Raw genomic sequence first — 56,387 nt, forward strand, 5'->3', positions numbered from 1 at the left:
ACTGCAGAACTTCCCTTTCCAGCCAAATCTCAATTCAACTACCGAAACAACATCGAACGCTTATTCAACAACTTTGAAGTTCGGCGGCATCTTGATCGACACCGTCTTGATCTTGCAGTCTTCGCCGATCGGGACGTTGGCGGCTTCCAACTTACCCGTGGCGTTATCCCAGGTGCCGTCGGCCGTTGAGGGCCCACACTTGCCGCCCAGACCAAACGCGTGCACATCCACACTGATCTTCGACATAGAGCCGCTTTTGGTATCCTTGGCGACCAGGATCCACGGCAAGTTGATGGCTTCCACCCGGCTGCACTTGAGGCCACCATCGAATTCGACTTTATCGACATTGACCGATGAACCATCAGCCGCCACTTTGCCGGCCACCTTGATGGTGCAGTCGGCACTGATCAACGCGCCTTTGGAAAAGCTGATGGGGCCCTGGGCGGTAAACGCACTGCCGGCGGGTTCTATGCGCGCTGCCTGGGCCTGGTGATAGGCGATCAGGCCCAGCGCGGCCAATACGATATGTGTGGTGAATTTGGCAGGTGCTTGCATGGTGTACGTCCTTCCCTTTAATTATTTTTGTTCGGGTCAAACAACTTTCTGGCAACCGATCTGGAAAATCCCGAGCGATAGAGGCCTGCGCGGCACGCAGGCCCCGAGTACGCAAACAATGTGTTACTTGAACTTAAAACGGTTTGGCGCTGTTGCTGTACTTCTCCAGGTACTTCAACCGTTGTGAGGGCTGAAGATTGGTCAGGGTGATATCCCCGGCATAATGGTTCAACACTCGGTGATCCATTCGCCGCCGCCACAAGTACGGCACATACGCCCAGACAATCATGCTCGCGTAACCATAGGGAAGTTGCGGCGACTCATCAAAATGACGCAACGACTGATAACTACGGGTGGGGTTGGCATGGTGATCGGAGTGCCGTTGCAACTGGAACAGGAAGATATTGGTAACAATGCGGTTACTGTTCCATGAATGCCGTGGCGAACAACGCTCGTAACGGCCATTGGGCAACTTCTGACGTTTAAGGCCGTAGTGTTCGACGTAGTTCACAACTTCCAGCAACGAAAACCCGTAGATGCCCTGAATGATCAGGAACGGCACCACCGCCCACCCCAGCCAGGCGATCATCGCGCCCCACAGCACTACGCTGTACATCCAGGCGCTGAGCACGCCGTTTTGCCAGTGCCAGGCAGGCAGTCCGAGCTTGCGCAGGCGTTCGCGCTCCAGGTTCCACGCCGAGCGGGCGCTGAACCAGACCGAGCGTGGCAGGAAAGCCCAGAAGCTCTCCCCCAGTCGCGAACTGGCTGGATCTTCCGGCGTGGCGACACGTACGTGATGGCCGCGGTTGTGCTCGGTATAAAAGTGCCCGTAGAACGTCGGCGCCAGGGTGACCTTGGCCAGGAACACTTCCAGCGCATTGGGTTTGTGTCCCAGCTCATGGGCGGTGTTGATCGCGATGCCGGTAGCGGCGCCGGTCGACATGGCCATGCCCAGGTAAGTGAACCAGCTCACCTCGCCATGCAGTTGCGTGCGCGCAGTGAGGTAGCTGGCCGCACGGGACAGCCAACTGGACGGTTCCAGGTTCGCGGCAGCCTGTAACAGTCCACCCTGGATGATCCACTCGATACCGCCGGCGGCAAGCCAACCGGTGATCACCACCGACGAGATCACAAACAGCACGCCGGTGTAGACGATCCAGCGGTAGTAGCTTTGGGATTCAAGGTGGCTGACGGCGGATTCGGGCGGGTTGCTCACGTCTTCACCGAGCATGCCATCGATCAGCGGGATCAGGCCGAAGATCACCAGCACGCCGACCCACCAGAGTTGCTGGATACCGGTGGTGATGGCCAGTGCACCAGACAGCAAAGGCGTGGCCAAGGGCATGATGCCCAACCACCACAGGTGACGCTTGCCGTCGGTCCAGGTGCCTGGAGCTGCCAAAGTCTGATTCATGGCAGCCACCGTTGCGGGGCAGAAGACAGCAGGTTCAGGGAGCGTTGAATGCTCCGAGAAATCAACCATGCGATAAAAGACGTTTTTTTCATTTTTATTCGCTCTTAGGCATTTCAAAAATCATTTCAAATTAAACATTGAAATATTTTTTTAAGAAATAGCGCGGAATCGTTAGGTCGTCAACTACTTTTTCGAGGCCTTTTTTATGTGACCAGGCAGTCTCTTTTTCAGCCGCTTGGTCAGGTCTCTACGGCAAGCGTTTCGGACGGTACAACCCGCAATGAGGGCCACGATTATTTGCTTGCCAGGGCAAATGGCGGATGCAGGATCGCAGCGGTTTGCGCAGGCCGCGCACGCTTGGCCAACTGTTGCACCGCCTCCACCACCCGCGCGGTGGCGGTGATCGGCAACATGTGCCCGCGCCCCTCCACCACCTGCAGCTTCAGGCCTGGGACCTTGTCGGCCAGGGCCTGGCCGTGTTTGCGAAAGTCCAGGACCTTGTCTTGCGCGCCATAGATCAGGCTGATGGGCAACGTCAGTTGCGGGTAACGCTTGACCATCTGCGGCAGGTCGTCATTGACCCGGGCGATCTCGCTGGATGCGGCATAGAAGTTGCCGGGGCGCATCCCCAGCAGTCCGCCGCCCCGGGTGGCGAAATCGTCAGGAGCGTTGTCGGGTGCAAACACACCTTTGACCACCGCACGGCGTGTCAACAGGCCAATGGGCACCGTGAGCGTGTGAGATACCCAGTGCCGCAGCCAAGCCGGCCGTACCGCCAGTGACCAGAACACCAGGGGCAAGGTGGGTTGCGGATGGGTCAGCGGCGCCACTAACACCAACCCCGACACTGCGTGGGGATGGTCAAGGGCTAGCGCCAGGGAAATCGCACCGCCCAGGGAATGCCCCAACACCAGGGGCTTATCCAGGCCCAGGATGTTGATAAAGGCTGCCACTTGCCGCGCCTGGGCCGGCAGGTCCGCAGCGGTGCCTATATGGCGTGTGGAGTAACCCGACCCAGGACGGTCGAGTGTGATCACCCGGAAGTGTTCACGCAATTGCCCGGACAGCGCATACGTCAGGTTGCGGCTGCTGCCCATCAGCCCGTGAATCATCACCAACGGTGGGCCCTTGCCCTCTTCGTAATAATGAAAGCGCTCGCCATTCACCTCCACAAAGCGCCCGTTGTTCGGAACGGCGGCTTCAATGCGTCGTGTCATCCACGCGCTGAACCCCCATAAAACGGCGCTCGCGCCTATGAAAACAGCCGCAGCGATAACCCATTCAACAGCCATAGCTCGGTCCTCTGCTTCCCTGCTGCTGTCGACCCGACCGGAATTGATCGAGCCTCAGCTATCGCCCAAACCACGGACCTGAACGTCGCGGCTATCCGTCGGACAAGTCGCACATGAGGAACCTGAGACTAGCGTAGGCGATATTTTCAGGTAGATTATTTAAAATCTTTTTTAAAATAAGTAATTCAATTTTTCTTTGCAATGGTGTTCTATCTAAAAGACACAACAAGAAAAGGAGCACACCCGATGCCCATGAAGGAATGCTTATGAATGCCCTGAGCGACTCAATCGACATCGCCATCATCGGCTCCGGCTTTGCCGGCCTGTGCATGGCGATCAAACTCAAGGAAGCCGGGTTCACCGACTTCTTTGTCGCCGAACAGGCCAACACCCTTGGCGGCACCTGGCGTGACAACCACTACCCTGGCTGCGCCTGCGATGTGCAGTCCCATGTGTATTCGTTTTCCTTCGCGCCCAACCCGGACTGGACTCGGCAGTTCGCGCCGCAAGCAGAGATCCGCGCTTACCTGGAGCAATGCGCCACGCGTTTCGAGCTAGCGCCCTACTTGCGGTTCGGCATGGGCCTTGAACGGGCGGTATTCGATGAGCAGCACCAGCGCTGGCAATTGCGCTTCAGCAATGGTCGCCAGGTCAGCGCACGGGTACTGGTGTCGGGCATGGGCGGCTTGTCGCGTCCGGCGCTGCCGGATATTCCGGGGCTCGACAGTTTCAAGGGCAAGCGCTTCCACTCCCAGCAGTGGGACCATGAATACTCCTTGAGGGGCAAGCGCGTGGCGGTGATCGGCACCGGCGCCAGTGCCATCCAGTTCGTGCCGCAGATCGCACCACAGGTCGCTCATCTGGACCTGTTCCAACGCACTCCACCCTGGATCATGCCCAAGCCCGACCGGGAGATCTCGCCTGCCGAACGCTGGCTGTTCAAGCACCTGCCCTTCACCCAACGGCTGGTACGTGGCGCCTTTTACTGGGCGCTGGAAGGCCGTGTGGTCGGCTTTGCCCTGCACCCAAGGCTGATGAAGATGGTGCAGAAAATCGCCCTGCGCCACCTGCACAAACAAGTAGCGCGCCCTTCCCTGCGCAAGACCCTGACCCCGGACTACACCATCGGCTGCAAGCGCGTGCTGATCTCCAATGACTACTACCCCGCACTGTCGCGCAGCAATGTCGAGGTGGTCACCGACAATGTATTGCGCATCGAAGCCGACGGTGTGATCACCGCTGACGGTATCAAGCACCCGGCCGACTGCCTGATATTCGGCACCGGCTTCCAGGCCACCGATCCCCTGCCCCGCGACTGCATCATTGGGCGCGGCGGCGTAGACCTGATGGACACCTGGCAAGACGGCGCACATGCCTACAAGGGCACCACAGTGCCCGGCTATCCCAACCTGTTCCTGATTGTCGGGCCCAACACCGGCCTGGGGCATAACTCGATGATCCTGATGATCGAAGCCCAGGTGACCTACATCCTCGACGCGCTTGAGCAAATGCAGCGGCATCGCATCGCCAGCGTAGACGTCAAACCCAACGTGGAAGGCGCCTACAACCAACAACTGCAAGCCAAGCTCAAGCGCACCATCTGGAACACCGGCGGATGCCAAAGCTGGTACCTGGACCCACGCACGGGCAAGAACACCACGTTGTGGCCGGGCTCGACCTGGCGCTTCAAACGCGTCACCCGCCAGTTCGCGCTCAAGGACTACGTAGCCTGCCTGGTGCCGGTCAATGCGCCCAGCCGCCCCGTGCCTACGCCCCACTCCACTGCCGAAGGGAGCCTGTCATGAAGTCATTCAACGGCCGCGTGGCGGCCATTACCGGCGCCGCCTCCGGCATGGGACGCGCCCTGGCGTTGGCCTTGGCGCGAGAGGGTTGCCACCTTGCGCTGGCGGACAAAAACAGCCAAGGGCTGGAACAGACATTGGCATTGATCAAGACCTCGACCCTGGCACCTGTGTTGATCACCACCCAGGTACTGGATGTGTCCGATCGCACGGCCATGGAGGACTGGGCTGCGCGCTGCGTGGCCGATCACGGCCAAGTCAACCTGGTGTTCAACAATGCCGGGGTGGCGCTGTCGAGCACGGTGGAGGGCGTGGACTACGCCGACCTGGAATGGATCGTCGGTATCAACTTCTGGGGCGTGGTCCACGGCACCAAGGCGTTTCTACCGTACCTGAAAGCCTCAGGCGACGGCCATATCGTCAACACCTCCAGCGTGTTCGGCCTGTTTGCCCAACCGGGCATGAGCGGCTACAACGCCACCAAGTTTGCCGTCCGCGGCTTTACCGAATCCCTGCGCCAGGAACTGGATATGCAGCGTTGCGGCGTATCCGCCACCTGCGTGCACCCTGGCGGCATTCGCACCGATATCTGCCGCAGCAGCCGTATCGACGCCAACATGACCGGGTTCCTGATCCACAGCGAACAACAGGCCCGCGCCGACTTCGAAAAACTGTTTATCACCGATGCCGACCAGGCCGCCAAGGTGATCCTGCACGGCGTACGCAAAAACAAACGTCGCGTGCTGATCGGCCGCGACGCGTATTGCCTCGACCTGCTCGCCCGCTGCCTGCCGGCGGCCTATCAAGCCCTGGTGGTGTTCGCCAGCAAACGCATGGCGCCCAAGCCACGCACGCCGGTGTTTGAAACCAACGACGAGCCCCGTCTCTGAACAGGAGCACGCATTATGTTGCCGATCCGCCGTGACATCCGTTTCGCCCTGCCCGCCGAGCGCATCAAGGACTGGCATGAACAGGGGCCGTTCATCACGCACTTCTTCAATGCCCTGTCGCTGCTGTTCCCCCAGGGCGAGCTGTTTTTCATGGACAGCGTGCGCCACTACCGTCAACGCATCGACGACCCTGCGCTGAAGAAAGAGATCCAGGGTTTTATCGGCCAGGAAGCCATGCACAGCCGCGAACACGTGGCCTACAACGATCTGCTGCAAGCCGCCGGCTTGCCCGCGCATACCCTGGACCGTCGGCTGAAATTCATCCTCGACCTGCAGAAAAAACACCTGCCCGCGTCCTTCAACCTGGCCGTGACCATTGCCCTTGAACACTACACAGCGATGCTGGCCGAGATCCTGCTGAGTGACCCGTCCCGCTTCGGCGAGTCACTCAAGGGCTATCAACAAATGTGGTACTGGCACGCCCTGGAGGAAACCGAACACAAGGCCGTGGCTTTCGATGTCTGGAACACCGTGATCAAGCCCGGGCCTAAGCGCTATCTGCTGCGCACCGGAACCATGCTCACCACTACGGTGTTTTTCTGGCTGGTGGTGCTCGACTTCCATTTGCGCCTGCTGATCGCCGACCGCACGTCCGGCGGGCACTTGAAAGGCTTCTGGCGAATGCTGAAGTTTCTGTATGGGCCCAAGGGTGTTTTCCCACGAATGCTGGTGCCGTGGCTGCATTACTTCAAACCCGGATTTCATCCCTGGGACCACGACAACCGTGCCCGCCTGGCCGGGATTGACAAGCTGGTCGACGACATCGAGCGGACCCAGCGCGGGTATTAGGCTTGCGCCAACGCGGCGCGCTCACGCACAAAGCCTTCCAACTTGTCCCCCGGCAGTGCCTTGCTGAAATACCAGCCTTGGATGATCAATTCGGCGCCGGTGTTCAGGAAGGCCAACTGCTCGGCCGTCTCCACGCCTTCCACCACCACCCCCAGGTTCAGCGCCTCACAGAAGCGCAGCATGCCAGTCATGACCTGGGCACCTTTGGGGTCGTGCTGGGCCACCACGAAACTGCGGTCGATCTTGATGAAATCCACCGGGAACTGATGCAGGTAACTCAAGGCCGAAAACCCGGTGCCAAAGTCGTCGATATAGACCTTGGCGCCGATGGCTTGCAGCTTCTGGATGGTCTGGCGCGTAACCTGGATATCGTTGACCAATGCATCTTCAGTGATTTCCACGGAGACTTGCCCGTGGGCCTGGGCCAGGATTTCTACCAGGCGCTCTCCGTAGGCGGCGTCGGTCAGGGTCGCGCTGGAAATATTGATGGTCATCGGCAGGGCAAAGCCGAGCTTCTGCCACTTCTGGTATTGGCGCACCGCTTGGGACGCTACCCACACATCCACGTCGGGCATCAACCGCGCCTGGGCCAACCATTGCAGGAACTCCCACGGCGAATGCACCTTGCCCTGGGCATCTCGGGCACGCATGAGGGCTTCACAGCCGACGCACAGGCCGGTGCGGGTCGAGACTTGTGGTTGGAATTCGAGGTAGAACTCGTAGTCGCTGATTTGCTGGATGCGGCTCAGTTCATTGGCCTGACGCGCCAGGGTCTTGTGGGACGCGAGCACCGAGTCCAGTTCACGCAGCCGGCCCTTTTCCTCAAGTCCTCGGAAGGTCATGTCCAGGGACTTGAGGTAGACCGTACCGCCTTCAGCGGCCTGGCGATGAATGGCACGCACGTACGGCGCATACACCAGGGTGCCCAGGCCCAGAAGCCCGAGTTGCAGCGCCACTGCCGCGAGGTCGCCATGCGTGCTCAGGTAGGCATTTAGCAACACCGGCGCGGTGAACGGAACGCTGACCACCGCCGGCGAGACCCAGCCCATCTGCACCACTGTCAACGCCACCATGGCATTCAACGCGGGCACGACCAGAAAGGGAATGAACAAGCGCGGATTAAGGATGATCGGCAAACCGAACAACAGCACTTCACTGACGTTGAACAGTGACAGCGGCAGGCTCGCCATCGCCAACAAGCGCATGGACTGGCTCTTGGAGAACAGCAGGATCGCCAGCAACAGGCATAACGCTCCGCCCGAACCGCCGATAAACGCGAAGCTGCCCAACAAGCCGCTGTTCAGCATGTACTTGATCGGCTCGCCCGCCGCCGACGCCGCATTGTTCAGCACCACGGCCTGGTCCAACACATCGAACAGCGGCTGCATCGCATACACACCGTGGATGCCGAAGAACCACAGCAGCGAATTCATCAGGGTCACAAACAGGCCACTGCCGTAGGGCGACTCCAGGGCATGGAGCACTTGGGGCCCTTGAAGCTGCGCCACATAAGGGATCTGCAGCAGCAAAGACAGCACCACCACCAACAACAGCGCGGTGATGGCGCCCGGTATCACCATATTGATGGTGCCCCGCAGGTTGTGGCCTACCAAGTCTTCATTGACCAACCGAGTCCAGCGGTAACGGTGCAGCCAGGCAATTGCCGGCACATTCAACAACGGCGAGGCAATCGCTATAAACAGGACGAAGGTGGCCGAAGCCCGTGGATATTCACGCAGGATAAACGTTGCCACCACCACATGGGCCAGGCACAAGAACGCTACCGGCAGTTGTGGCAGACGATGCTGGATTGCCAGCATGTAACCGATGGACGCAGCGACCAGCAGCGGGATCACGGAGCTGATCTGGTTATGCAAGCCGGCGAGGAACGCCACCACTTGCGCATCGAAGCCCAGCACCCGCGCGCATTCAGACAGGATCAGGAAGCCTGCCGACACCAACAGGCATGGCAGGATCCACAATAAACCTTCGCGAATCGCTCGAAGAGACTCAGTGCTGGCCAAGGCAGCCAGACGTTGGGTGAAGAAAAGCTTGAACAGCGTTTGCGCCATGACCCATCCCTCTGCCCATCACCCACTGTCCCTGGAAGGCAGGGCCGGAAACACAGAGTTAACGCTACACGTGCTGGCACAGTGAGCGAAAGCCTTTTGCCATTCACCCTGATGTTTTTTCCGTAATGGATGACAGGTAATTCCCTAGATTTTCTAAAATAATTGAATTTTCTTACGCGGACCACTGACCGAATCTGCTTCGGCACTGAGGACCTACCTGCTATTGTTTTTACTCACCGCCATAATCCAAAGCCCGGCCATCGAATGGAGTAAGCCCTTGTCACCACCCGGCGATAACCACCAGTTGGCATTGAACAGGTTCCTCAACGAACACCCCGACGTCGCTGCAGAACTCGATACCCTGAACCCGCTGGTCGCACAAGCCAAGGGTGAAACCCTGGCGCACTACCGCGCCGAACGGCTGCACGAGGCCTTCGAAGCCGAGGCCGAACGCCAGGGCCTGTTTGCCTGGGAGTTAACCCTGAAACTGACCGCCGAGTCCCCCGAAGCGTTTGAAACCCAACGCCTTGAAGTACACAAGGAAGTGGCGCAGATGGCGGGGTTGAGCTGGGACGAGTACTGTCGGATGCATGATTTGGCCGGTTGACGCACTAGCCCATGAACCATAGGCACCGACGGGCTGCCAAGCCCTCGCACAGCTCGGCAACATCGACGGTTCGCTGCTCGGGGTCCATGGCCAGTGCTGAACATAACAAAGGCCAGTACTGCCTGGGCAGTTGCCTGGGCCGCGGCAATCGTTGATTGCGTTGACGCTCTACGGGCCGGCGTCCCTCGGCCATTTCGTAGAGTACTCGGGCCGCCCCATACAAGTCCGCGCTCGCCGACGGCAACCCGCCTGCCATCAGCTCCGGCGCTGCATAGGCGGGAGTCCAGGCATTCAGCCGGTTGCGGCTCAAAACGGGTAATCCAGCCTCTGCCTGGGCTTGCGCGTGACCCAAGCCAAAATCGAACAGGCGTACCCCCTGCTCCCCCACCATGATATTCGCCGGTTTCACATCGCCATGCAGGACACCTTGCCGATGGGTATAGGCCAGTGCCTCCAGCAGTTGCAGGGCCATGGGCTGCAACGCTTGCCATGGCAATCCCTGCGGAGATTCCGGGAGTACGCGGTCGAGCGTCAGGCCGGGCATCAGTTCCATGGTGAAGAACGCCACTTGGTGTGCCGTGTCTACCTCGAAAGAAAATGCACGCACCACATGGTCATGTCGCAGGCTTCGGGTTAGGGCGAATTCGCTGTAGAGCAGCACATGCGCGTCGGTGGACGCGGATAGGGTCTCGCCTAACAATTTCAGCGCCACGCGACAGTCTGGCTCGCCGAACGCTTCATGCAGCAAGTCCCGCGCGCGATAAACCACACCCATGCCCCCGGCACCGAGGATTCGCTCAAGCTGATAGCGCCCCGCCAGCACTTTCGGCAGGCCTGTCGCCGCGCTCATGGCTGGATCACCACGGCGGTGAGGTCATCCCGCGCCGGCCCCTGCAGCACGCCACTGAACAACCGATCCACCACCTGCCGTGGCGTGCCAGCGCTCATGGCACTCCCCAATTGCTGGTGACTGAGCCCCTGGTACAGTCCGTCGCTGCACAACAAAAACACATCACCGGGCTGGACGCGCAGCTCCAGTATCTCAAGGCTCAATGGCTGCCTTGCACCCACCGCGCGGGTCAAGGCTCTTGCGCCAGGATGAGCCTGAGCCTGGTCCGGGCTCAACTGTTGCGTGTCGATCAGTTGCTGCTGCAGGGAATGGTCCCGCGACAGTTGATACAGCCGCTGCCCTCGCCACAGGTAGCATCGGCTATCCCCGGCCCAGACACAGGCGGCGCGGTGGTACTCCAGCAATAGCACCACCACCGTACTACCCATGATGCCCGCTACGCCATCAGCGGGTTGTAACTGGCTGTCGAGGCCGCGCAAGCACCGCCGAACAGCCTCGATCCGCTGGTCAAAACCGCCTTGGCCTGGCAGTGCAGCAAGGCTGCGGACCACCCATTGGCTGGCAACATTCCCGGCATGATGCCCGCCCATACCATCCGCCACCGCCCAACAGCCACGTTGCGGGCAATCGAGGAAGGCATCCTCGTTGCGTGCGCGGCTCTTGCCTTGCGCCGTGCGCCCGGCACTGCGCCATGGCTGCGCACCGCTCACAATTGCTCCGGCAGACGGAAGCTGCGCCATGTCGCCATATGGAACGGGCTTGGGTCGCGTTGACTGGTCAGCAGGTAATTGGCCCGTAAGCCAGCCAGATCAGCCTTGAGCACTTGCGCATTCCTGCCGCTTGCGGGCTCGCTTTGCATCAGGTCGAAAAATCGGAACATGGACCAGGCGCCACTGTCTTTCTCAATGCCCATTGGCCGTTCGGCACCGCGCTCCAGTACCAGGCTGCTGCGACCATTCTGCGCCTCGCTTGGCCAACGGAACGTCATCGGCACGATCGGGCCGTGGCGGTATTCCAACTGCTGATCACCCACCCGCAACGTCGCCCGACTCACCGCCTGGTCAAGGCTATAGGGCGCCAGCGTGAACCGTACGGCCCAATCCCCCTGATCCTCGGTAAAAAAACCTTGGCGAATGATCTGGGCCCTGGTCAGTTGTTCCAGCAAAGAGCGCGACATCGGCAGGCTGCGCCCCTCCATCCCCCGCAGGCGATAGCGGTTGCCCTCAACGATGACGAACGGCCGCAGGTAACTCTCATAAAAGCGCGCCATGGCGCCCCGTGGCTTGAAAAACGCCTGGAAGTCCGCCAGGGCAACGTCACTGCCCGCATGCGCATCGAAGGGGTAACGGCGCTGAATGGCTTTCGCATAGAACCCGTAGACTTCGTTTTGATAGTGCTGATTCACAAACCCGTAAGCGTCATCGAGCAACTGGCGCCAGCTTTGGTCGGCAATGCCTTCGAACCACCCTTTGAGCGGCTGCGGAAAGCGAGCCGCCGTATCACGTAGGTTGCCCAGCAGGGGCTGCTGTCCATCCATCCGTTGCCTGGCCATTTTGAACGCTGCCTGCTCCGGCGAACTGTCACGGCTCACTGTCGACAACTGCAACTGCAGTTCATCCAGCAGGCGCAATGCCTGCGTCAACTCGCTCCCTGGGTTTTGCTGTTCGTCGAGCAATTGGTGCAAGGGCTCGAAACGGCGTTGCAAGGCACGCCGGGCATTATCAGGCAGCACCGCTCTGCTCAGCCCCCTGGACGTCGCCGCGCCCAGCTCGCCGACTGGCTGGACTGCCGTTTCAAGGCGATCGGAGACCGACACAAATCGAGTATTTTCGCGCACCTGCTGCAACAACTGCACCAAGGCCGATTGAGCCGATGTAAGGCTTGCGAGTTGCTCCGCGCCGTGTTGCAGGCTGCCACTTTCCCGCAGTCTGATCCGACCGAGGGCGTCGCTCCATGCATCGGCGTATTCACTGAAATAGCGCTGTTCCAGCTCCAGCATCAGCCTGCGTAGATCCGCGGCGCGCAGGTCCGCCCCCTCTCCAAGGACCCAATTGTCCTGAGCAACGGCATTGACCATCTGAGCGCCCTGCTGTTCGAATAACTGCAGGTATTTCCTGGTGTAAAACCCCGGTATAGGCGGCTCGCCCCTGGAAAACGCCGGACCTTCGGCCAAGTGATAAGGCTCCAGGCTCCGCGCTTGCTCCCGCAACGCCCTGTAGACCACCTCCCCCAGCGACTCACCGCGTAATTCCAAGCGAGCCAGGGTCACCAACTCTTCATTCAACGGTGCCAGAAACGGCTGTTCGAGGAGCCGCGCAAAGTGTTCGTTCAGGCGCGTGTTCGCCGAAGCGTCTCCCGACCACTGGCCAGACATATGCTCCGCCAGCCAGCCCCTATCACGCCGCCCCTGCAGGTTGAGCATCAGATAGGCACGCAAATTATCGAGCAGTTGTTCGCGGTCACCCAGGCTGCCTCGCACCCGTCCTTCGAGCAGGGCGGTCACGTAGGGCAGAAACTGCTGCTGCAAGGTGTGCTCATAGGCTGCGGTCAGCGGCGCAATAATCAGCGCCCCTTGATACAGGCCGGCCCGCTCTATCCACCGTGCCTCGGCCTGCGGCGAGAACACCTTGGTTGCCGCCAGGCGACTGTCCAGCAGCGTCAGCAAGGCATGATGCTCGTCCACCCCTCGCGATGTGGCGGGCTGGGTGTTGTTGATCAGCCCCATTAGTTGCGATAGGCGCTGATGGTTGAACGAGTAGCTGTGCGCCCACACTGCCCCCGCCGTCCCGATGACTACAGTCGCTGCCAGCGCCATCAACCCATGACGTCGACGTATACGCTGCCGCTCCGGGGTAAGCAGCCTGGCCAGGTTGGCCTCGGCAAAAATCACTCGCTTAAACAACCCTTGGACAAAATGAGGACGTACATCAACGGTTTTCGCACAGGTCAGGTAAAAACCTCGCAGGGCATTGATAGGCTGATTACGACTGACAGAAAATGCCGCTTCGATAAAAAGGCACAGGCTGTCACCGATGCGTGCGACCTGCCGCGGAAAGTCAAGCATGCGTCCTCGACACTCGGCATTTCGCTCTTGCTGCAAGCGCGGAATCAGTTCTCCACCCAGACGTTGCAACAGGTTCTCGAACACGTCCTTCGCCTGGGCGCGGTCCGTAACCAGGCCCCCTCCCAGAACCTGTTCTATGCCGTCGCCCTGCTGAGCATCAAAAAACTCGGCAAAACCGGCCAGCCGATCAGACTGGGTCAACACCAGATACACCGGCACATCCACCTGCAGCGTCTGCTGGAGGTCCTGCAAGCGCGTACGCACATCGCGGGCATGACGTTCCAGGTCGTGCTCATTGCTGCTTGAAAGTGTGTCGACCGACAACGTGACGACTACGCCATTGAGTGGCCGCGTCCTGCGCCGCCACTTGAGCAGATCGAGCAGAGTCGCCCATCCCGCTGCATCCACCGAAGGGTCCGGCTGGCCCAAGTAACGACCCGCGGCCTCGACCAGTACGGCTTCTTCGGCAAAATACCAATCACAGCCAGACATCGCCCCCTTCGGCGCCGCGTCAGGGCGGTCGAGTGGCGACAGCGAGTCACTGGCCGCCAGCAGGCTGGTCTTGCCACTGCCTTGCTCGCCAATCACCAGATACCAGGGCAACTCGTCGCGCCAACGCTCACTGTGTTCACCGTAGCGTCGTGAGGTTTTCAACGCCTGCAGCGCTTCTTTGAAGCGCTCCCGCACCTGGCATATTTCATCGTCGATCAATGCCTTGCGCTGATGACGCGCATGCTCTTCCGGCTGATTCAAACGAGCGGTGCGACGTGCGCCTACCACGACCATTGCCAGCCCCCACAGCAACAGCAACCCGCTGATGGTCAGCAAACGAGACGTTGGACTTTGCCAGAAACGGTAGTCATCCACCGCCAGCAATGGCCCGAAAAACCACACCAGCAGCGCACTGGACAGCACCAGCAGCAAGCTCCATACCCAACTTTTGCGCAGCACCGTACCCACTCCTTTGAAGAATGTGTTCATCCATTGCTCCCAGCGTTACGAGGGTGTCCGAGACAGTCCTGACACCAAAGATTGAAGAGGTTGCAGCGCGGCCTCGCGCTCCTGGCTCAGCACCCAGGCAAACCCTGAATACATCACAAGCAAACACGCCAGCACACAGGCAGTAGCCAACAGGGCGGAGACAATACGTATCCGAGGGGCTTTCCCCCTCTGCGGGGAAATGGATAGCGGCACCCGATCACCTCGCACATGCCTGACCTGGCGAAAAACAGCATCCTGAATCGTTTCCAGTTGCTCCCTTCCCCGCTCCATGACGCGGTATTTACCTTCGAACCCCAACGACAGACACAGGTACATAAGCTCAAGCACGGCAACGTGCTTGACGGGATCACGGGATAAACGCTCCAGCAACTGGAAAAACTTTTCACCACCAAAGGTTTCGTTGTGAAAACGGCTCAACAGGCTCCTCTTCGACCAATCGCTGCAACTGCCCCACGGCGTGGTGACTACCGCCTCGTCGATGACACTGCACAGCACATAACGCGCCGACATCACCTGGCTATTCTCTGCCCCCAAGTGCAAGGCATGGGCTTCAAATGCGCTGACGCCCGATGAAAGCTGATCATTGAGCGCCTGCAAGCTTTCCCTAGCCGGGCTGGCCCTGAGCTGGGCAACCTGTGACAGAAGTTCCCAAGCCGCTGCCAATAGCACGTTGGGGCCGATATTGAAACGCTGCCCCGGCAGGTTGGCGGCGTAGATCATCCGGTCTTCCAACTGTTCGAAACGTGGCGGCGACGGGAAATCCGTGACGGGCCCCTGTGCCGGGCCGAGCCCGTCACGGTCAAGCAATATGGTTTTTTCATCCTGCGGGTATTCACTGTCCATCGTCATGGTGTTCAGTTCCTGATAGCCCAGAAGTTGAGTTCCAGCTCGGCGAACTCGCCGCTAGCGTGGAAGGCAAAACCACCCGACTGCTCCAACTGTGCGATATCACGGGGACTGAGTTCGAGCATGAAATAGGTCTTGGCGGCGTGATACGGAATCTGCCGCGGCGCGACCGGCAGCGGCTGGACCTTGATACCGGCCAGGTGCAGATTCACCAGCTCGCGGATGCGTTCAACGGGGCCTATCTTGAGATGCGCCGGCAAACGATGGCGAAGCTCCTCCGACTCACATTGGGCGGTGGCGGCCAAAATGAAGGTGGCGGTACCCAGCAACTTGAGATCGCTGACCGGGCAAACCAGCACTCCGTATTGCCGCTGTTGCAACACCAGTTCGATGGCATGTTGCTCCAGCACCGAAGACAACGCGGTGCGAAGCCCCTCCATCAGCCCTCGAAAGCTCGCGCCCTGATCGCCATGTCTGTAGTGCACGGCAAGTTGCGCGCGTTTGTTGTCGTTGGCAAACGTCGACAGTTCACCGAGGATCGCGAGCAACTCCCGGTACAGCAACTCCGGACGCACTTGAGCCTGCGCCAGATAGTGACGCAGGATCAACTCGGCACGATTGATCAGTTGCAGCATCAGGAAATCACCGACCTGTGCTCCTGTCGAGGCACCCGTTCCCTGGACTCGCGCTGCAATCGCATCGCCACGTGTCGCCAGCAGGCTAATCACCTCTTTGACGCATGACGCCACATAACCGGAGCCCTGGAGATAGATGAACGTCGGTACAAAATCCGCATCCAGGTCTACGCCGCCGTCGCGGGTCGAATCCTGCACCTGGGCGACCTGGAGTTTCACGTAGAACGCATCACTGGGCCCCTCGCCCAGCATCAGGCGCAAGTCCGGCCGTGCGCAGTTGATCTGGCAACGAGAGTCGACGCCGGCGTTGGCGTCGCCGATTTCCGTTTCACAGGAGACGTAACGTGCCAGCACATCGCTTTGCTCCTTCCTGCGCACTTCAACCTGATTCTCCGTCGCCAGCGGCAACGCCAGGTAAACGGCTTGCCTGCCCGCATTGGCAGGTACCTGCAACACCAAAGGTTCCATTGCGCCGCTCAACTCGAACAAACTGCCGTCAGGCAATACCCCGCTGGCCTGGTTGACAACAACCTTGCCTAGATTGAGGTACTGCATATCGACGTCCAAGGTCAGGAACCCCCACGCATCACTGCTCAGCAACCTTGTTCGGTTGAGCTGTCGATGGAAGTAACGGTCATTGTGTTGCAAGTGCTGGGGACGCAACAGCATGCCCTCTTGCCAGATAACGTTATGGACCTGCATCTCAATCCTCCGTCCTGTCAGTCTGAGGGGTTGCCATCCGCAGCCCCGTCTGATCCAGCACAACGCCGGCACGGGTCAATTGCCCGGGAGTCACCGGCAGCACCAGCCTCCATTGCACATGAGGCAAGTCGCGATAGGCCGCCAGCACACCGACGTAGCGGCTATGGGGCTCTACACTGAGTTTGAGTGCCAGCTGTTCACCAGGACGCAATTCCAACTCCTCGCTGCGGACCCAATCCCTGGAGAGGGTCTGCTCGGCGCGGTCGTAGAGGCTGAAAAAATCGGCGTTTTCAAAGGCCACGGGGTGCCGCAGTTCAAGCAGGTGCACCACCACGGGTGAAGGGCGACCGTGAAGGTCGGGGTTGACTTCGTCACCTGCGATCAACGTCAGGTCCAGTTTGGTCAGGGTCGAAAAAGGTGAAAGGCTGCCACATCCGGCCAACAGGCACAGTGCTGACAGCATTGATAGGGCAGCAACTCGATACATGAACGTCATCCTGGGCACGCTATATTCAGGGTAGAAACCAGGCGCACCTGCTCCTTGTAGGCATTGGAAAAGTCATTGCGCAACAACTGATCGCCCAAAGAATCTTCGTCAACCAGGCGTAGATAGTGGCGTCGGTATGCCCGCCAATGTGCCGCCTCGGTAAAAAACCTGGGTGGTCTGCCCTCGCGCTCGAAACACAGCAACAAGTGTTCCGGCGCAAAAGCTGCCAATGCACCACGCACCGCGGCCCGACTGGCCACGACCATGGCCAGTTGATGAACCTGCAGGTCTCGACAGACCTGGGCGACCGCTTGCTCGGCATCGAGTTCGCCCGGTTCACCAGCGCCCAGCAGGGACGCCATGGCGGCCTGGCTGTCGGCACACGCTTTCAACGGATTGCGGATGTTGAGCGCTGGGGGGGACAATGCAGCGCTGATCTCGCTGTTCAACTCATCGCGGGTTCGCAGGCTTTGCTGCAGCCCTTCGATGGCATGCCTGAACAGCCCTGCCACCTTGATCGCAAGGGCTTCGCGACCTGGGGTATCAAGTGTGTCCAATTGCATGCCCAATGCTTGCGCGAACTGAGGCCAGAACGCTTGCGACGCTGCAGGCGCGGCCATGACGGGGTCGGGAGGTATCACTTTCCTGTCGGGTCCAGCCCATGTCGGCACGATCAGATGATCGCGATCCACAGGCCCTGGAATGTGTGACTGGCAAGGTACCTGCGTTGACGCATCGAGAGCGTCCAATTCTGCCGACGCGCTAGCACGCAACTGTTCGCGATCCAGCGCATCAACAGGGTCAAGCCCGAGGAACGCATCGTCTGGAATCACGACATTCTGAGCAAACGACCGTCGTTCATTTGCCACCAGGCGGGCACGAATTTCCAACCGGCCCAATTGATACACTTCACCCTCAATGATCGGCCGCGCCTGCCCTTTGTCCAGACGTTCCATGCTGCCGGACACACCGATGCCATTGCTGCTGATATCCGTCAGGAAGTAGCGGCCTTCTCGATAACTGACCAAGGCGTGATGACTGGAGATCAGGCGATGGGCATCGGGGAGGATCCAGTCACACCCCGCCCCCCGGCCGATCACACCGCCGACACCCTCAAATGTCTTACGGGTCGGCGGTTCATTGTTCATGGCACTGCAGACTTCAAACACTAATTGCATGGCAGAACTCTCCTGCTCACTGCCCACGACGGATCGCCTGAGGATCACCCAGCGGGCGGTAGTTGGCGTCATCAAAGACATAATTGGCGTTACAGCCACTCAACAAACACAGTGCAAGCACCAGCGCTTGCCACGGATGAAAAAACATCAGGTATCTCCCATGAAAATCAGATGCCGACACGCCCCCCCCGCTCAACACTCTCCACGGACCTCGCCTTCGGGGATCTTCAGACGCGCCAGGCGATAGAGGAGCGTGCGGCGAGCGACGCCCAGCTCACGTGCAGTTCGGGTGCGATTACCACGGTTCTTGTGCAGACAATCGATCAGGAACACTCGCTCCACCCGCTCCAGACGTTGGCGCAACGTCACATCGATGGATTCATTGGCAGGTGGCGTAGGCAAGGAAAGATGGACGGGCAGGATCACCCCGTCATCGCAGAGCAGTACCGCACGTTCCACCAGGCATTTGAGCTCACGTACATTGCCGGGGAAGGCGTAGCTCGACAGTTGGTCAAGGGCCGCACTGGACCACGACACCGATTCACGTCCAAGTGCAATGGAGGCCTGCTGCCCAAACTCCCGCGCCAACAGCAACACATCGCCGTCGCGCTCGCGCAAGGGCGGCAGTTCGATGGGAAATTGCGCCAGCCTGTAATAAAGGTCTTCGCGAAAACTGCCTTGGGCTACCATCGCGGCGAGGTCGCGATGCGTCGCAGCGATGATGCGCACATCAACCTTGTGTGCCGCAGTGGCGCCCAGCGGGCGAACTTCGCCGTCCTGCAGAACCCGCAGTAACTTGGCCTGCAGCGACAGCGGCATATCGCCGATTTCGTCCAAGAGCAGCGTGCCTCCATGCGCGGCGTCAAACAGCCCGACATGGTTGCGTTCAGCCCCCGTGAAAGCCCCTTTGCGATAGCCGAACAGTTCACTTTCCAGCAGCCCTTCGGGAAACGCCGCACAGTTTTGCACCACGAACGCTTTGCTTTTTCGCGGCCCTGCAGAATGGATAGCCCGCGCCACCACCTCTTTGCCGGTCCCCGTCTCGCCGCGCAGCAATACGGTGTAAGGCGCCTGCATGACCTTACCGATGAGGCGGTACGTCTCATCCATGGCGGTACTGCTGCCGATCAGCCCAAATTCCGCACGGGGGGCCGGTTTGCAGTTACTCAGGAGGGCGGTGCTTTCTGTGGAACGTTGACTCTTCAGCAGAATCCGCTGCATCAAGGCAAAACTTCCCAGTTGGCTCAAGGAGAGTGAGTAGTCCTGCAAATTTTTCCGGTGTTGGCTGGCAAACAGCAACACGCCGTTGATAGCCTTGTCGCGGTTGAACAACGGCACACATGACAACGCCTCCCAGGAGGTCGCCAGCACGGGCAGAAACCCGCACTCGTACACGCTGCCCGTGAGGTCTTCCAGGCTCAGAGCCGTTTGATGGCGGACTACGTAGTTCAGCACCTGCTCATGCTGGAAGTCCCGGCTGCCGGCCGGATCGCCGGCGCAAAGCGCTCCGGACAGGTGCTGGGCAATCAGCTCAAGCCGGCCAGTGGACTCATCGCGCCAATACCACTGGCTGAGTTCGCACTGGCTCAACTGCGCCACCGCCGTAACACACAGGCCGGGCAACGTGGCTGCGTCACCCTCGACACCCAGGCGAATGAACCAGCCGAGCAGCGTTTCGGCATAAGCCAGCGAATGGGATTCCTGGTTGGACCGGTTATCCCTCATTGGCTGAACTCACAGATGGGAGCCCCATTCCCCGCCAGGTACGCATGTACATGCCCCAAGGGTTCGTCTTGGGCCATCGCCTCCAGCAACCGGTCCACTACCTGCGGCAACAAATGAAGCTCGATCCACTGGTCAATGTAACGAGCGCCACTGTCACCGTGTGAGCAACGCTCGACCATGTGTGCAACCAGCTCAGGCGTATAGCTGAATGCCAGCTTGCGCAGGCTCAACCTCTGCCCCAGGCGTGCCAGCTTGAGCCTTGCCAAGTCATGCAGGATCCCACCCGTCACCGGGTAATAGGGCAGCACCCGCATCCGCGCCAGTAACGCAGGTTTGAAGTGGTCACGCAGCAGCGGACGAATTGCCTCTTGCAGCACTTGCACGTCAGGTCGCTGACCGTCTGCACACAGTTCACCGATGCACTCGCTGCCCAGGTTGGACGTCATCAAGATCAGCGTGTTGCGAAAATCGATTTCCCGGCCCTCCCCGTCACTGGCCAGGCCCTTGTCGAAAATCTGATAGAACAGGTTCAATACTTCCGGGTCGGCCTTCTCGACTTCGTCAAGCAGCACCACCGAATACGGGCGTTGCCGTACGGCTTCGGTCAGCACGCCGCCCTCGCCGAAACCGACATAACCGGGAGGTGCGCCAATCAAACGAGACAGCGAGTGTTTTTCCTGGAATTCGGACATATTGAGGGTGGTGACAAAACGCTCACCGCCATACAACAGATCACCCAGGGCCAACGCCGTCTCGGTCTTGCCCACGCCACTTGGGCCGACCAGCAGGAACACCCCGACCGGAGCATCGGGTTTGTTAAGCCCGGCCGCAACGGCGCGCAGATTGCGGTCCAGGGCCTGCACCGCTTGTTCCTGGCCGAGAATGCGCGTGCGTAAAGCATCGGCGAAACCCAGCATCCGTGCACTGTGCTCACATGCCACCTGTTCAACCGGGATGCCGGTCCAGCCACTGATGACCTCGGCTACCAGGCGCGGGCATACATGCTGCGTCGATGTTTGTTGTTCCGGCCAACACTGCTCCAGATGCTCACGTTCGCTTTCCATCTCCTCCATGCGTAGGTTCAACCCGTGCAGTGTTTGCTCATCCACGGGAATCCCTGCATCCCTGTCACGACTTATTGCCTGATGCTGGCGCACACCTTCCGCCTGCGCCGCGTACAGGCGTTGCAATGCCTCCGGCGCCATCTCCCTACGGGTACGCAAGCGAGCGCAAGCGGTGTCCAACACATCCACCGCCTTGTCAGGCAACTGGCGCCCAGGCAGGTAACGGGCACTCATTTGCGCCGCCGCAACCACCGCATCGTCCCGCACGTAAACACCATGGCTACGCTCATACACCGAAGCCAGTCCACGCAGAATCGAAACCGCCTGTTCGACACTGGGTTCGCCGACCGTTACAGGCTGGAAGCGCCGCGCCAATGCCGGATCTTTTTCGAAGTATTTCTTATATTCCGACCAAGTGGTGGCAGCGATGGTGCGCAAGTCGCCACGGGCCAAGGCCGGTTTGAGCAGATTCGCCGCATCGGCCCCACCCGCCTGAGCGCCTGCACCGACCAACGTATGTGCCTCATCGATAAACAGGATCACCGGTTTGGCCGATGCATTGACTTCGTCGATCACACCCTTGAGGCGCCGCTCGAATTCTCCCTTGATGCTGGCACCGGCCTGGAGCAGCCCCATATCCAGCGTCAGCACCCGCACATCCTTCAGCGGTCCAGGCACCTGCGCGGAGGCAACGCGCAGCGCGAGCCCCTCGACAACGGCCGTCTTGCCTACCCCGGCTTCGCCTACAAGGATCGGGTTGTTTTTACGCCGGCGCATGAGGATATCGATCAGTTGGGCGATCTCAGCATCGCGGCACAACACCGGATCGATACGGCCTTCAAGCGCCTGGCGCGTCAGGTCGTGAGTGAAGCGCTCCAGCAATGGCTCACCCGCCAGCGCAGGATCAGTGCCAGGCGCTTGGTTCAACACGAAGCCAAGCACACGCTGCGAATCCAAACGCTGCAAAAAAGCCTGATACGCACTCCCCGCATGGTGCAGCGGGTGACGCAGCAGGGCCAGCAACAGGGCGCCATGATCGATTTCAGTCTGGCGCAGTTCCAGATGGGCAACCATCGATGCCTGCTGCAGCCATTGCACCAGCGCATGGGCAAACACCGGATTGCGCGATGCACTCGCCTCCCCCTTGGGTTGCAGTACGGCCTGCAACGTACCGACCTCAATGCCTGCATCTGCCATTGCCCGTACCAGAAGGCCGTCCTGATGCTCCAGCAGGGCCAGCAACAAATCTTCCACCAGCACTTCCCTACCGCCGCGTGTTACGCAACGTTCAGCAGCGCGCTCCAAATCTCGGCGGGTCTGGGTGGTCAATGTCTGGATAAGTTGTTGCAGATCCACATTTATCATAATGATTCATCCCTCATGAGCGTTGCTCGGCACCATGACCACACCGTCGGCGTAGTCATGTGCCAGCCAAGTGGTCCAGCCGAGGCGACAGACATTGTGTTCGCCGATGTGCAACGGGCGGATCTCTTCCCTGGCCAGCACCAGGCGCACGTCATAGTCCAATGGATCCCGAGTCGTCAGGCGCACCAACGAACACAGCAGCGGGTAGTCGGGTCCGGTGGGCAGAAACCCATGGAGTTGCTGCCAACTCAGGCCTTGCAGATGCACCCGGAACTTGCCACTACGGTCGGCAACCCGGCAGCCCAATACCTGGTCATGGCCAAGTACGCTATTCGCGGTGCCGAGCCGGTTTTGCTGTGAATCGGCGACGACAACCGTACGCAGTACCCACTGTTCAATGAACAAGCGGTGGTGCTTGAAGTAGTAACGCAACACCGTCTCGATCAAGGCTGCCGAATGCGCCCGCAGGCCAAGTAACCCCAGGTAAGGCAACAGCCGCTTGCAGTTCAATTGCGTGGCACTGCGAATCTGCTGACCGCTCAGGCCGATCAACGCAAACATTTGCTCGGAAAAGGTGTCACGCGCGCCTGTCTGGAAACACATTGGGTAACGGTAGTTACGCCAGATGGGTAGCATCAGTCGTTGCAGACGGTGATGAAACACGTCCAGAAATTCGCGCGTAGTACTGCCACCCACCCCGTCGGCACACGCCTGCTCGCCATAAAACGCCGGCAATGGCGAACCCGCGCCACACAAGCCCAAGAGATTGAGGCGAAGACGCGCACGCAACTGCGCGTGTTCAATGAAAAACTCCACCCGGTCAATATCGTGACCGGGAAAGCCAAGACCTGGATTGGCTTGAAACTCCAACAGGTCATACAACGCGTCGTCATCCAACTGGGGATGGGCATCACGCAAGCGTTTGATCACCTGCAAAACCGCCTGGAACAGCGAATACTCGCGGATGCCCCGGGACAGTCGCGTCAAAGCAGGGGCTGCTGCCCCATCCGTGGTGGCCATAGGTACACGTCTCCTTGTGTGCTGATGACTCTTAGTTCGTGGTAGGCGTTGAGGCTGGCGTAAAGTGCGAAAAATTCATTGAGTACCGACGCGAAGACGAACACTTCGCCGCGCCCCAAAAAGCCTTGGGGGTCGATGCTCAGATCAATTCGTATCCCCCGAAACGGCAAGCCACGTTGCAGTCGGTCGACTGTCGTATGACTGACAGAGCGCATTGCACCCAGCTTCCTCTCACTGACCTTCTGCGCTTGTCGGTCGTGGTAGCGTGGCAAGTCATAGGTTTGAAGGACCACCTTCAAAGCGTTGATGTCGCTCAACGACAGATAGTTGAGCGACAGGTTACTGATCAATCGCCAGAGAAAATCCTGATCCAGGGGCGGTGGAAAACTGGCTGTTGGTGCGCAGATGTTCCGAAACGACAACCCCTCTGGCGTCTGTTCGCAAGGCCGGTTGATGCCCCCAAGCGGCAACATCCGAGGCAGGTTGTGATTGGTACAGGTCAACTCGATCGACAGTGTTTGCTGCTCAAAATCAGGGCCGTTGCCAAACGCAAGCCAGGTTTCAAGCCCTGGATGTTGTGTCGATGGCCGTTGACGAATGCTATAAGTCGCTGGGCCACCCGACAGGTCGGAATCGCCATCATGTTCGAAGGATTCGAAGGGTACGTAGGTCTTGTATCCACGCCCACCCGGTTGCCACCCTGTGACACTGTCGACGGAAAACACACTCGCGTTTTCCCGTGAATATTCGCCGGGGACGAGCAAATACTCATCCTGCTTCCCGTCCAGGCGGATGGGCACGGCATCATGCTTGAACAGGTTCACGATGGGGGTGCAGTACAGTTTGACGTTTTCCAGGCTGGGCGGCCGGGACTCACGCCATGGAGTGCGCAACTCGAAGCGCAACAACACTCCGCAGACCTGCTTGAGCAATTCGCCAGGTAATTCCTGCAGAACGCCCAGCCCCCTCACATCGACAAACAGATACTTGTCAGGGAAGGCAAAATACTCCTGCAGGTGGCGATAGCCGGAAAAGGTATTCGGCGGATACGGGATCAATGCCTGCTCCTCACTGAAACCCACCGGCTGCACCTGGTCGGCGCCAAGGCGCAATGATAATGCTTGACCATCGAGCCCGTTGACCGGCCGGCCATCGTGACCGAACGGTAGCAACTCGATACCTTCAAGCTCACGCAGCAGGCTCAGGTACAGCTCCTGGCTGATGTAGCGATCCCCGGCCAGATGCAGGCGCAACTGGTTGAAGGTCCACTCACTGAAATTGCCTTCGGCGCTCATGTCCAGCCGCAGGCTCAACATCCCACGTCCCGCCTGGGCGCCATACTCCAAGGCACTCAGTTGCAGCGGTAGGACCTGCGTGGCATAGCAGGTCTGAAAACGACATCGCTCGTCATTGACTGCGGCGCTTTCAACCGGCGTGTCCCTTGCCACCCACACGCCTGGGCCTGAGTGCTTCAACGGATCAAATTGCAGTATGCTGAACGCGGGCATCGGGCGCATGTAGTTGGGCCAGAGCAAATGCATCAGCGAATGTGTCAGTTCTGGAAGCTCATCATCGAGTTTCTGGCGCAAGCGCCCCGTAAGAAACGCAAAACCTTCCAGAAGCCGTTCAACATCGGGATCCCGACCGGAGTCTGCGAGAAAGGGTGCCAGCGCAGGGTTGCGCTCGGAGAACTGCCGCCCGAGCTGCCGCAACGCACTGAGCTCGCTTTGGTAATAATGATTAAACGACATCCGGCAAGACCTCTATCCGACCGGAATCGCACAGTCGCGCGGTGAATACCACGGGTTGCTTGACGCCTTTGATCATCAGCGTGGCGTCAATCGTGAAGGCAAGGGCCAGTGGGTCATGATCCCGCGGCAACGACCTGACCCGAACATCCTTCAAGCGTGGTTCGTAGGCGCGGATGAATCGCTCGATCAACAGGCGCGACTGAGACAATGACTCATGCAAGCTCTGGTTCATGTCATTGAGGTCGGGCAAGCCATAGTCCGGCAGTGTCTGCACACTGCCCGCGCGGATACTCAGCATTTTTCCCAAATGGGTCGCAACGGATGTCACGCCAGATACGCAAGCATCCGGATGCTCAAGGCGCTGGAAAAGGCTTTGATGGTTGGGCATTCCCTGGCCTCTGCTCATTCTTTGTCGAGTTTGCCGACCAAGGACAACGTGAAGTCCGCCCCCATGTACTTGAAGTGCGGGCGTACACTCAGGTTGACGCGATACCAACCGGGCTCGCCATCGACATCACTGACAACAATGCGGGCCGCCCGCAAGGGGCGCCTCCCACGCACTTCGGCGCTGGGGTTTTCCTGATCGGCGACGTACTGTCGAATCCACTTGTTGAGTTCCAGCTCCAGGTCAGTGCGCTCCTTCCACGACCCCAATTGCTCACGTTGCAGGACCTTGAGGTAGTGGGCCAGGCGATTCACCACCATCATGTAGGGCAATTGGGTGCCCAGGCGGTAATTCAGCTCGGCCTCTTTACCCTCGGGACTAAGACCAAAGTGTTTCGGCTTCTGGACCGAGCTGGCGGAGAAAAACGCGGCATTGTCGCTGCCCTTGCGCATGGTCAAGGCAATGAAACCCTCTTGCGCCAATTCGTATTCGCGGCGATCCGAAACCAATACTTCAGTCGGAATCTTGGTTTCGATTTCACCCATGCTATGAAAATGGTGCAGCGGCAAGTCTTCCACCGCTCCACCGCTTTGCGGGCCGATGATGTTCGGACACCAGCGAAACCGCGCAAAGCTATCAGTCAGGCGCGTGGCAAACGCGTAGGCCGTATTGCCCCACAGGTAGTGTTCATGGCTGTTGACCACGTTTTCCTGGTAGGCAAAGGTCTTGACCGGACATTCAAGGGGATCGTAGGGCGTACGAAGCAGGAAACGCGGCACGGTCAAGCCGATATAGCGTGAATCCTCGCTTTGGCGAAAACTTTGCCATTTGGCAAATTGAGGGCCTTCGAAATGATCCTTCAGGTCTTTGAGATCCGGTAGACCGGTGAAACTTTCCAACCCGAAGAATGCAGGGCCGGCAGCGGCAATAAACGGCGCATGGGCCATGCAGGCCACGCTGGACGCGTACTGCATCAGCTTCACGTCGGGGGCACTGGGGGACAGAAAGTAATTGGCGATAATTGCGCCCACCGGCTGACCACCAAACTGACCGTATTCCGCACTGTAGATATGTTTGTACAGACCGGACTGGATCACTTCAGGTGAGTCCTCGAAATCCTCCAGCAGATCTTGTCGAGAGACGTTCAACAGTTCGATCTTGATGTTCTCGCGGAAGTTGGTGCGATCAACCAACAACTGCAGGCCTTTCCAGGAAGCTTCCAAGGCCTGGAAATCCGGGTGGTGCAGGATCTCATCCATCTGAAGACTAAGCTTCGTGTCGATCTCGGCAATCATTCGATCGACCAGCCGTTTCTTGACGGGCTCGCCACGGTTCTGCGGCTTGATCAGCTCTTCGATAAACGCCGAGACGCCACGCTTGGCAATGCCATACGCCTCGTCGTCCGCACTCAGCAAAGTCTGGGCAACGATGTTATCGAGAATGCTGTACTGATCAGCGGTTTGTGCAGGCAGCGAGTGCTGTTGTGTCGTCATGAGCTCAGTGTCCTTTTACTGAAAATGTCAGGCGTCAGGTGTGTCCAGTCCCAGCTCAGCCAATACCCGAGCACGGGAATCGTCATCGGCAAGGGCGTGTTCAATAGCTTTGCGAAAGCTCGGCGTGTTACCCAATGGTCCTTTGAGCGCCATGAGCGCCTCGCGCAACGCCATCAGCTTTTGCAGTTCGGGAACCTGCTCTACCAGGTTCGCCGGATTGAAATCCTTCATGGAATTAATGCGTACCTGAATGGCCAGTTCCTCAACACCTGCATCCTCCTGCAGACGGTTAGGCACGTTCAGCGTCAGGCTTAACGCCTGTTTGGCCAACACGTCATCCAGGGTGTTCTTGTCGATCGCGATAGGCTTTCGATCTTCGAGCTTGCGCATATCTTCACGCTGGGTGAAATCACCCAACACCAACAGCTTCAATGGCAGTTCGACTTCTTCCTGCGCCCCGCCGATGGCAGGCTTGAACGTGATGTTGATGCGCTCCTTGGGGGCGACCGAACCTTCTTTGGCCATGGTATTTCTCCTTATTCAAGTGGCTCGAAAGCCTATTCAAGTACCGCTTCCAGATCGAAGAGGCACAGCCTGCGGTGGGTGTCTTCCTTGCGTTCGAGCACGGCGTGGCTTTGTGGCAACAGGTCACAGCAGCGATACAGAAGCTGGGTTACCTGAAGGGCCAGTTCCGGCTCCCAATGTTCAAGACCTGTGTGTTGCAGTTCGTGGTCCAGATGTTCGAGCTGGATCTTCGCCAGCTCATGCTTGCCGGCTTGTACACACAGCCTCGCCTGGGCAAGCCGCCAATGAAATCGCGCGCGCTCGCTGCGAGCGGCGTACATGCCTTGTTTGAGTTCATGGATTGCGGCTTTGAGCCCGTCCTTACGCAATCGGGGTGCCACTGCCTGCAAGGCGATCTCCCAAGGCTCGGCTTCGGCATCAATCATCACGGCGGCTGGCTCGGGTACTTGCAGACGACGGCTGACCTGCAACGTGATCCAGTCACGGCTGGCGGCATCGGCAAAAGGAACGCCGTCGTGAAAACAGAACGACGGCAGGTCCGGCAGACGTTGCAGCAGCAAGGCGAAGGCCACTTCCAACTCAGTCGTGGCCTGTTCGGCCTGCAAGGCTTCCAGGCATTGCCAGAGCATATGCAGCCCGTCGAACCAGAACATCGCGCCGGCGAGACTGGTTTCGAGTTCCAGTATCAGGTCGGCGTAATGCCCCTGAGCAAAACGCTCCTGATAACGCTTGAGCTTGTCAGGGGCAGGCCCGCGCAAGGCGGTAATCCGTTCGCTGTCGGCATCCGGATACCCGCTCAGTACGAGCCAGTTCAAGGTTCGGTTGAGGCGCAAGGCACGCAGATCGGTGGCGTTCTGGCGCAACCACCAGGCACACAAAGAGCGGGCCTGCTCCTGCAGAGTGCGTAGCAACTTGTTGGCGTCTTTTTCGTTGTCCACCACGGCTTCAGGTTTGAGCAGTTGGCTGGTCGTGTGCCTGACCTGCGCTATGACACCGCTAATCCCCGCCGCCGGAACATCGCCCTGAACAGCCAACTCCAGCCGCTGAGCCAATTGCCTGCGGATCGGCAGCAGCAAAGGCGCCTCATCTCCCAAGTGCCTGGTCCATACCTCATCGAGGCAAACCAGTTGCTCAAGTACTGCACGAAACAAGGGCTGCTGGCTCTGCAGGGGCAGGCCTTGCGTAAACAGAGGTTCGAGACGCAGTACCAACCAAGCGAATGCCGCACCACGAGTACGCAGTTTTTCGGGGTAGACCTCCGACCAATGGTGCTCGCAGAGATAACGCAGCAATCCGAGCCCGGCTAGCAGACCTGTATAGGATTCGCACTGGTGCAACGCCCAGGTCAGCCAGACGGCCGAGCGCAAATCCTTGGACTGATGTCGCAACATTAGCTCGCTGGTTTCTAGGACCTTGCGCCAATCGGGCTGGCTGCTGCCATGAATCGATTGCGCCTTTGCCAACTCGGATTCCAGGCATTCATATTCACTCGAAAAGCGCATATCGCTGCCCGCAAAACTCGATTGCGCACAGGGTGACCTTGCAACTTCAAGATAATGGTCACACAGCGTGTCCGAATAAGACATTTCACACCAGACGCAACTAACCGAGACAGGAACAGCCAACTAGCTACACATAAAGTGCGCAGCAGAAAGCCATCTTAACCTTGCAGGAATCTCTGCAAGGCTCCGGAACCTTAGCTACGACTAAAACATTCAGCAAGCGAAGAAATAATACTTAATCCTTTTCCTACAACCCTATTAAATCAGCCACTGCGCAGCATTTTGCGCACTCATTCATGCCCGCTCGTTTGGATTGACGTTACAACCCAGCCATTCAAATAAATTCTCGCCTGAGCAACTAAGTGCGCACTGATGCGCAAGAAAAACCAATTTAAACCAACCAAACATATCCTGACCGCTCAACAACCCTAACTTATATAAAGCCTACCCCTAACAATCATTACCCCACACACTTTCAGGCACGCTTCTTGTAATAGGCAAATTCCCAGCCGCTGCATGTATCGCTGGGACTACCCCTTCAATCAGACAAGGAAACTCGTCATGCCAACACCCGCGTATCTCTCCGTCACCGGCGTCAAACAAGGTTTGATCACGGCAGGCACGTTCACCCAGGACTCGGTAGGTAACATTTATCAGGAAGGCCATGAGGATCAGATCCTGGTCCAGGCCTTTTCCCACCAAGTGATCATTCCGCGCGACCCTCAATCCGGCCAGCCAACGGGCCAGAGAGTGCATAAGCCCATGATGATCAGCAAAGTCTTCGATAAGTCCTCACCATTGCTGTTCAGTGCATTGACCAGCGGCGAAGAGGTCAAGTGCAGGCTGGAATGGCTGCGCACCTCGTCGGCCGGCACCCAGGAGCACTACTTCACGATTGAACTGGAGGGCGCCACCATCGTGGACATCCAATCACGCATGCCCAACTGCCAGGACCCGGACAACGCCCACTTCACCCATCTGGAGGATGTGTACTTCACCTACCGCAAGATCGTGTGGACCCACGAAGTGTCTGGCACTTCCGGGTCCGATGACTGGCGCAGCCCGGTTGCCGGTTAACCCAGATTAGCCCGGGATCGGTGCCAAGGAAGGCGCCGCTCCTGAGGGTTGGCTAAACCATCGCCAAAGGGTGCTTGCGCTTGGGTGCACCAAACACGCGATCAATCGCGTCCAGGTCGTGCTCATCCAGCACCAATTTGGCGGCGGCTGCGTTGAGTCGCACATGTTCCGGGGTGACGGCTTTGGGGATTGCGATCACGCCGTCATGGCGCAACACCCAGGCCAGGGCGACCTGCGCAGGTGTGACCTCATGGCGACGGGCGATCTGCTTGAGGGTCGGGCTGGACAACAGCTCACCGCCCTGGGCGATCGGGCAGTACGCCATCAAGGGCAAGTGGTGCTGTTGCCACCAGGGCAGCAGGTCGAATTCGATGCCGCGCTCTTCGATGTTGTAGAGCACCTGATTGGTGGCGCAGGCCGGGGATGCGAGTTCCTGCAGGTCGGCCACATCGAAATTGGAAACACCCCAGCGGCCAATCTTGCCGGCTTCACGCAGACGTTCGAAGGCTTCGACGGTTTCTTCAAGAGGGTGTTGGCCGCGCCAGTGCAGCAGATAAAGATCAATGTAGTCCGTGCCCAGTCGCTGGAGGCTGGCTTCACAGGCACGGGGCACGCCCTTATGGCTGGCGTTGTGCGGGTAGACCTTGCTCACCAGGAACACCTGGTCGCGTCGACCCCGAATGGCTTCGCCGACGACCTTTTCGGCGCCGCCTTCGCCATACATTTCGGCGGTGTCGATCAGGGTCATGCCCTCGTCGATACCCAGTTGCAGCGCGGCGACTTCGGCGCGGTGCTGGTCGGGATTTTCGCCCATGCGCCAGGTTCCCTGGCCGATGACAGGAACGGGAGCGCCCGCCAGATCAATGGTACGCATGACAACCTCCTGGAGTGTTCGCGGATTAACAGTGTGGCATTGGCCGGACAAAAGGGTTCAATCGAAGTAAGGTTAGCCTCTGCCAATCGCCAGGAAGAATCTGCAATGCTGTTTGTCGTCATGCTCGGGGGCAAGCACCCACGGGCAAAGATTGAAGTTCACGATGTGGTGTTCGCTGTGGCGGACACGCTGGAAGCGGCCTACCCGCAACTACGCGCCGACTGGTTCGGCAGCCCCAAGGGCGTACATATCGATTCTTGGATGGCAGTAGAGGGCGTGGACGGCTGGAAAATCGAACTCAGCCATCTGGCACCGGCTGCTGGCGCGCATCACCTGTATTTCGTCAACCTTGGCGGTTACGAAGCCAACAGCTTTGGTGAAGCCCATCACTACCTGCTGGTGGTAGCCCGCAGCAAACAGGAGGCCATGAACAAAGGCAAGCAACACGCGCTTCGCCAATGGTCCCAAGCCCACACTGATGGAGTGCTGGACATCGACGACTGCCTGCCCATCGACCTGGTGAGCGGTCGCTATATCCACTTGGTACAGGGCCCACACCGATCGATCCTGCAGCAGAACGACTACATCGTCCTGAGCTGAACCCTACCCGAACGGGGTATGGCGCCTACCGGCCATCTGCCTGACAGTGCAATCAGTCCCTCAGCCTGATAACAAGCACAACTCAAGGTGGGTCCCCATGCGTAAAGCCTTTATCGCTCTGTTCAGCGCCGTACTGCTCGCCACCTCCACCTTGACTCAGGCCGCCGACGAGCCAGGCAATACCTTGCGCATCTACAACTGGGCGGACTACATCGGTGACACCACCCTGGCCGATTTCCAGAAGGCCACAGGGATCAAGGTGATCTACGACACTTACGACTCCTACGAAACCGTGCAGGGCAAGCTGCTTTCCGGGCACTCCGGGTACGACCTGGCCCTGCTCAACGCCTCCCTGGTGCCGCTGCTGATCAAGGGCGGAGTCTTTCAGCCGCTGGACAAGTCCCAACTACCCGACTGGAAGAACCTTGACCCTGTGGTGCTGAAAAGCCTGCAAGCCCACGACCCCGGCGTCACCTATTCCGCGCCCTACACTTGGGGCAGCAATGGTGTGACCTACAACGTCGACATGATCAAGGCGCGGATGCCGGACGCCCCGCTCGGCTCCCTGGCGATGATCTTCGATCCCAAAATCGTGTCGAAATTTGCCGACTGTGGCATCACCTTCATGGACTCACCCACCGACATGATTCCTCTGGCCCTGACCTACCTCGGCCTGGACCCCAACAGCGTCGCGCCAAAAGACTTGAAGGCGGCCCAAGGCGTGCTGATGGCCGTACGACCGTACATTCGCAAATTCGACTCCAGCGGTTTCATCAATGGCTTGGCCAATGGTGATCTGTGCCTGGCAACCACTTGGTCAGGCGACTACGCCACCTCCCAGGCACGGGCGACGGAAGCCGGCGCCACTATCAAGCTGGACTACTTCATTCCCAGAGAAGGCTCGTTGATCTGGTTCGACAACTTCTACATTCCCACCGACGCCCCCCATGTCGCCAATGCCCACAGGTTCATCGAATTTCTTTTGCAACCCAGCACGATGGCCGGCGTCAGCAACACCATTCACTACGCCAACAGCAACCTGGCGTCCAAGCCGCTGGTCAACGCCGATATCCGCGACAACCCGGCTATTTACCCGGACCCAGCGACGATGCAACGCCTGTTCACCCAGCAAAGCCAGTCACCCGCCGCGGTGCGCCTGATCACCCGTACGTGGAACGCCGTTAAGACCGGCAAATGACTTCCAGCCATTGAAGGTAAATGCCATGACTCTGCCCAATCCTGAATTCTTCGCCCAGTTCAACCACGAGCAACTGGACGCTGCGGATAAAGCCCACTATATGCACGGCTTCCACATGTTCGACGAGCACCGCGAACAGGGCTCATTGAATATCGCCGCAGGAGACGGTGCCTATATCTATGACACCCACGGCAATCGTTACCTGGACGCGGTCGGCGGCATGTGGTGTACGAATATTGGCCTGGGCCGTGAGGAAATGGCCGACGCCATCGCCGACCAGGTGCGCCAACTGGCCTACTCCAACCCGTTTTGCGACATGGCCAACGTGACCGCCATCGAACTGTGCGCCAAATTGGCAAGCCTGGCCCCGGGCGACCTCAATCATGTGTTCTTGACCACCGGCGGTTCCACGGCGGTGGATACGGCCTACCGGCTAGTGCAGTTCTATCAGAACAGCCGCAGCAAACCGACCAAGAAACACATCATCTCGCGCTTCAGTGCCTATCACGGCAGTACATTCCTGACGATGTCCATCGGCAACAAGGCCGCGGACCGCGCGCCGGAATTCGATTTCATGAGCGACCTGTTTCACCACATCTCCTGCCCCAATTACTACCGGGCGCCGGAAGGGATGGGCGAAGCGGACTTTCTCGACTTCCTGGTGAATGAGTTCGAAGACAAGATCCTGACCCTGGGCCCGGACAACGTGGCCGCGTTCTTTGCCGAACCCGTCATGGGCTCCGGTGGTGTGATCATTCCCCCCAAGGGCTATCACCGGCGGATGTGGGAAATCTGCCAACGCTACGACCTGCTGTATGTCGCCGATGAAGTGGTCACCTCGTTTGGACGCCTGGGCGCATTTTTCGCTTCCGAGGACGTCTTTGGCATGCAGCCGGACATCATCACCACCGCCAAGGGCTTGACCTCCGGCTATCTGCCGCTGGGCGCGTGTATTTTTTCGGAGCAGATCTGGCAGGTGATCGGCGAGCCAGGCAAGGGCCGCTGCTTTACCCATGGGTTCACCTACAGCGGACATCCTGTCAGCTGTGTAGCGGCACTGAAGAACATCGAGATCATTGAGCGGGAGAACCTGCTGGCCCATGTCGAGGAGGTTGGCACCTACCTGGAGCAGCGCCTGCAAACCCTGGCCGCACTGCCGCTGGTAGGCGATATTCGCTGTCAGCGCCTGATGGCCTGTATTGAGTTTGTCGCCGATAAACACACCAAGGCATTGTTGCCGGATGCGGTGAATATTGGCGAACGCATTCACCTGCGGGCCCAGGCAAAAGGTTTGCTGGTACGCCCTATCGGGCATTTGAACGTGATGTCGCCGCCGCTGATCATCACCCACGCACAGGTGGACGAGGTGGTCGAGATCCTGCGCCAGTGCATTCTCGACACCGCGAGCGAACTTCGCCAGAGCGGCGATTACCAGGGACGATGAGCCGCAACGCCGAGCCTGCTTCGAGGTTTTTGCCGGGACGCTGGCCGGCGGGTAGACTGGCCAGCATGAACGCACCGATCGACCCGTCCCCCGCCCTCGGCCCCCAGGTTCTCGAAGCCTGGCACGACGCCTTGGCCCAGGCGTTTATCCAGGTCGATGAAGCAGCATTCCTCGAACATCTCGCCGCCGCGCTGTGTGCCCTGTGCCCCATCGAATCGATGATGATCAGCCTGGAGCGCCAGGGCCAGGCGCCACGCCTGCTCTATCAGCAAGGCATCCCACCGGATCATCAGGACGAAATCATCCATCGCTACTTTTCCCGTGGTTACCAGTTGGACCCCTTCTGTCTGGCCGTCGATAAAGGCTTGGCGGAGGGCTTCTACTCGTTGGCGGAAATCGCGCCGGATGACTTTTTCAACAGTGAGTACTACAAGACCTATTACCTGCGCAGCGGCGGCGCGCTGGAGAGTTACTACATCGTTGACCTGTGCCCACGCAGCAAGCTTTCCCTGTGCATGTTTCAGGGACTCAGCGCCGGCCAATTCAGCGATGCGCAACTGGCCATACAGCGCTCAGCGCACCCGGTGATCCGCGCGCTGTTGCACCGGTTTGGCACAACAGGTGGGCTGGACAAGGTGGTGGGCGACCCAGCCTTAAGCCAAACCCGCGCGCATCAACAGATCGAAGCGGCCTTCATGGGCTTTGGCGGTGGGCTGCTGACGGTGCGTGAGCGGGAAATTGCGCACTTGATCCTGCGCGGGCACTCGGTGAAATCGACAGCGCAAGTGCTGGGGATTTCGCCGGAGACGGTGCGCATGCATCGCAAGCATGTGTACACCAAGTTGGTCATCAACTCCCAGGCGGAGCTGTTTGCATTATTTATTGAATGGATGACGCGACAGCAGTAGGGTTTACGCCCCTCCCTTTTCGCAGGCGCCCACCGATGACCTGGTTTTCCGACCCCGATGCCGTCGCCCGCTACGCCGAAGGCCCTGTGCGCCTGGTGCCCGGTTTCGATGGCCTGCAGCGCATGACCACCCTGTTGTTGCGCGAACACGTACCGGCAACGGGCAATGTGCTGGTGCTGGGTGCGGGTGGAGGCCTGGAATTGAAGCGGTTTGCGCACGCCGAGCCCGGATGGCGGTTCGTGGGGGTGGACCCCTCGGCTGAGATGCTGAAGCTGGCCGAGGCAACCTTGGGCCCGTTGATGAAACGGACCCAGTTGCATGAAGGCTATATCGACACGGCGCCGCTGGGGCCTTTCGACGGTGCTACGTGCTTGCTGACTTTGCATTTCATCCCGGCCGAGCAGCGCCTGCAAACCCTCAAAGCGTTGTGGCAACGCCTGCTGCCGGGCGCGCCGCTGGTGGTGGCCCATCACAGTTTCCCACAAGCACCGCAGGACAAAACCCGTTGGTTGAAGCGCTACGCGGCGTTCGCGGTGGACTCGGGCGTGCCGGCGGCGGATGCCGAGCGGGCGATTGCGGCAATCAGTGAAAAGTTGCCGGTGTTGTCACCCGAGACCGATGAAGCCCTGATGAGAGAAGCCGGGTTTGAAGGTGTCGAACTGTTCTACGCCGGCTTCAGCTTCAAGGGATGGGTGGGCTACAAGCCGCGCTAGCGAGTTTACCAACTGCCGGAGGCGCCACCGCCGCCACTGGAGCCACCACCCCCTGAGGAACTGCTGCTGGAACTGGAGCTGCTGGAGCTCGAACTCGACCCACCGCCCGAAGACCCCGACCCGCCGCTGGTCTTGCCAAAGATGAACAGCGCGGCAAACGAGGCAATCGGGAACGCGTACAGCCAGCCATTACGGCCGAGTTCCATCAGCACCCCCGCCGCCACATACACGCCCACCGCTGCCAGCAGCCGCGCAACAAAACCCACGCGGCTCTGCTTCCAGGCGTCCTTCATGATCACCAACAGCACCAGGTACAACCCCAGAACGACCAGCGCACCCAATGGAAATACCAGCCAGTGGATAAAGTTGACGTCGGCATATCGCTGATCAACCACCACCAAACCCAGGATGTAGACCAGCAGCCCGATCACGCCGTAAAACACCGAACGTGCCATCCACAATGCACCGAAGGTCGCGCCGCCGATCAGCATGATCAGTGGCATCACCAGCAGAAACATCGCCCAGTCGCGGCCCTCACCCACGATCACCAGCAGCAACGTGGCAACCACCGCGGCAATCAAGGCGCGGCGCCACGGCAGTTTGCCGGCACTGATCAGCACGCCGCCAATGGCGCCTATGACAAACGCCAGCGCGATTGCGATGAACTGCGGATTGACCCTTGTCGCTGCGGCTTTAGGCAAATCACCGCCATCCACCAGTACCACCAGGTCGTTCACGCCCTGGGAGACACCGCCGACGAAATCCCCCTGGCGAAAGGCCGGGGTGATGTGTTCTTCAATGATGCGGTGTGCGAGCAAATCTGTGACCGTGCCTTCCAGGCCATAGCCCACCTCGATACGCACCTTGCGGTCTTCTTTGGCGACCATCAGCAGGATGCCGTCATTGACATCCTTGCGTCCCAGCTTCCAGGTGCGGAACAGTTGGTTGGCGTAGTCCTCGATGCTCGCGCCGCCGGTGGTGGGCACCAGCAGCACAGCCACTTGTGAGCCTTTACGTTGCTCAAGATCGGCGAGTTGGTTTTTCAGACGGGTGGTGGTGCTGGCATCCAGAGTGTTGGTGAGGTCAATCACCCGTTGGTCGAGGGCGACGCCAAGCGGCGAAGTGTCCGCCTGGGCGGTGCCCAACACGCCTAAAAACACCAGCGCCACCAGACTCAAGACGGACTGCCGCAGAATCGCCATCATGCTTTGTTACCTGAAGTTTCTTCCTGAAGGCGGCGACTTTACCTTATCTGCGCTATATCGCGTGACCCCGCACCGATGACTATCTAAACTCCCTTCACACATAGCAAAACGCCATAATCGGGAAGCCCATGGATCTGCGCCACCGCAACAATATCAGAGTGATAGGCAACGGCAGCTCGACCCTGGTGTTTTCACACGGCTTCGGCTGCAACCAGGCCATGTGGAACTACCTGGCACCGCAGTTTTTCGAGCGCTTCCACGTAGTGATGTATGACTTGGTGGGCGCCGGCCTGTCGGACCTTAGTGCGTTCGACAAGGCCAAATACAGCACCTTGGACGGTTACGCGCGCGATTTGAACAAGATTATCGACGCGTATGCCGTGGGCCCGGTGATCCTCGTGAGCCATTCGGTGAGCGCCATGATCGGCACCCTCGCCGACCGCCACGCCCCCGGCCGGATCGCCGCCCACGTCATGATCGGCCCCTCGCCGCGCTATATCGACGCAGACGGTTATGTCGGCGGCTTCGAGTTGGCGGATATCCAGGACCTGCTCGATACCCTCGACAGCAACTACCTCGGTTGGTCCAGCACTATGGCACCGGTAATCATGGGCGCGCCGGGGCAACCGGCGTTGAGCGAGGAATTGACCGACAATTTCTGCCGCACCGAACCTGAGATCGCCAAGCAATTTGCACGGGTGACGTTCATGTCGGACAACCGCCAGGACGTGATCGACCTGGCCACGCCGGTGCTGATCCTGCAATCGAGCGACGACCTGATCGCCCCGGTGGCCGTGGGCGAATACCTGCACAGCGTGTTGCCCAACAGCACCTATTGTCTGGTGGACAACGTCGGCCATTGCCCGCACATGAGCGCGCCGCAAGCGTGCGCGGAGGCGATGGAAAGTTTCCTGGCGCCGTGGGCGGTCGCACATGTCGGCTGAGTTGTTCGACAGCGCCGCCTGCGCCCTCGCCGTCACGGCGCAGGACGGCACGATCCTGCAAGCCAATTCGCGCTTCAGCGAGTGGCTGGGGTTCAGTACGACGGAGCTGTGCGGCAAGCGCTTCCAGGATTTGCTGACCATGGGCGGACGGATCTTCCACCAGACCCACCTGGCGCCGATGCTGCGCATGCGTGGCAGCGTCACCGAGGTAAAACTCGACATGCTGCACCGCGACGGCCACAAGCTGACCGTCCTGCTCAACGGCATCAAGCGTGAGCAGGACGACGGCACGCTGTACGACCTGGCGCTGTTCGGCACCACCGACCGCGACAAGTACGAGCGCGAGTTGCTCAATGCACGCAACTTCGCCGAAGCGCTGTTGCAGGAAAAGACCGCCACTGAACTTGCGCTCAAATTGGCCCAGGCCGAATTGAGCGAGGCCTATGCCATCGCCCAGCGTCGCGCGCTGTTTGCCGAGCAGATGGTGGCGATTGTCAGTCATGACTTGAAGAACCCGCTCACGGCAATCCGCATGGCCTCGGATTTTCTCAACCGAGGCGAACGCACCGCCAAAGAGCACCAACTGCTGGGGCACATTGGCCAGTCGTCCGAGCGTGCCCAGCGCATGATCGCCGACCTGCTGGACTTCACCCAGGCGCGCGTCGGCCAAGGCATCACCATCAAGGCTGCGCCGTTGGACCTGCATGAGGTGATTCATCGAGCCGTGGATGAACTGCGCGTGGCGTTTCCCAAGGCAACGCTGGAGCATCTCGTCGAAGGCAATGGCGATGCGAGCCTGGACGCCGACCGCGTGCAGCAGATCATTGGCAACCTGGTGGCCAACAGCGTGGCGTATGGCGACCTGCAACGGCCCATCACCGTCACATCACGGTTGGGACGGGGTAAGTGCGAAGTATCAGTACACAACCACGGCAAGGTCATCCCCGAAGCCTTGCTCACCGAGCTGTTCGAACCTATGACCCGTGGCACCGACCAAGGCAGTGACGTGCGTAGCGTGGGCCTCGGCCTGTATATCGTTCGCGAGTTGGCCAGAGTGCATGGCGGCGATGTAGCGGTGAGTTCCTGTGTCACGGGCGGCACCACGTTTACCGTCAACTTTCAACCAACGTAGGCGCTGCCCTGCATCACCGGCTCTACGCTGCCGGTCAGCACCACACCGCCCTCGCCCGCCCAGTGCACGGTCACCGTGCCGCCGTCGCATTGCACTTCGACGGTATCGTCCAGCAATCCTCGTCGAATCCCATTGACCACCGCGCCACAGCAACAGGAACCCGAGCCCAACGGCACACCGCCGCCGCGCTCCCAGATGCGCAGGCGGATATGGCCTCGGTCAAGCACCTGCACAAAATGCACATTGGTCTTGGCCGGGAACAACGGGTGAATTTCCAGCACCGGGCCCAAGGCCGCCACATCGACAGCCGCGATGTTTTCCACAAAAAACGTGCAATGCGGGTTGCCCATGCTGCACGCCGCCGGATTGCCGTCGATGGACAAGGTACGGGTGTCCATGGACTCGGCCAACGGCACGGCCGACCAATCCAGCGACGGCTCGCCCATGTTCACCGACACTTGCCGCCCCGCTGCCCGCGTACACATCAGCAAGCCACGGTCGGTACGCAGCACCACCGAGTCCATGCCCGCCTCATGCATCAAGCGATCGGCCACGCCACGGGTGGCGCTGCCGCAGGTGGCCAGCGGCGTGCCGTTGGGGTTCCAGAACTTGATGCGCGCGGCGGCGTCGTCACAATCGAGTATCACCGCCAGTTGGTTGAAGCCAATACCGGTGTGGCGGTTGCCGAGTTGACGGGCGATTTTCGCGGTGATCGGATCGTCCAGGCCTCGGCGGTCGATGATGATGAAATCGTCGCCATGGGCGTGCATTTTCACAAATGGCAAGGGCATGGGCTGTCCTGTGGTCGACCGGTGGGGAACTGAAGGATACCCTGAACCGGCCCAACCTTATCGAGAGCCCCCCATGCTAATTGTCTTCAGCGGACTGCCCGGCACCGGCAAGACCACCCTTGCCCAGGCACTCGCGCGCCAGATCGGCGCGGTGTACCTGCGCATCGACGTGATTGAGCAGGCGATCCGTGATGCGAATGTGTTGGCGGGCGACGTGGGCGCCAGCGGTTATGGGGTGGCGAATGCCTTGGCGCGGAGCAACCTGCGATTGGGGCAGGCGGTGGTGGCTGACTGTGTGAACCCGGTCAAGGAAAGCCGGGACGCGTGGAAGACCTCGGCGGCAACGGCGGGTGTGGCGTTGCTGGATGTTCGGGTGATTTGCTCAGACCGGCAGGAACATCAGCGGCGAGTGGAAACGCGTACGGGGGATATACCCGGCCTGGCCCCACCCACTTGGGCGTCGGTGCTAGCGCATGAATACGAGGCTTGGGCTGAAGTGCCGCTCACGCTCGACACCGCACTCATGACGCCGGATCAGGCTGTGACAAGGCTGCTGGCCACCCTCAAAGCACACTCCCCATCGCCTTCATCAACACCAGATCCCGTCCATAGATATCCGGCGCATACACCAAACTGCCCTCGCGATTGACCTCCACCGTCCAGTAACTCAACAACACCGGCACCGGCGTGGCCAACCTGAATTCATGAGTCACACCGGTGGCCAGCAACTCATCGGTGCGGGTGCGCTCGGCCGGACTCACCAGGAGATCTCGCAGCAGTAGCGGCTGCTCGACCCGCACACACCCCGAACTGAAAGCCCGCGGTCCTTTGGTGAACAGCGGCTGGCTCGGCGTGTCATGCAGGTACACCGAATACGGGTTGGGAAAACGCATCACGATCTTGCCCAGCGGGTTGCGCGGGCCGGCTTCCTGGCGCAGCAGGATATTGCCGGGGCGAGCCCAGTCGATTTGCTCGGGCGCCAGCGGGTGGCCCTCGGCGTCAAGTACTTGCAGGTTTTGCTGGCGCAGGTATTCGGGGTTGAGGCGGATGGCCGGGAGTTTGTCCTCGCGCATGATGGTGGGCGGGATGGTCCAGGTGGGGTTGAGGGTCAAGCGGGTGATGCGCGATTTGAGCAACGGCGTCTGGCGTTCAGCGCGCCCGACCTGCAGACGGGTTTGCCAGACCGGGATGCCACTCTGGTACACGCTCAGTTGCGCGGCGGCGACATTGACCAGCACGCCCTCGGGCTCCAGGTCCTGGGCCAGCCAGCGGAAGCGTTCGAGGTTGATGCGCAGTTGTTCGCGCCGGACCAGCGGGCTGATGTTCAATTCGGCCACGGTGCCGGCACCGATCACGCCGTCGGCCTGCAGCGAGTGGCTGAGTTGGAAGGCCTTCACCGCCTTGACCAGCTCATCGCGATACTGCTTGCCGCTGGGGGCCTTGGCCAGGTAACCGCCACTGATCAGGCGCCGCGCCAGCTCCGGCACGCGTGGGTCTTCCATGCCGGGGCGCAGCAGCGGGCCGTTGGCGACCGGGTCCCAATGCGGTAACGGTTGCTGGCGCACGCTGGAATAGGCGTTGCGCAAGCTGCGATACAAGTCGGCACTGGGCCGCGCCTGGTCGAATGCCTGGGCCATGTCTTGCAGGCCTGTGGCGGCAAACGCCAGCACCTCGACATTGGGGTCGCGGGTGGGGGGTTGCGAATGCCACAGCGGTTCGAAACGCGATTGTTGCAGGCGGCCGTAATGCAGGTCCTGCAGGGCTTGCAGGTAGTGCTGGCTGCTGGCGATGTCGCTGCACAGCACGTTGGCCGTGGCATCCGCCGCAGGCAAGCTATAGTGGGTGGGGTCCAGGCCGTCATCGGCGAGCATCAGCAACTGAGATTGCAGGGCTTGTCGACGTTCATCGGCGGACCACAGCGGCACATTGCCTTGCTGCTGGTAGAAGGCTTGCAAGCGCTGTTGGGCGGCGGCGTCGAGCTGCGGCGCCAGGCCGGGGCAGACACTCGGCAGTTGCGCCAACGCCTGTTGCACGGGGGCCAGATCCACCGGTGCCGGGGTGGTCACCGGCAACGGCTCGACCGGCAGCGCGTCGGCTGTCGCGACCAATGGTGCAACGAGCAGGCAAATGCTCAAGTAACATGCGTGTTTTTTGAACAATTGACCAGGCTCCAATCCACACCGGGGGACACTTCGTAGATGCTGACTTTCATGCGCCGCCTCGGTTTGATGACCGTGGCGTTGGCTACGCTGAGCAATTTTGCGCTCGCCGCCAATCAGACCTCTCCTAACTTGTATAGCAGCCTGGCGCGCTCGGCTCCAGAACTCAATCCCACCGTACTCAAAAGCGCCCTCAACGCCGTGCAGTGCGCGGTCAATAACGGCGAGGAACGTTCCGAGCGCCTAGCGGTTATTGACTACTCCCAGCCTTCGACCGCCCGTCGGCTGTGGATCTTCGATTTGCGCAAGAGGACCCTGGTGCTGCGCGACCTGGTGGCCCACGGCGCCAAATCCGGGGAAAACTTCGCCACCCAGTTCTCCAACCTCGAAGGCAGCCACCAGTCCAGCCTGGGCTTGTTCCGCACCCAGGAAAGCTACCTGGGCACCCACGGCTACTCGCTGCGCATGGACGGCCTGGAGCCGGGTTTCAATGACCAGGCCCGCGACCGCGCCATCGTCATCCACGCCGCCGACTACGTTAGCCCCCTGTGGAGCAAGCGCGAAGGCCGTATCGGCCGCAGCCAGGGTTGCCCGGCCGTGCGTCCGCAGGTGGCGCGCCAGGTGGTGGACAAGCTCAAGGATGGGCAGTTCATGTTTTCGTGGTACCCCGATCAGCGCTGGCTGAAGTCCTCGACCTACCTCAATTGCAAACCCCAACAGGTGGCGAGTAGTCGTACAATCCGTGGCGGATAGCCTGTCCCCATAGATAAAGAAGAGAACCACGCATGCTTCTACACCACTCCACCTGGATCGAGATCGGGCAGTTTCTGGAACGCAGCCGCACGGTGGTGATTCCCATCGGCTCCAACGAACAGCACGGCCCTACCGGCCTGCTGGGCACCGACTGGATGTGCCCGGAAATCATCGCCCATGAGGCGCAGAAGAACGCCGACCTGCTGATCGGCCCCACCTTCAACATCGGCATGGCCCAGCATCACCTGGGCTTTCCCGGCACCATTTCCCTGCGCCCTTCCACCTTTATCGCCGCGATTGGCGATTGGGTGCGCTCGCTGGCCGGGCATGGTTTCGAGAAGATCCTGTTTCTGAACGGCCACGGCGGCAATATCGCCACGATCGAAGCGGCCTTTTCCGAGCTGTACGCCGAAGCCAGCTTCGCCCGCCGTCCGGCCGGGTTTGCGTTGAAGCTGGTGAACTGGTGGGATTTGGAAGGTGTGAACGACCTGGCGCAACGCCAATTCCCGGTGGGCCATGGCAGCCATGCCACGCCGTCGGAGATTGCGGTGACCCAGTGGGCCTACCCGGATTCGATCAAGACGGCTGATTATTCGCCGCAAATCGCCAACACCGGGCCGATCCGTGAAGCGCTGGACTTCCGCGCGCGCTTCCCTGATGGACGCATGGGCTCGGACCCGGCGCTGGCGACGGTAGAGAAAGGTGGGGAGTTGGTGGCGTTGGCGGCGCAGGGTTTAGTCAAGACGGTCAATGCCTTCAGCAACGAAGCCAAGCCCTAGGCCATACGCGGAATTATTGGCATTCCTTGGCAGCAAGCTCAAGCCGCGACGGCGTAATCGTCGACGCCAGCGGCTTGCGCTCATACAGGAACACCTTGCCGCCGTCCTGGGACTTGTAGGCCTCCAGCACATCGTCGGCGGCAATCTTGCTGGTCAACACCACTTTGGCGTGGCGCGAGTTCTGCGTCACGGTGGAGGTGATCTTGTGTTTTTCCAGCTTGGGCAGCACGCACTGCACATAGGCTTCAGGCGTTTTGCTGGTCTGCAAGGTCAGGGTTGGAGCGTTGGGGGCGGAAACACAACCGGCCAACATCAGAGAAGCAAAGGCTAAGGCCGGGGCGAAAAAAGCGCGCATGAAAAATTCCTGATCATAAAAAATAAAGGTTCACATCAACCTGCACGGACCAACGCCTTGAGCGAGGCATCGAACTGCTTCAAGGCATCCAGTTGCACGTCCCGCTGCTGCTCGATCTGCGCAGCAATTTCCGGCGCCGCCTGGTCATGCACCCACACCGACGGCACCTGCTTGTGCACCGAGCCTTCGGCCTTGGCGATGTATTGCAGGTTCGCATCATAGAACCGCGCAATAAAACGCGCCTCGACCTGGTCGTTACGCTGGGTCAGCAGTTGGTTATGGGTATCGAGCATCACCACCACATCGGGGTGAGCCTGCACCAAGGCATCCAGGTTGTCGTAGACCGTCACCGACAAAAAGGTTCCCTGCAGCGAACTCATCAACCAATCGATGGCCAGTTCCGGGTCGGAGCTGTTGACGAACGCCTGGCGGATACGGCCGTCGAGGGCACCCTTGGCGCCATTCATGGCCATGTCGTGGTAGCGTTCAAGGTAGCTGAGGTTGTCGCGGGTGCTGTCAGTCAGCAATACACCCACCGACTCCGCGTGTTGCAGGGAGTCTACGCTACCGTTGATAGGTAGCAAATGGCTCGTACGCAGATCATCGGCGATTGCCGCGTTGTTGATAGCAACCGTGCCGAGCATCAAAGCCATCAACGCCAGCTGAATAAACGTCCTCATCGCGCATTTCCTTGAACAGCGTCTCGATGGGGTGATTTTCCGCTTTTCCCGCAAAAACAGAACTTGCGATCCTTGATGGTGACTATTATCTGAACCGATAGTGCTGACATAAAACTTATAAGGACCACGCCATGAAGCCCCACCAGAAAACCTTCGACCGCATCCGCGAAGCCGTACTACCGGAGTTTCGCGAGCGGGTCGCCGATTACCTGGTCGACTATGAACACGTGCTGCAGGACGAGGCAGCCGACGCCGATCAAATCAGCGCCAGCGCCCAGCAACTGCGCGGTTACCTGCGGGGTTTGAACACCACACGGGTGCTGGGCATGGCGGATTGGGAAGACCTGGACCGCCGTGTGAAGGAGGATTGGCTACGCGTGGTGGAAGCCGAATAATTCGCGGGGCGTGTCGATCAGCACGGCCTGCTCGACTGCTGCCGACCAGCCCAGGGCTTGGCGTTGCTTGATCACTGCGGCATAGCCGACAGACGTTTCATGCTGGGTGTGTGGCCAGTCACTGCCCCACACCAACCGATGCAGGCCAAAGCTCTGTTGCAATAACGGCATGGCTTGGTGGGCAAACTCAAGGTTCTGCGCCGGGCTGCCGGCCAGGCGATAAATACCCGAGACTTTCAGCCACAGCTGGCCGCCGAGTCCGAGCGCCAGCAAATCGGTAAAGCCGCGCTGATCGACGCCCAGTCGCGCGTCGGGTCGCCCGAAATGATCGATCACCAGTTTCACCCCGAACGGCAGCAGTTGCCGCACCAGGTGCGGCAGGTCGTCCAGCTCGCGGTGCAATTCCACATGCCAATCCAGCACGACGATATGTTCAAAGAATACTTTCCATCCCGGCTCAGTGAAGTCCGGCAGTGCCCTGCCCACCAGGTTCAGCCGCACGCCCACGACACCTGAGCGCGCCATGGCGTGCAGAGCGTCGCGCGGGATATCGCGTTCAACCACCACCACGCCGCGCAGCCGGTCGGGGGCCTGCTGCAAGGCGGACAGCAGGTAGCGATTGTCAGTGCCCAGGAAGCTGGGCTGCACCAGCACGCCATGGCTCAAGCCGTTGACGTGCAAGTGCCCGAGGTAATCCGCCAGCGTGGCGTCGTAGCCAGGGGTGTAGCGACGTTCGCCGGCCAAAGTCAGCGTGCGGCTGAACACATGGGCGTGGGCGTCGATGCCGGTGATGGAGCAGTTATCAAGCATGGGGTTCGTCTTTCAAGAGTAAAAAAGGGTCAAGCCTGGGCGCGCTGGCCGGTCACCACGTTGTCGGCGGGCGCTGCCTCCAGCACGCGGCCACGGGTTTCCGGCAGGCACAGTGCGGCGATCACCGCGACGCCGTAGGCAATCCCGGCATCAATGCCAATGGCCGAGCCGAGGGACATGGAGTCGCTCATATGCCCCACCAGGAACGGAAACACCGCGGACAAGACGCGCCCGAAGTTGTAGCAAAAGCCCACGCCGGCACCGCGCACATCCGCCGGGTACAGCTCGTTGAACAACGCCCCGAGGCTGGCCGGAATGCCGGCCGCGAAAAAACCCAGCGGGAAGCCGAGGAACAGCATCTGCGTATTGGTCAACGGCAGGAACACATAGGCCTGCACGGTGATCACGCAGCACAGCGCGAACAGCACGATGTTCTTGCGCCGTCCGATGCGATCAATCAGCAGACCGCTGGCGATGCAGCCACACCAGAAGGCAAAGATGATCACCGCCAGGTAGCCGCCGGAGTTGAGTACCGACAGGTTGCGCTCGGTCTTGAGGAAGGTCGGCAGCCAGGTCATCACCGCGTGATAACCGCCGTGGGCACCCAGGCCCAGCAAACCGCCGAACAGCGTGACGCGAATCAGCTCAGGACGGAAGATGCCGGCCAGCGACTTGAAGAAGCTCTGTGGAATCGCTTGTTCTTTTTGCAGGCGCTGGAAGCTGTCGGGCTCCTCGACATTGCGGCGCACCCAGATAATCAGGAACGACGGCAGCAAGCCCACCACAAACATCACACGCCAGGCCATGTCCTGCGGCACAAACGAATAGATCAGCGCAAACACCCCGACCGCGACGCCCCAGCCCACGGCCCAGGCGCTCTGCACGGTGCCCATCACCTTGCCGCGGTACTTCGGGTTGATGGTCTCGGCCATCAATACCGCACCCGCCGCCCACTCACCGCCAATGCCAAAGCCTTGCAGCGCCTTGACGATCAACAACTGGTGGAAGCCCGTGACAAACGCCGACAAAAAGGTGAAGAACGAGAACCACAGGATCATCCACTGCAAGGTACGCACCCGGCCGTAGCGGTCGGATAAAGTGCCGCCGACCCAACCGCCGATGGCCGAGGTGACCAGCGTGACGCCGCTGATCAACCCCGCATCGCCTTTGCTCAAGGCGAACGCGGCGATGAGTGCCGGGATCGCCAGGCCGAACATCTGCACTTCCAGTGCGTCGAGGGACCATCCGCCGAAGCAGGCCCAGAACGTTTTGCGCTCCCGAGGAGTGACTTGTCGATACCAACTGAACATGATTTTTATCCTTATAGGTCAAACGCGAGGCAGCCGGGCGCGAACCGTGCCGCAGCCGGGCCAGTGTTGGGCAAACAGTTAAAGGTGCGGGTGTCGGGTCAGCGAATGTCCACGCGGTAGCGGAAGTGCTCGGCGTGCCCGCGAGAGCGTCGCCACTCCAGGGGCTGGCCGGCGTAATCGCGGGCCAGGCGCTCGATCACCACCACCGGGCTGTTGACCGGCACCTGCAGCAATCGCGCGTACACCTCGTTGACCGATTCGGCGGTCAGGGTTTCCTCGGCCGAGGCCACCACTTGCCCGCAGACGTCTTCATACACCGGATACAGCAACGGGCCTTGCTGGGACAGATCGATATCCAGCAACGCCTGGAAGCGCGTGCGCGGTAGCCAGATCTCTTCGGCCAGCAGCGGCTGCACATCAAACAAACGGGTACGCAGGATGCGGATCACCTGGGCCTCAGGCGCCAGGCCCAGCGCCTCACTGACCGCCGACGGCGCGGCCAGGGATTCAACCGTGAGGATGCGGCTTTCCGGCACTTGGCGCTCGCCCGCAGGACCTTGAAACCGAAAGAAGCGAAACAGCGAGGACTGGAATTGCGGGCGGCGCACGAAGGTGCCTCGCCCCTGCTGGCGCTCAAGAATGCCTTCGCTGACCAACGCGTCCACGGCTTTGCGCACGGTGCCGGTGGACAGCTCGTACTCGGCGGACAGCACCGCTTCGGTGGGAATGGCTTCACCGGGGCGCCAGCGATTGTTGGCGATCTGCTCGACCAGGTGGTCGCGCAGGCGTTGGTAAAGCGGCAGACGGGCATCACTGGACAAGGTATTCATGGGGCCACATTCACTTTGTTATTTAGTCATATATATGAATATGGCGAGAGTATTTGTCCGCTGGGTGACGGCTGTCAAGCGCGTCACCGCTCCTAGAGGATGAATGGTCGGCTACAGCGCCGGACGTTGCTGCTGCACCCACGCCTGCACGGAGGGCCGCTTCCACTGGCGCTGCGCATATTCCACCAACTCGGCAGGCACGCTGTCGCCGTTGAGAATCAGGCGATTGAGCATCACCGCCAGGTCCACATCGACAATCGACCACTCGCCGAACAGATACGCCCGGTTACCCGCCAACAGTGCCTGGGCCGCGCTGATCAACTTGCGCGCCGCCGCTTCGGCCACGGGGGACAAGGGCGGCATCTTCTGCCCGTAGAACACTACCATCGTCGAACGCTCCTGGCGGATCGGCAGCAAGTCACTGCGCAACCACGCCTGGACCTGCCGCGCCCTCGCCCGCTGCTTGGGATCGGCCGGATAGACCGGCGTCTCGGGGCAAACTTCTTCCAGGTACTCAGTGATCGCCGAAGACTCCGACAGCGCAAAGTCTCCTTCTACCAGCGTCGGCACGCGCTGGGTCAGGGACAGTTGGGCGAAGTCGGCGGTCTGGTTCTGCGCGGCGTCCAAGTCCAGGGTCAAGGTGTCGAACGCCAGGCCTTTTTCCCGCAGGGTGACGAACACCGACATCGCGTAGGGGCTGGTATACAAATGATCAACATACAGGCGCAACGGACGCTGGCTCATAACGATTCTCCGTGAGTGGAACACCACGCTACGAGATGTGCGGCGAGAAAGACAATGCGCTGTTTTTATGGGGGCATTCCTACTCGGAATACCGGGCTAACCGGCAAAGCCACCCTTGTCCAAAAAGGCGCGCTCTTGCTCCGTGGTCTCTCGCGCCAACACGCCATTACGATGGGGAAAACGCCCAAACCGCTCGATGATCTCGGCGTGCTCCTTGGCCCAATAGTAAGTGTTGGCGTCCAGTTGCTGGTTCAGGACCAGTGAGCGCTGCTGATCCGCCGGGTCTTCGGAGTGTTCGAACGGCAGGTAACAGAACGCACGCAATGCCGGCTCAATCTGCTGATCCAATCCGGCGTCGACCATGCGCCTCGCATACAGGCGGGCCAGCGGGTCGGTGGCGAACATATGGGCGGTGCCGCGAAAGGCGTTGCGCGGATATTGGTCAAGCAGAATCAGCAGCGCCAAGGCACCTTGCGCCGAATCCAGCCAGTGTTCCAGTTCACGCCGGGCGGCTTGCAGGTGGATGGTGTGGAAGGTGTCGCGGAAGGTCGCGTCGAAGACCTCGTCCTTGGCGAACCAGCGTTTGGGGCCGGCGTGTTTCCAGAAATCGAGGACGGATTGTGGGGTAGTCATGATGAGGGGCCTGCACAAACGATTTCACTGACAGTATCAGAATCCATGGTGACGAATCGCGGCAACGCGTTAATTAATGTTATAGGATAACAACCCATTTCCGCCCTGCCCTGTGACCTTCGCCCATGACCGATGCTGTTCCCCTGCGCCAACGCCTGCTGTCCATCGATGCCCTGCGCGGCCTGGTGATCCTGTTCATGCTGCTGGACCATGTGCGCGAAACCTTCCTGCTGCACCGTCAGGTCAGCGACCCGATGACTATCGACAGCACCGAGCCCGCGCTGTTTTTCAGCCGCACCCTCGCCCATCTGTGTGCACCAGTATTTGTGTTGCTCACGGGCTTGTCGGCCTGGCTGTACGGCCAGAAATACCAAGGCCGGCGCGATGTGTCGGCGTTCCTGTTCAAGCGAGGGCTGTTCCTGGTGGTGCTGGAGTTCACCCTGGTCAACTTCGCCTGGACCTTCCAGCTGCCGCCCAACGTGATCTATATGCAAGTGATCTGGGCGATTGGCGTGAGCATGATCGCCCTTGCGGCGCTGGTGTGGTTGCCGCGTCCGCTGCTGATCGTGTTGGCAGTGGTGATCATTGCCGGGCACAACCTGCTGGACGGACTGCACTTCGACGCGGGTTCGGCACTGCATACTCCGTGGACGATCCTGCATGAGCGCAGTTGGATCGAAGTGGGCGAGTCGCTGCGCCTGCGCGTCTCGTATCCGGTGCTGCCGTGGATCGGTGTGATTGCCCTGGGCTACAGCCTCGGCCCGTGGTTTGCCAAAGGCATGCCGCCGGCGCTGCGCCAGCGCTATTTGTTGCTGGCCGGTATGAGTGCATTGATAGGGTTCGTGCTGTTGCGAGCAGCCAACGGGTATGGCGAGAAACCGTGGCAAGCCTATGACAGTGGCGTGCAGACCCTGATGAGCTTTTTCAACATCACCAAGTACCCGCCTTCGTTGTTGTTTCTGGCGCTGACACTGGGGATCGGGTTGCTGCTGTTGCTGGCGTTTGAGAAGGCGGGAAGCAAGCGCTGGATCAGCATGCTCGCCACCTTCGGCGCAGCGCCGATGTTCTTCTATCTGCTACACCTGTACGTGCTGAAAATCCTCTACGTCGCATGTGTGGCACTGTTTGGCCTGAATCACGGCAACTACTTCGGCTTCGACGGCATGGGCGCCATTTGGCTGGTTGCGCTGCTGCTGCCGCTGGCGCTGTACGCGCCGGTCCATTGGTTCGCCGGGCTCAAGGCCCGGCGCCGCGACCTGGCCTGGCTCAAGTACCTGTAGAAGCTCGATCTACGCGTGAGTCGGGGTGACAAGCCCCACTCATGTTGCGACCAGATGCACATAAAACGCGTGAAACATGAAATACGCACACACCGCCAGCGCCAGGCCCATGCAGCGGTTGAACACGGTAAACGCCGACGCCCCGTTGATCCGCCGCCCCAGCAGTGCGCCAAGCAACGCATAGAGCCACGGCGCGCCAAATGCGCCAAACGCCAGCAACGCCGACACAACAGCAATCGACACCCCAGTGATATGCGCCGCCGGCAGCATGACGCTGGTGATCGGCAGCACCGCCATGATGCCCTTGGGGTTGAGCAACTGGATCACCAGGCCGTTCCAGAACGTAAGGGTCTTGGCCGGTGCGGTAGAGACTTTTTCATCGACCACCGTGCGCGCGGTGAACACCTGATAAGCCAGGTACAAGGTGTACACGCCGCCAATCAACGAGATATAGGGCAACGCCGCCTGGGAAATGATCGCCTCGCCGGTGTAGCCGAACAGCACGAACAACACCAGCATCGCGCAGCCCACGCCGATGAAAAACCCAGTGGACCGCCGGAACTGACCGGTGAGCCCGGCGTTGAGGCCCATGAAATTCACGGGGCCGGGGCTGTACATGACGCTGAAGGCGTAGAGGAAGATGTCCATGGAAGACCTGCAGTAGAGTAAGTGGGGCGAGTCTACTGAGGGGGGTTGGGGGGATTCTTGTACGTTTGTGGTTGGGCTGTATGGGGATGCTGCGCATCCCAGCGGGAGCAAGCTCCCTCGCCACAGGCAGCTCGCTCCGGCGAGGGCTTTACATCAACGGAATCGAGTAATTCACAAACACCCGATTCTGATCCTGGTCCCGCGCCACTTCACTGCGCGACACGCCGTTGCGCCAGCCGAAGCCGACGTTCTTGAAGGTGCCGCTCTGCACCACGTAGTCCAGCGCGATATCGCGCTCCCACTCGCTGGCGTCGTTGCCGCTGGCGGTGCGGATGTGGTCGCCCTTCAGGTACATCACTGACGCCTTCAACCCCGGCACGCCGAGTGACGCGAAGTCGTAGGCGTATTGCGCAAAGGCGGTGCGCTCGCCGGCCTGGATGAAGGTTTGCACGGTACGGTCGGTGTAGAGGTACAGGCTGGAACCGCCCTCCCCTTTGTTCACCAGGCCGCCCTGGTTGAGTTGGGCGAAGTTGCTGTCGTCCGAGACTTGCTGGTAGCCGGCGGTGATCGCGTGCGGGCCCAGGGAGTAGATGAACGCCGCGCTCCAGGTGTTGTTGTCGATTTCACCGGTGCCGTTCTTGGTATAGCCGCCGAGTTTGTAACCTTCAGCACGGCCAGAAGCGGTGCTGTTCTTGCCGTCGGAAGTGGTCTTGAAGTAGCGCAGGTCGGTTTTCAACGAGCCGTAGTCGCCCAGCGGCAATACGTGGATCAGCCCGGCGAAGTGCTGTTGGTAATAGTCTTCGAGGTTGGCGTAGTAATACTGGACCATCAGGTCCTTGGTCACCTGGTAATCGGCACCGGCGTAGTTGAATTTGTTGCTTTCCTGGGTGCCGCCCGCCGCCGCCAGGCCGCTGCGGTCGCTGGAGCCACGGCCGGTGGTGTGTTGCAGTTGGCCACCGATCAAGGTCAGGTTGTCGATGTCCTTGCTGGTGATTTGCCCACCTTCGAACGATTGCGGCAACAGGCGCCCGTCGTTACTCACCAGGATCGGCAGGTTCGGCCGCAAGTAGCCGTAGCGCAGTTCGCTCTTGGCAAAACGCGCCTTGGCCGTGGCGCCGCCACGGGCCCAGTTGTCGGTGGCCTTGCCGTCGTCGTTGGGGATCATCGAGCTGCCCACGTGGCGGCCAGCTCCGCTGTCCAGGGTGATGCCGAGCATGCCGATGGCGTCGAGACCAAAACCCACGGTGCCGTCGGTAAAGCCCGATTGATAGTTGAGGATAAACGCCTGGCCCCACTCTTCGGTCTTCGACGGTGCGGCGGTGCCGTCCCGGTTGTCGTTGTTGAAGTAGAAGTTGCGCATACTCAAGTTGGCTTTGCTGTCGCTCAAGAAATCAGCCGACGCCAAAGGGCTCAGGGCAACGCCCAGGCCGCCGGTCAACACGCTTAACACATTCAAAGTGGCTTTCATCACAACCTCAGTCAATTAACCCATGAGCGTCATAAAACGGATACGGCCCCGGGTAGTCCCCGAATACGCCGTTGTGGCTGATCAAACCCTGTTGCGCCTCCCAGCGATGCAACAGATAGCCCGCCGGCTCCAGGTTGAAATGCGCGGGCGCCGCTTCTTGTAGATCCAACACGATCTGGTGCGAGGTGCCGGGGCACACACAACTCAGGCTGCCGCCAAAACGGCGCTGCATCGGCCGGTGCAAGTGCCCGCACAGCAGGCGCTCGACTTGCGGATGGCGGGCGACGACTTGCTCCAGCGCAGCGGCATTGATGAAGGGTTCGCGGTCCATATGGCCGATGCCGCTGATAAACGGCGGGTGATGCAGGATCAGCAAAGTCGGCGCATCCGGGCGCAGGGACAATTGCGCGTCGAGCCACTGCAATTGGCTGTCGAGCAACTGGCCGCCGTGGCCGCCGGGGATGGTGGAGTCCAGACCAATCAGGCGCAGCGGATGCTCGTCCACCACCCAGTCCAATGGGCCCTCTGCGGACACAGGCAAATACGCGTGATCCCGGAACGCCTCCAGCAGCGGCCCGCGCGTGTCGTGGTTGCCCGGCACCAGGTAGCACTGCATGTGCAAACGGGCGAGTTCGGGGTGCAGCACGGCGTATTCATCGGCGCGGCCGAAGTCCACCAGGTCACCGCTGATTACCACGATATCCGGGCGTGGGTGGCTGGCGTTCAGGTGATCCACGGCGCGGCGCAGCGCACCCAGGGTATCGACAACGCCGTAAGTAAGACGCTGGCCGGCTTTAAGGTGCAGGTCGCTGATCTGGGCGACGAGGAAAGGACGATTCAACATAGACTCTCAAGCATTCAGGGTGAACAACATGTGCGGCGCAATCGCCAGGGCGATCGGCGCGCCGACGGCGTACAGCTGGTTGTCGCTGCTGTCGACCAGCAGCGGTTGCGGGCCGCCCACATCCACCAGCAGGCGGCTTTGTGCGCCCTGGAAAAATTGCGCCAGCAGATGGCCGTGCAGGTGCCCCTCTCCCTCCATCACCTTCAGGTGTTCCGGGCGGCAATAGACCGTGCTGGGCCGCTCGGCGGCCTGCCACGGCAACTCGCCGCCGTGGACTTTCAAGCCATGGGCCGACAGCTCGATTACCTCGAAGGCATTGAGGTTGCCGACGAAGCCGGCGACGAAGGCATTGGCGGGTTTCTGGTAGATGTCACGCGGGCTGGCCAGTTGCGCGACACGGCCGTGCTCCATGACCAGGATGCGGTCGCCCAGGGCCATGGCTTCGCCCTGGTCGTGGGTGACGAACACCGAGGTGATGCCAAGGCCGCGCAGCAGGTCATTCAGTTCGCTGCGCAGGCGTTCGCGCAATTGCGCGTCGAGGGCCGCCAGGGGTTCGTCCAGCAACAGCACTTTCGGACGCGGCGCCAAGGCACGGGCCAATGCCACGCGCTGGCGCTGACCGCCGGAGAGTTCGTGGATGCTGCGCTTGCCGTGATGCTGCAAGCCCACCAGCTCCAGCAACTCGTCGCAGCGCTTGTTGCGCTCAGGCACCGACATCCCGCGAATCTTCAAGCCGTAGACGATATTTCCCGCCACATCCAGGTTGGGAAACAGCGCGTAGTTCTGGAACACCATGCCCACGTCACGTCGCTCGATGGGCAGGCGCGTCACGTCTTGGTCACCGAACAACACTTGGCCCAGATCCGGGCGTTCCAGGCCGGCGATCAGGCGCAAGGTCGTGGTCTTGCCACAACCGGACGGACCGAGAATCGCCAGGGTTTCGCCGCCTTCGACGGTCAGGTTCAAGTCATGCACGGCCACGGTGCCGTCGGCGAACGCCTTGCGACAGCCTTGCAGGCGGATAGTGATAGCGGTCATCGACGCTCTCCACGGGACAAACGGGCGCTGATGGCCTGCAACGCAATCAGCAGCGGCACGATCATCAGCAAAAAGATAAGGGTGTAGGCGCTGGCGATTTCCAGGCGCGCCGAGGCATAGCTGTCGGCCAGGCCCACGGGCAGCGTCTTGGTCATGGGCGTGTGGAGCATCCAGGTCAGGTTGAATTCCCCCAGGGACAAGGTCACCACCATCAGCACACCGGCCAGGATTCCCGCGCGGCAGTTAGGCACCACCACACTGAAAAAGCGCTTGATCGGACCGGCGCCCAAGCTGGCCGCCGCCTCTTCCAGCACTGGCAGTTGCTGGCGTTGCATCACCGCCATCACCGGGCGAACCAAGAACGGCAAGGTGAACAGCACATGCCCGACCAGGATGAACAGCCAACTGCTGCGAAAGCTGCCGAACTGGCCGTAGGTGAGCAGCAAGGCCAGCGCACTGGCCAACCCCGGCATCGCCACCGGCAGCACCATCAATTCTTCGAAGGCGCGGCTGAAGCGGTTGTTCATCCGCACCAGGGCGTAGGCCGCCGGCACGCCGATCACGCAGACACACACCGCACAGGCCAGCGCCAATTGCAGCGACAACCACACGGTGGGCGAATAGGCGTGCCACACCTGAATTAACCAATCGAAGGTCAAGCCACTGGACAGACCGACGAAGAAGTTGCGGGTCAAACCCGCCAGCAACGACATCAGCACCGGCACCAACATGAAGGCGCACACCAACAAGGTGAACAGCAGTTGCAGCACAAACAACGATGAGCGCTTCACAGCACAGTCCCCGCGTTTTTCACCAGGCGCCGCGTGAGCAGCAACACCGCCCAGGTCACCGCGCCAAGTACCACCGACAGCGCAGCGGCGACGGCAAAGTTGGCGTAGTTGGTGAATACGTTGTAGATCGCCACCGGGGTGACATTCAGTCGCGTGCCCAAGGTAAACGCCGTGCCGAAGGCGCCCATGGACGTGGCAAAACAGATCGCCCCGCAGGACGCCAACGCGGGCGCCAGGCCCGGCACGATCACGTCGCACACCACGCGCCAATGCCCGGCACCCAGGGAGTGCGCAGCTTCTTCCAGGCTACGATCAAGGCTCTCGCAGGCGGCCATCACCGTGAGGATCACCCGTGGAATCGAGAAGTACAGGTAGCCCACGAACAGCCCCGCCAACGAGTAGGCAAAGATCCATCGTTCACCGGCCAGTTGCAGGCCCAGTGAGGCCAGCAAGCCTTGGCGGCCTGCCAGCAGAATCACCAGGAAGCCCACCACCACACCCGGAAAAGCCAACGGAAAGGTAAGCAGCGCGACCAGTGCCGAGCGCCCGAAAAACTGGTGCCGGGCGAGGAACACACCGCTGATGCCGCCGATCACCAGCGCCACCAGCGTCACCACCACGGCCAGCACCAGCGTTTGCCCAAGGCTGCCCAGATACTGCGCGCTGCTGAGCACCTGCCAGTAACCACTGCCATTGCTGTCGCGGCTCTCGGCGCCGAGCACCATCAAGTGCGCCAGCGGCAACAGCCAAAAGGCGAGCAGCACCGCAAAGGCCGGGGCCAACGCCCAGGCGGCATGTTTTGCCGATGCTGCCACTTACTTGACCTCGTTCAGGTAACGGGCGGCGAAGGCTTCCTGCACAGCGGCCATTTTTTCGTAGTCCACCACCCCGGCGCGGGCATAGTCGCTG

55 protein-coding genes (1 of these 55 running past the window's edge) are annotated in these 56,387 nt (G+C 60.2%); 17 read left to right on the forward strand and 38 right to left on the reverse strand.

Going from position 1 to position 56,387, the window contains the following annotated elements; genetic code table 11:
• Nucleotides 1–60: 60 nt before the first annotated feature.
• From praA to CI807_RS24080, 3 genes are all read right to left on the reverse strand, one after another.
• A complete protein-coding gene (gene praA / locus CI807_RS24070) occupies nucleotides 61–555 on the reverse strand; it encodes an alkane oxidation protein activator PraA (RefSeq protein WP_016980194.1) in 495 nt (164 codons plus the stop codon).
• 133 nt (nucleotides 556–688) lie between these two features.
• Nucleotides 689–1,969, reverse strand: a complete 1,281-nt coding sequence (locus CI807_RS24075) for an alkane 1-monooxygenase (protein ID WP_016980195.1) — start codon at nucleotides 1,967–1,969, stop codon at nucleotides 689–691.
• 293 nt (nucleotides 1,970–2,262) lie between these two features.
• On the reverse strand, nucleotides 2,263–3,261 hold the full coding sequence (locus CI807_RS24080) for an alpha/beta fold hydrolase (protein WP_095016523.1): 999 nt from the start codon (nucleotides 3,259–3,261) through the stop codon (nucleotides 2,263–2,265).
• Nucleotides 3,262–3,527: 266 nt separating this feature from the next.
• Here CI807_RS24080 and CI807_RS24085 point away from each other — a divergent pair, with 266 nt between their 5' ends.
• The 3 genes from CI807_RS24085 to CI807_RS24095 are packed head-to-tail and all read left to right on the forward strand — an operon-like array spanning nucleotide 3,528 to nucleotide 6,802.
• Complete coding sequence (locus tag CI807_RS24085) at nucleotides 3,528–5,066, forward strand: NAD(P)/FAD-dependent oxidoreductase (RefSeq protein ID WP_095016524.1); 1,539 nt, start codon at nucleotides 3,528–3,530, stop codon at nucleotides 5,064–5,066.
• Nucleotides 5,063–5,953 carry an SDR family oxidoreductase gene (locus CI807_RS24090; protein WP_095016525.1) on the forward strand — a complete coding sequence of 297 codons (891 nt, stop codon included), beginning with the start codon at nucleotides 5,063–5,065 and terminating at the stop codon, nucleotides 5,951–5,953. Before CI807_RS24085 ends, CI807_RS24090 begins: the two co-directional genes overlap by 4 nt.
• Before the next feature lie 15 nt (nucleotides 5,954–5,968).
• A complete protein-coding gene (locus CI807_RS24095; RefSeq protein ID WP_095016526.1) occupies nucleotides 5,969–6,802 on the forward strand; it encodes a metal-dependent hydrolase in 834 nt (277 codons plus the stop codon).
• On the opposite strand, the gene CI807_RS24100 is transcribed toward CI807_RS24095, so the two are convergent.
• Nucleotides 6,799–8,874: an EAL domain-containing protein gene (locus CI807_RS24100; protein WP_095016527.1), complete on the reverse strand. Its 2,076-nt coding sequence runs from the start codon at nucleotides 8,872–8,874 to the stop codon at nucleotides 6,799–6,801. The two genes, CI807_RS24095 and CI807_RS24100, sit on opposite strands and share 4 nt — an antisense overlap.
• 277 nt (nucleotides 8,875–9,151) lie before the next feature.
• Between CI807_RS24100 and CI807_RS24105 the strand changes: the two genes are divergently transcribed.
• Complete coding sequence (locus tag CI807_RS24105; protein WP_095016528.1) at nucleotides 9,152–9,481, forward strand: DUF6388 family protein; 330 nt, start codon at nucleotides 9,152–9,154, stop codon at nucleotides 9,479–9,481.
• Nucleotides 9,482–9,485: 4 nt separating this feature from the next.
• On the opposite strand, the gene CI807_RS24110 is transcribed toward CI807_RS24105, so the two are convergent.
• From CI807_RS24110 to tssA, 16 genes are read right to left on the reverse strand one after another with little or no spacing between them, the layout of a single operon-like run.
• On the reverse strand, nucleotides 9,486–10,331 hold the full coding sequence (locus tag CI807_RS24110; protein WP_095016529.1) for a serine/threonine-protein kinase: 846 nt from the start codon (nucleotides 10,329–10,331) through the stop codon (nucleotides 9,486–9,488).
• Complete coding sequence (locus CI807_RS24115; RefSeq protein ID WP_095016530.1) at nucleotides 10,328–11,041, reverse strand: PP2C family serine/threonine-protein phosphatase; 714 nt, start codon at nucleotides 11,039–11,041, stop codon at nucleotides 10,328–10,330. The genes CI807_RS24110 and CI807_RS24115 overlap by 4 nt, the downstream gene beginning before the upstream one ends.
• A complete protein-coding gene (gene tssM, locus CI807_RS24120) occupies nucleotides 11,038–14,376 on the reverse strand; it encodes a type VI secretion system membrane subunit TssM (RefSeq protein ID WP_095016531.1) in 3,339 nt (1,112 codons plus the stop codon). The genes CI807_RS24115 and tssM overlap by 4 nt, the downstream gene beginning before the upstream one ends.
• Nucleotides 14,377–14,391: 15 nt before the next feature.
• Nucleotides 14,392–15,246 (reverse strand): type IVB secretion system protein IcmH/DotU, encoded by an 855-nt coding sequence (icmH, locus tag CI807_RS24125; RefSeq protein WP_095016532.1) that lies wholly within the window; start codon nucleotides 15,244–15,246, stop codon nucleotides 14,392–14,394.
• Between the two features lie 5 nt (nucleotides 15,247–15,251).
• On the reverse strand, nucleotides 15,252–16,580 hold the full coding sequence (tssK, locus tag CI807_RS24130; protein ID WP_095016533.1) for a type VI secretion system baseplate subunit TssK: 1,329 nt from the start codon (nucleotides 16,578–16,580) through the stop codon (nucleotides 15,252–15,254).
• Between the two features lies 1 nt (nucleotide 16,581).
• A complete protein-coding gene (tssJ, locus tag CI807_RS24135; RefSeq protein ID WP_095016534.1) occupies nucleotides 16,582–17,067 on the reverse strand; it encodes a type VI secretion system lipoprotein TssJ in 486 nt (161 codons plus the stop codon).
• A gap of 5 nt (nucleotides 17,068–17,072) precedes the next feature.
• Nucleotides 17,073–18,245 carry a type VI secretion system-associated FHA domain protein TagH gene (tagH, locus tag CI807_RS24140; RefSeq protein WP_095016535.1) on the reverse strand — a complete coding sequence of 391 codons (1,173 nt, stop codon included), beginning with the start codon at nucleotides 18,243–18,245 and terminating at the stop codon, nucleotides 17,073–17,075.
• 16 nt (nucleotides 18,246–18,261) lie between these two features.
• Entirely contained in the window at nucleotides 18,262–18,393 is a 132-nt protein-coding gene (locus tag CI807_RS24145; protein WP_016980208.1) for a hypothetical protein, read from the reverse strand.
• A 44-nt stretch (nucleotides 18,394–18,437) separates the two neighbouring features.
• Nucleotides 18,438–19,970, reverse strand: coding sequence for a sigma-54-dependent Fis family transcriptional regulator (locus CI807_RS24150; RefSeq protein ID WP_095016536.1), 1,533 nt, complete (start codon nucleotides 19,968–19,970; stop codon nucleotides 18,438–18,440).
• On the reverse strand, nucleotides 19,967–22,399 hold the full coding sequence (locus CI807_RS24155) for an AAA family ATPase (protein WP_095016537.1): 2,433 nt from the start codon (nucleotides 22,397–22,399) through the stop codon (nucleotides 19,967–19,969). Before CI807_RS24155 ends, CI807_RS24150 begins: the two co-directional genes overlap by 4 nt.
• Nucleotides 22,400–22,405: 6 nt before the next feature.
• A complete protein-coding gene (gene tssG, locus CI807_RS24160) occupies nucleotides 22,406–23,419 on the reverse strand; it encodes a type VI secretion system baseplate subunit TssG (RefSeq protein ID WP_095016538.1) in 1,014 nt (337 codons plus the stop codon).
• Nucleotides 23,383–25,170, reverse strand: coding sequence for a type VI secretion system baseplate subunit TssF (gene tssF, locus CI807_RS24165; RefSeq protein ID WP_095016539.1), 1,788 nt, complete (start codon nucleotides 25,168–25,170; stop codon nucleotides 23,383–23,385). The genes tssG and tssF overlap by 37 nt, the downstream gene beginning before the upstream one ends.
• Nucleotides 25,160–25,558: a type VI secretion system baseplate subunit TssE gene (gene tssE / locus CI807_RS24170; RefSeq protein WP_095016540.1), complete on the reverse strand. Its 399-nt coding sequence runs from the start codon at nucleotides 25,556–25,558 to the stop codon at nucleotides 25,160–25,162. The genes tssF and tssE overlap by 11 nt, the downstream gene beginning before the upstream one ends.
• A gap of 14 nt (nucleotides 25,559–25,572) precedes the next feature.
• Nucleotides 25,573–27,048: a type VI secretion system contractile sheath large subunit gene (gene tssC / locus CI807_RS24175; protein WP_095016541.1), complete on the reverse strand. Its 1,476-nt coding sequence runs from the start codon at nucleotides 27,046–27,048 to the stop codon at nucleotides 25,573–25,575.
• A 27-nt stretch (nucleotides 27,049–27,075) separates the two neighbouring features.
• A complete protein-coding gene (gene tssB, locus CI807_RS24180) occupies nucleotides 27,076–27,573 on the reverse strand; it encodes a type VI secretion system contractile sheath small subunit (RefSeq protein WP_095016542.1) in 498 nt (165 codons plus the stop codon).
• A gap of 32 nt (nucleotides 27,574–27,605) precedes the next feature.
• Nucleotides 27,606–29,159: a type VI secretion system protein TssA gene (gene tssA / locus CI807_RS24185; RefSeq protein ID WP_095016543.1), complete on the reverse strand. Its 1,554-nt coding sequence runs from the start codon at nucleotides 29,157–29,159 to the stop codon at nucleotides 27,606–27,608.
• Between the two features lie 477 nt (nucleotides 29,160–29,636).
• On the opposite strand from tssA, the gene CI807_RS24190 reads away from it, so the two are divergent.
• The gene (locus CI807_RS24190) at nucleotides 29,637–30,152 is read left to right on the forward strand and encodes an Hcp family type VI secretion system effector (RefSeq protein WP_010209954.1); all 516 of its coding nucleotides are present in this window, start codon (nucleotides 29,637–29,639) and stop codon (nucleotides 30,150–30,152) included.
• Nucleotides 30,153–30,204: 52 nt separating this feature from the next.
• On the opposite strand, the gene CI807_RS24195 is transcribed toward CI807_RS24190, so the two are convergent.
• Nucleotides 30,205–31,026, reverse strand: a complete 822-nt coding sequence (locus CI807_RS24195; protein WP_095016544.1) for an aldo/keto reductase — start codon at nucleotides 31,024–31,026, stop codon at nucleotides 30,205–30,207.
• Between the two features lie 105 nt (nucleotides 31,027–31,131).
• On the opposite strand from CI807_RS24195, the gene CI807_RS24200 reads away from it, so the two are divergent.
• The 5 genes from CI807_RS24200 (at nucleotide 31,132) to CI807_RS24220 (ending at nucleotide 35,889) form a co-directional block, all read left to right on the forward strand.
• On the forward strand, nucleotides 31,132–31,626 hold the full coding sequence (locus CI807_RS24200) for a DUF1543 domain-containing protein (RefSeq protein ID WP_095016545.1): 495 nt from the start codon (nucleotides 31,132–31,134) through the stop codon (nucleotides 31,624–31,626).
• 97 nt (nucleotides 31,627–31,723) lie between these two features.
• The gene (locus CI807_RS24205) at nucleotides 31,724–32,824 is read left to right on the forward strand and encodes a polyamine ABC transporter substrate-binding protein (RefSeq protein ID WP_095016546.1); all 1,101 of its coding nucleotides are present in this window, start codon (nucleotides 31,724–31,726) and stop codon (nucleotides 32,822–32,824) included.
• A 25-nt stretch (nucleotides 32,825–32,849) separates the two neighbouring features.
• Nucleotides 32,850–34,268 (forward strand): aminotransferase, encoded by a 1,419-nt coding sequence (locus tag CI807_RS24210; protein ID WP_095016547.1) that lies wholly within the window; start codon nucleotides 32,850–32,852, stop codon nucleotides 34,266–34,268.
• A 65-nt stretch (nucleotides 34,269–34,333) separates the two neighbouring features.
• On the forward strand, nucleotides 34,334–35,176 hold the full coding sequence (locus CI807_RS24215) for a helix-turn-helix transcriptional regulator (RefSeq protein WP_095016548.1): 843 nt from the start codon (nucleotides 34,334–34,336) through the stop codon (nucleotides 35,174–35,176).
• Nucleotides 35,177–35,211: 35 nt separating this feature from the next.
• On the forward strand, nucleotides 35,212–35,889 hold the full coding sequence (locus CI807_RS24220; protein WP_095016549.1) for a class I SAM-dependent methyltransferase: 678 nt from the start codon (nucleotides 35,212–35,214) through the stop codon (nucleotides 35,887–35,889).
• Nucleotides 35,890–35,894: 5 nt separating this feature from the next.
• On the opposite strand, the gene CI807_RS24225 is transcribed toward CI807_RS24220, so the two are convergent.
• Nucleotides 35,895–37,094 (reverse strand): YgcG family protein, encoded by a 1,200-nt coding sequence (locus CI807_RS24225; RefSeq protein WP_095016550.1) that lies wholly within the window; start codon nucleotides 37,092–37,094, stop codon nucleotides 35,895–35,897.
• Between the two features lie 128 nt (nucleotides 37,095–37,222).
• Between CI807_RS24225 and CI807_RS24230 the strand changes: the two genes are divergently transcribed.
• Nucleotides 37,223–38,038, forward strand: a complete 816-nt coding sequence (locus tag CI807_RS24230; protein WP_095016551.1) for an alpha/beta fold hydrolase — start codon at nucleotides 37,223–37,225, stop codon at nucleotides 38,036–38,038.
• Entirely contained in the window at nucleotides 38,028–39,170 is a 1,143-nt protein-coding gene (locus tag CI807_RS24235; RefSeq protein WP_095016552.1) for a PAS domain-containing sensor histidine kinase, read from the forward strand. Before CI807_RS24230 ends, CI807_RS24235 begins: the two co-directional genes overlap by 11 nt.
• On the opposite strand, the gene dapF is transcribed toward CI807_RS24235, so the two are convergent.
• Complete coding sequence (dapF, locus tag CI807_RS24240) at nucleotides 39,158–39,961, reverse strand: diaminopimelate epimerase (protein ID WP_095016553.1); 804 nt, start codon at nucleotides 39,959–39,961, stop codon at nucleotides 39,158–39,160. The genes CI807_RS24235 and dapF overlap by 13 nt on opposite strands.
• Before the next feature lie 73 nt (nucleotides 39,962–40,034).
• On the opposite strand from dapF, the gene CI807_RS24245 reads away from it, so the two are divergent.
• Nucleotides 40,035–40,610, forward strand: coding sequence for an AAA family ATPase (locus tag CI807_RS24245; RefSeq protein WP_095016554.1), 576 nt, complete (start codon nucleotides 40,035–40,037; stop codon nucleotides 40,608–40,610).
• Here CI807_RS24245 and CI807_RS24250 read toward each other — a convergent pair.
• Nucleotides 40,525–42,120, reverse strand: a complete 1,596-nt coding sequence (locus tag CI807_RS24250; protein WP_095016555.1) for a murein L,D-transpeptidase — start codon at nucleotides 42,118–42,120, stop codon at nucleotides 40,525–40,527. The two genes, CI807_RS24245 and CI807_RS24250, sit on opposite strands and share 86 nt — an antisense overlap.
• A gap of 39 nt (nucleotides 42,121–42,159) precedes the next feature.
• On the opposite strand from CI807_RS24250, the gene CI807_RS24255 reads away from it, so the two are divergent.
• Both CI807_RS24255 and CI807_RS24260 read left to right on the forward strand, forming a co-directional pair.
• Complete coding sequence (locus tag CI807_RS24255) at nucleotides 42,160–42,873, forward strand: murein L,D-transpeptidase catalytic domain family protein (protein ID WP_095016556.1); 714 nt, start codon at nucleotides 42,160–42,162, stop codon at nucleotides 42,871–42,873.
• Nucleotides 42,874–42,905: 32 nt separating this feature from the next.
• Complete coding sequence (locus CI807_RS24260; RefSeq protein ID WP_028616528.1) at nucleotides 42,906–43,652, forward strand: creatininase family protein; 747 nt, start codon at nucleotides 42,906–42,908, stop codon at nucleotides 43,650–43,652.
• A gap of 13 nt (nucleotides 43,653–43,665) precedes the next feature.
• Here the strand turns inward: CI807_RS24260 and CI807_RS24265 are convergent, their stop codons facing one another.
• Both CI807_RS24265 and CI807_RS24270 read right to left on the reverse strand, forming a co-directional pair.
• Nucleotides 43,666–44,007 (reverse strand): hypothetical protein, encoded by a 342-nt coding sequence (locus tag CI807_RS24265; protein WP_016977143.1) that lies wholly within the window; start codon nucleotides 44,005–44,007, stop codon nucleotides 43,666–43,668.
• Nucleotides 44,008–44,042: 35 nt separating this feature from the next.
• Nucleotides 44,043–44,687 (reverse strand): ATPase, encoded by a 645-nt coding sequence (locus CI807_RS24270; RefSeq protein ID WP_095016557.1) that lies wholly within the window; start codon nucleotides 44,685–44,687, stop codon nucleotides 44,043–44,045.
• 131 nt (nucleotides 44,688–44,818) lie between these two features.
• Between CI807_RS24270 and CI807_RS24275 the strand changes: the two genes are divergently transcribed.
• A complete protein-coding gene (locus CI807_RS24275) occupies nucleotides 44,819–45,082 on the forward strand; it encodes a hypothetical protein (RefSeq protein WP_016977145.1) in 264 nt (87 codons plus the stop codon).
• Here the strand turns inward: CI807_RS24275 and CI807_RS24280 are convergent.
• The 5 genes from CI807_RS24280 to CI807_RS24300 form a co-directional block, all read right to left on the reverse strand.
• Nucleotides 45,059–45,892, reverse strand: a complete 834-nt coding sequence (locus CI807_RS24280; protein WP_095016558.1) for an amidohydrolase — start codon at nucleotides 45,890–45,892, stop codon at nucleotides 45,059–45,061. The two genes, CI807_RS24275 and CI807_RS24280, sit on opposite strands and share 24 nt — an antisense overlap.
• 29 nt (nucleotides 45,893–45,921) lie before the next feature.
• Complete coding sequence (locus CI807_RS24285) at nucleotides 45,922–47,202, reverse strand: MFS transporter (protein ID WP_016977147.1); 1,281 nt, start codon at nucleotides 47,200–47,202, stop codon at nucleotides 45,922–45,924.
• A 98-nt stretch (nucleotides 47,203–47,300) separates the two neighbouring features.
• Nucleotides 47,301–48,032 carry a GntR family transcriptional regulator gene (locus tag CI807_RS24290; RefSeq protein ID WP_016977148.1) on the reverse strand — a complete coding sequence of 244 codons (732 nt, stop codon included), beginning with the start codon at nucleotides 48,030–48,032 and terminating at the stop codon, nucleotides 47,301–47,303.
• A 111-nt stretch (nucleotides 48,033–48,143) separates the two neighbouring features.
• Nucleotides 48,144–48,776 (reverse strand): glutathione transferase, encoded by a 633-nt coding sequence (gene yfcF / locus CI807_RS24295; protein WP_095016559.1) that lies wholly within the window; start codon nucleotides 48,774–48,776, stop codon nucleotides 48,144–48,146.
• A gap of 96 nt (nucleotides 48,777–48,872) precedes the next feature.
• Nucleotides 48,873–49,409: a DUF924 family protein gene (locus CI807_RS24300; protein ID WP_095016560.1), complete on the reverse strand. Its 537-nt coding sequence runs from the start codon at nucleotides 49,407–49,409 to the stop codon at nucleotides 48,873–48,875.
• 125 nt (nucleotides 49,410–49,534) lie between these two features.
• On the opposite strand from CI807_RS24300, the gene CI807_RS24305 reads away from it, so the two are divergent.
• Nucleotides 49,535–50,689, forward strand: coding sequence for a DUF1624 domain-containing protein (locus CI807_RS24305; RefSeq protein ID WP_095016561.1), 1,155 nt, complete (start codon nucleotides 49,535–49,537; stop codon nucleotides 50,687–50,689).
• 39 nt (nucleotides 50,690–50,728) lie between these two features.
• On the opposite strand, the gene CI807_RS24310 is transcribed toward CI807_RS24305, so the two are convergent.
• The 7 genes from CI807_RS24310 to CI807_RS24340 form a co-directional block, all read right to left on the reverse strand.
• The gene (locus CI807_RS24310) at nucleotides 50,729–51,337 is read right to left on the reverse strand and encodes a LysE family translocator (protein ID WP_095016562.1); all 609 of its coding nucleotides are present in this window, start codon (nucleotides 51,335–51,337) and stop codon (nucleotides 50,729–50,731) included.
• Between the two features lie 148 nt (nucleotides 51,338–51,485).
• Entirely contained in the window at nucleotides 51,486–52,805 is a 1,320-nt protein-coding gene (locus CI807_RS24315; RefSeq protein ID WP_095016563.1) for an OprD family porin, read from the reverse strand.
• Nucleotides 52,806–52,812: 7 nt separating this feature from the next.
• Nucleotides 52,813–53,646, reverse strand: a complete 834-nt coding sequence (locus CI807_RS24320) for a phosphodiesterase (RefSeq protein ID WP_095017616.1) — start codon at nucleotides 53,644–53,646, stop codon at nucleotides 52,813–52,815.
• A gap of 9 nt (nucleotides 53,647–53,655) precedes the next feature.
• A complete protein-coding gene (locus CI807_RS24325; protein ID WP_095016564.1) occupies nucleotides 53,656–54,687 on the reverse strand; it encodes an ABC transporter ATP-binding protein in 1,032 nt (343 codons plus the stop codon).
• Nucleotides 54,684–55,478, reverse strand: coding sequence for an ABC transporter permease (locus CI807_RS24330; protein ID WP_095016565.1), 795 nt, complete (start codon nucleotides 55,476–55,478; stop codon nucleotides 54,684–54,686). Before CI807_RS24330 ends, CI807_RS24325 begins: the two co-directional genes overlap by 4 nt.
• Entirely contained in the window at nucleotides 55,475–56,293 is an 819-nt protein-coding gene (locus tag CI807_RS24335) for an iron ABC transporter permease (RefSeq protein ID WP_028616544.1), read from the reverse strand. Before CI807_RS24335 ends, CI807_RS24330 begins: the two co-directional genes overlap by 4 nt.
• Nucleotides 56,294–56,387: the final stretch of an ABC transporter substrate-binding protein gene (locus CI807_RS24340; protein WP_095016566.1), read on the reverse strand. Its footprint extends 911 nt past the window's final position; the window shows 94 of its 1,005 coding nt (coding positions 912–1,005); its start codon lies off the right edge, out of view — the gene reads right to left on this strand; its stop codon occupies nucleotides 56,294–56,296.

It is taken from the genome of Pseudomonas sp. NS1(2017) (genome assembly GCF_002269425.1).
Lineage (GTDB): Bacteria > Pseudomonadota > Gammaproteobacteria > Pseudomonadales > Pseudomonadaceae > Aquipseudomonas > Aquipseudomonas reactans.

Excerpts from the sequence above, each read along its gene's own strand:
- CI807_RS24210 (WP_095016547.1), top strand. The coding sequence starts at position 32,850 with ATGACTCTGCCCAATCCTGAATTCTTCGCCCAGTTCAACCACGAGCAA.
- CI807_RS24255 (WP_095016556.1), top strand. The coding sequence starts at position 42,160 with ATGCTGACTTTCATGCGCCGCCTCGGTTTGATGACCGTGGCGTTGGCT.
- CI807_RS24310 (WP_095016562.1), bottom strand. The coding sequence starts at position 51,337 with ATGGACATCTTCCTCTACGCCTTCAGCGTCATGTACAGCCCCGGCCCC.
- CI807_RS24080 (WP_095016523.1), bottom strand. The coding sequence starts at position 3,261 with ATGGCTGTTGAATGGGTTATCGCTGCGGCTGTTTTCATAGGCGCGAGC.
- CI807_RS24285 (WP_016977147.1), bottom strand. The coding sequence starts at position 47,202 with ATGTTCAGTTGGTATCGACAAGTCACTCCTCGGGAGCGCAAAACGTTC.
- CI807_RS24305 (WP_095016561.1), top strand. The coding sequence starts at position 49,535 with ATGACCGATGCTGTTCCCCTGCGCCAACGCCTGCTGTCCATCGATGCC.
- tssJ (WP_095016534.1), bottom strand. The coding sequence starts at position 17,067 with ATGTATCGAGTTGCTGCCCTATCAATGCTGTCAGCACTGTGCCTGTTG.
- CI807_RS24260 (WP_028616528.1), top strand. The coding sequence starts at position 42,906 with ATGCTTCTACACCACTCCACCTGGATCGAGATCGGGCAGTTTCTGGAA.
- icmH (WP_095016532.1), bottom strand. The coding sequence starts at position 15,246 with ATGACGATGGACAGTGAATACCCGCAGGATGAAAAAACCATATTGCTT.
- yfcF (WP_095016559.1), bottom strand. The coding sequence starts at position 48,776 with ATGAGCCAGCGTCCGTTGCGCCTGTATGTTGATCATTTGTATACCAGC.
- tssK (WP_095016533.1), bottom strand. The coding sequence starts at position 16,580 with ATGCAGGTCCATAACGTTATCTGGCAAGAGGGCATGCTGTTGCGTCCC.
- praA (WP_016980194.1), bottom strand. The coding sequence starts at position 555 with ATGCAAGCACCTGCCAAATTCACCACACATATCGTATTGGCCGCGCTG.
- CI807_RS24325 (WP_095016564.1), bottom strand. The coding sequence starts at position 54,687 with ATGACCGCTATCACTATCCGCCTGCAAGGCTGTCGCAAGGCGTTCGCC.
- CI807_RS24100 (WP_095016527.1), bottom strand. The coding sequence starts at position 8,874 with ATGGCGCAAACGCTGTTCAAGCTTTTCTTCACCCAACGTCTGGCTGCC.
- CI807_RS24235 (WP_095016552.1), top strand. The coding sequence starts at position 38,028 with ATGTCGGCTGAGTTGTTCGACAGCGCCGCCTGCGCCCTCGCCGTCACG.
- CI807_RS24280 (WP_095016558.1), bottom strand. The coding sequence starts at position 45,892 with ATGCTTGATAACTGCTCCATCACCGGCATCGACGCCCACGCCCATGTG.
- tssG (WP_095016538.1), bottom strand. The coding sequence starts at position 23,419 with ATGGCCACCACGGATGGGGCAGCAGCCCCTGCTTTGACGCGACTGTCC.
- CI807_RS24195 (WP_095016544.1), bottom strand. The coding sequence starts at position 31,026 with ATGCGTACCATTGATCTGGCGGGCGCTCCCGTTCCTGTCATCGGCCAG.
- CI807_RS24270 (WP_095016557.1), bottom strand. The coding sequence starts at position 44,687 with ATGAGGACGTTTATTCAGCTGGCGTTGATGGCTTTGATGCTCGGCACG.
- CI807_RS24155 (WP_095016537.1), bottom strand. The coding sequence starts at position 22,399 with ATGATAAATGTGGATCTGCAACAACTTATCCAGACATTGACCACCCAG.
- tagH (WP_095016535.1), bottom strand. The coding sequence starts at position 18,245 with ATGCAATTAGTGTTTGAAGTCTGCAGTGCCATGAACAATGAACCGCCG.
- CI807_RS24110 (WP_095016529.1), bottom strand. The coding sequence starts at position 10,331 with ATGAGCGCGGCGACAGGCCTGCCGAAAGTGCTGGCGGGGCGCTATCAG.
- CI807_RS24245 (WP_095016554.1), top strand. The coding sequence starts at position 40,035 with ATGCTAATTGTCTTCAGCGGACTGCCCGGCACCGGCAAGACCACCCTT.
- CI807_RS24190 (WP_010209954.1), top strand. The coding sequence starts at position 29,637 with ATGCCAACACCCGCGTATCTCTCCGTCACCGGCGTCAAACAAGGTTTG.
- CI807_RS24265 (WP_016977143.1), bottom strand. The coding sequence starts at position 44,007 with ATGCGCGCTTTTTTCGCCCCGGCCTTAGCCTTTGCTTCTCTGATGTTG.
- CI807_RS24275 (WP_016977145.1), top strand. The coding sequence starts at position 44,819 with ATGAAGCCCCACCAGAAAACCTTCGACCGCATCCGCGAAGCCGTACTA.
- tssE (WP_095016540.1), bottom strand. The coding sequence starts at position 25,558 with ATGCCCAACCATCAAAGCCTTTTCCAGCGCCTTGAGCATCCGGATGCT.
- CI807_RS24075 (WP_016980195.1), bottom strand. The coding sequence starts at position 1,969 with ATGAATCAGACTTTGGCAGCTCCAGGCACCTGGACCGACGGCAAGCGT.
- CI807_RS24145 (WP_016980208.1), bottom strand. The coding sequence starts at position 18,393 with ATGTTTTTTCATCCGTGGCAAGCGCTGGTGCTTGCACTGTGTTTGTTG.
- tssF (WP_095016539.1), bottom strand. The coding sequence starts at position 25,170 with ATGTCGTTTAATCATTATTACCAAAGCGAGCTCAGTGCGTTGCGGCAG.
- CI807_RS24230 (WP_095016551.1), top strand. The coding sequence starts at position 37,223 with ATGGATCTGCGCCACCGCAACAATATCAGAGTGATAGGCAACGGCAGC.
- tssM (WP_095016531.1), bottom strand. The coding sequence starts at position 14,376 with ATGAACACATTCTTCAAAGGAGTGGGTACGGTGCTGCGCAAAAGTTGG.
- dapF (WP_095016553.1), bottom strand. The coding sequence starts at position 39,961 with ATGCCCTTGCCATTTGTGAAAATGCACGCCCATGGCGACGATTTCATC.
- tssC (WP_095016541.1), bottom strand. The coding sequence starts at position 27,048 with ATGACGACACAACAGCACTCGCTGCCTGCACAAACCGCTGATCAGTAC.
- CI807_RS24290 (WP_016977148.1), bottom strand. The coding sequence starts at position 48,032 with ATGAATACCTTGTCCAGTGATGCCCGTCTGCCGCTTTACCAACGCCTG.
- CI807_RS24205 (WP_095016546.1), top strand. The coding sequence starts at position 31,724 with ATGCGTAAAGCCTTTATCGCTCTGTTCAGCGCCGTACTGCTCGCCACC.
- CI807_RS24220 (WP_095016549.1), top strand. The coding sequence starts at position 35,212 with ATGACCTGGTTTTCCGACCCCGATGCCGTCGCCCGCTACGCCGAAGGC.
- CI807_RS24215 (WP_095016548.1), top strand. The coding sequence starts at position 34,334 with ATGAACGCACCGATCGACCCGTCCCCCGCCCTCGGCCCCCAGGTTCTC.
- CI807_RS24150 (WP_095016536.1), bottom strand. The coding sequence starts at position 19,970 with ATGAGGGATAACCGGTCCAACCAGGAATCCCATTCGCTGGCTTATGCC.
- tssA (WP_095016543.1), bottom strand. The coding sequence starts at position 29,159 with ATGTCTTATTCGGACACGCTGTGTGACCATTATCTTGAAGTTGCAAGG.
- tssB (WP_095016542.1), bottom strand. The coding sequence starts at position 27,573 with ATGGCCAAAGAAGGTTCGGTCGCCCCCAAGGAGCGCATCAACATCACG.
- CI807_RS24225 (WP_095016550.1), bottom strand. The coding sequence starts at position 37,094 with ATGATGGCGATTCTGCGGCAGTCCGTCTTGAGTCTGGTGGCGCTGGTG.
- CI807_RS24300 (WP_095016560.1), bottom strand. The coding sequence starts at position 49,409 with ATGACTACCCCACAATCCGTCCTCGATTTCTGGAAACACGCCGGCCCC.
- CI807_RS24315 (WP_095016563.1), bottom strand. The coding sequence starts at position 52,805 with ATGAAAGCCACTTTGAATGTGTTAAGCGTGTTGACCGGCGGCCTGGGC.
- CI807_RS24090 (WP_095016525.1), top strand. The coding sequence starts at position 5,063 with ATGAAGTCATTCAACGGCCGCGTGGCGGCCATTACCGGCGCCGCCTCC.
- CI807_RS24085 (WP_095016524.1), top strand. The coding sequence starts at position 3,528 with ATGAATGCCCTGAGCGACTCAATCGACATCGCCATCATCGGCTCCGGC.
- CI807_RS24200 (WP_095016545.1), top strand. The coding sequence starts at position 31,132 with ATGCTGTTTGTCGTCATGCTCGGGGGCAAGCACCCACGGGCAAAGATT.
- CI807_RS24095 (WP_095016526.1), top strand. The coding sequence starts at position 5,969 with ATGTTGCCGATCCGCCGTGACATCCGTTTCGCCCTGCCCGCCGAGCGC.